Genomic DNA, 55,848 nt, shown 5'->3' with positions numbered 1-55,848 from the left:
CGGTCGGCAACGTCGAGATGGGCCGCATGGATCACTGGGTGCGGTTCTACAACCGGGTCATGGGATTCACGAACATGGCCGAATTCGTCGGCGACGACATCGCCACCGAGTACTCGGCGCTCATGTCGAAGGTCGTGGCGAACGGCAACCACCGGGTGAAGTTCCCACTCAACGAACCGGCGGTGGGAAAGAAGAAGTCGCAAATCGACGAATATCTCGAGTTCTACGGGGAGCCGGGCTGCCAGCACCTGGCCCTCGCGACCGGTGACATCCTCGCCACCGTCGACGCGCTGCGCGCGGAGGGCGTCGAATTCCTGGCCACACCCGATGCCTACTACGAGGATCCGCAACTGCGTGCCCGCATCGGCACGGTGCGGGTGCCGGTGGAGGAACTGCAGAAACGCGGAATCCTCGTCGACCGCGACGAGGACGGGTACCTCCTGCAGGTCTTCACCAAACCGCTCGGTGACCGGCCGACCGTGTTCTTCGAGGTGATCGAACGGCACGGATCACTCGGGTTCGGGGCAGGCAACTTCCGGGCGCTCTTCGAATCCATCGAGCGCGAACAAGCGGCCCGCGGCAATCTGTGAACCTCCGAACGGCACGCGGTGCATCATCGACTGATGGATGACGACGGCATGAGTCTCGTCGAGGGCCCGATCTTCCAGATCTGCTGGGTCGTCGACGACATCGAGTCGGCGGAACGGTACTTCGCGGAGCAGTTGGCCGTCGCGCGCTGGTTGCGGCTCCCGGACGTGCACTTCGGGCCCGACCACTGCACGTACCGTGGGCAGCCCGCCGACTACGTGGTCCACGTGTCGCTCGGGTACACCGGCGGGCAGCAACTCGAGCTGATCGAGCCGGTGTCCGGACGCAACCTCTACACCGAACAGCTGGAGGCCGGCGGTCCCGGCGTCCACCACGTGGCGTGGGTGCCCGAGGACTTCGAGGCCACCCTCGCCGAGGCCGCGCGCCGTGGACTGCCGGTGGTCCAGCGGGGCCGGTCGAGGGCGTCGGGATGGAGTTCGCCTATCTCGAGGGCGGCCCGCTCGGCGGCTACGTGGAGCTGATGAAACTGTCCGAGGAGATGCGCGCGATGTTCGCCTCGCTCGTCCCGGAACGTCGCGAAGCGCCGGAGCGGGCAGAGTGATCCTTGCCACCCACTACACCCTGTCGTTGGCAAATTCGACAGAACTGGGACACTGGAGGCCGTGACTGTTTCCTCCGGTGACCCCGACGTGCACGCTTCCCGCTCCGCCCAGCTCTTCGAGAGGGCTGATCTGGTCATTCCCGGCGGCGTCAACTCTCCGGTGCGGGCCTTCCACTCGGTCGGCGGCACCCCGCGGTTCATCAGGGAAGCGTCCGGCTACACGCTCACCGACGTCGACGGCAACGACTACGTCGACCTCATCTGCTCCTGGGGACCGATGATCCTCGGGCACGCGCACCCCGCCGTCGTCGAGGCCGTGCAGAAGGCCGCCACCACCGGACTCTCGTTCGGTGCGCCCACCGAGGGTGAGATCGAACTGGCCGAGGAGATCGTCCGCCGCGTCGCGCCGGTGGAGAAGGTGCGGCTGGTCAACTCCGGCACCGAGGCCACCATGAGCGCCGTCCGCCTCGCCCGCGGATTCACCGGCCGGACCAAGGTCCTCAAGTTCTCCGGCTGCTACCACGGACACGTCGACGCGCTGCTCGCCGATGCCGGTTCGGGACTCGCCACGTTCGGCCTCCCCACGTCGCCCGGCGTGACCGGCGCGCAGGCTGAGGACACCATCGTCGTGCCCTACAACGATCTCGACGCCGTCGCCCAGGCGTTCGCCGCCAACGACGGCCAGATCGCGTGCGTCATCACCGAGGCCGCCGCGGGCAACATGGGCGCGGTCGCGCCGCAGCCCGGATTCAACGAGGGCCTGCGCACGCTGACCCGCGACAACGGTGCGCTGCTCATCATGGACGAGGTGATGACCGGATTCCGGGTCAGCTCCGCCGGCTGGTACGGACTCGACGGCGTCGCCGGTGACCTCTACACGTTCGGCAAGGTGATGAGCGGCGGTCTGCCCGCCGCGGCGTTCGGTGGCCGCGCCGACGTCATGGCCCACCTCGCCCCCGCCGGACCCGTCTACCAGGCAGGCACCCTGTCCGGGAACCCCGTCGCCGTCGCCGCCGGGCTCGCCAGCCTGCGCGCCGCCGACCAGGGCGTGTACGACGCCCTCGAGCGCAACAGCGCCACCCTCCGGACGCTGCTGTCCGACGCACTGACCGCGGCCGGCGTGCCGCACCGCGTGCAGACCGCGGGCACCATGCTCAGCGTGTTCTTCAGCGAAGACCCGGTGACCAACTACGCCGAGGCCAAGGCTGCGCAGACCTGGCGCTTCCCGGCCTTCTTCCACGGACTGCTCTCGCGCGGGGTGTACCCGCCGCCGAGCGCGTTCGAGGCGTGGTTCGTCTCCGCCGCCATGGACGACACCGCATTCTCGATCATCGCCGACGCCCTGCCGCATGCCGCGAAGGCCGCCGCCGCGGCCGTCCAGCCCTGACGAGTCTTCCCCTCCGGGGGCCGGCGGCCCCGCCGCCGACACCCACCTGACCTCCCGCCCCGACCCGAGGAACTGCAACGTGACCGAAGCCGATCATCTCGACCACACACAGACCCGCACCATCGTGCATGTGCTCCGGCACGGCGAGGTGCACAACCCGAGAGGGATCCTCTACGGCAGGCTCCCCGGGTTCCGGCTGTCGGTGACGGGTGAGGCGCAGGCCCGCGCGGTGGCGTCGGTGCTGGCCAAGCACGACATCACGCACGTGGTGTCGTCGCCGCTGCAGCGGGCACAGGAGACGGCCGCCCCGATCGCCGACGCACACGGCGTCGACATCGCGACCGACGAGAACCTCATCGAGGCCGGCAACGAGTTCGAGGGACTCAAGGTCTCCGTCGGCGACGGCGCGCTGTCCCGTCCCCGGCACTGGTGGAAACTGCGCGACCCGTTCACGCCGTCCTGGGGCGAGCCGTACCTGCAGATCGCGCACCGCATGCTGGCCGCCGTCAACACCGCCCGCGTGTCGGCGGTCGGTCACGAGGCCGTCGTCGTCAGCCACCAACTCCCCGTCTGGACCCTCCGCCGGTTCCTGCAGGGGGAGCGGCTGTGGCACGATCCGCGCCACCGGCAGTGCGGTCTCGCGTCGCTGACGTCGCTCGTCTACGAGGGCGACACCCTCATCGACATCGTGTACTCGGAGCCCGCGGGCGCGTCGGATCCGAGGGTGACCGGGGCATGAATCGGGGGCGCTTCGCCGGGCTTCTCGCGGTGATCTGTACGGCCGCGGTGTCGCTGTCGGCGTGTGCGTCCGGCGACGACGCCGTGGCCCAGGGCGGCACGTTCGACTTCGTGTCGCCGGGCGGTCAGACGGAGATCTTCTACGACCCGCCTGCCGACCGCGGCACCATCGGCACGGTGTCCGGACCCGACCTGATGAACGAGGGCAAGACCACCTCGCTCGACGACTTCGCGGGTCAGGTCGTGGTCCTCAACGTGTGGGGCCAGTGGTGCGGACCGTGCCGCGGTGAGGCGAACGACCTCGAGCAGGTGTACGAGGAGACCAAGGACCAGGGCGTGTCGTTTCTCGGGATCAACGTGCGGGACAACCAGCAGGACAAGGCGCAGGACTTCGTGATCGACAACAAGGTGTCGTATCCGTCGATCTACGACCCCGCCATGCGGACGATGATCGCGCTGGGCCAGAACTACCCCACGAGCGTCATCCCCACCACGATCGTGCTCGACCGGGAACACCGCGTGGCCGCGGTGTTTCTGAAGGAACTGCTCGTCGAGGACCTGAAGCCGGTGGTCGAACGGGTGGCGCAGGAATCGTGAACACCAGCACCGCCCTTCTCGCCGGCGGCGTCGGCGACGCCTTCCAGTCCACCGCGGCAACCGGACCGCTGCTGCTCGCGCTCGGCGCGTGCGTCCTCGCCGGCCTGGTGTCGTTCGCTTCGCCGTGCGTCGTGCCACTCGTCCCCGGCTACCTGTCCTACCTCGCGGGTGTCGTCGGTGCGGACGCCCCGGCCGTCACCGCGGAGGAAGCAGCCACCCGGACGAAGACCGTGTCGGACGGACGGTTGCGGGTCGCGGGCGCCGCGGCCCTGTTCGTCGCCGGTTTCACCGTGGTGTTCGTGCTGGCTACGGCGTCGGTGTTCGGCGCCATCTCGGCCCTCGCGATCAACCGCGACATCCTGATGCGGGTCGGCGGGGTGGTCACCATCGCCATGGGCCTGGTGTTCATCGGTCTGATCCCGGCCCTGCAGCGGGACACCCGGCTCGAGCCGCGGCGCATCTCCAGCCTGGCCGGGGCCCCGCTTCTCGGTGCCGTGTTCGCACTGGGCTGGACCCCGTGCCTCGGCCCGACCCTGGCGGGCGTCATCTCCCTCGCCGCGGGCACCGACGGTGCCACCGCGGCCCGCGGAGTGGCCCTGATCGTCGCGTACTGCCTCGGCCTCGGGTTGCCGTTCGTGATCCTTGCGCTCGGCTCGTCCCGCGCGCTGCGCGGTGTCGGCTGGCTGCGCCGCAACGCGCGCACGATCCAAATTTTCGGCGGAATCATGCTGGTGGCCGTGGGCGTCGCCCTCGTCACCGGCGCGTGGGACCAGTTCGTCGGCTGGGTTCGCGACGCCTTCATCTCGGAAGTGACCTTGCCCATATGAGTGACATCCAGACCCCCGAGGCCCCGGAAGCCGCACCGGTGCCCCGTCAATCGTTGCCGGGCCGCGCGTTCGCGGTGGTCCGCAACACCTGGCGCGGACTCACGTCCATGCGCACGGCGCTGGTGCTGCTGTTCCTGCTTGCCCTCGCCGCGATCCCGGGTGCCCTGCTCCCGCAGCGCAGCCTCAACGCGGGCAAGGTCGACGAGTACATCGCGAACCGCCCCACCCTCGGTCCGTGGATGGACAAGCTCGAACTGTTCGACGTGTTCGGCAGTTTCTGGTTCACCGCGATCTACGTCCTGCTCTTCATCTCCCTCGTCGGCTGCATCCTGCCGCGCTGCGTCGACCACGCCAAGGCGCTGCGCACCCGTCCGGTGCCCGCCCCGCGGAACCTCGCGCGACTTCCGCACCACCACGAGGACCGGGTCGACGAGACGCCGGAGGAAGTCGCCGCGCGCATCCGCACCCACCTGAAGGGGTGGCGGGTCGAGACCCGCGCGGGCGGGGAACGGGCCGCCCACGACGGCGAGATCACCATCTCCGCGGAGAAGGGGTACTTCCGCGAACTCGGCAACCTCGTCTTCCACCTGTCGCTCGTCGCGCTGCTCGTCGCGATCGCCGTCGGCAAGCTGTTCGGCTACGAGGGCAACGTGATCGTCGTCGCCAACAACGGTCCGGGTTTCTGCACCACGTCGCCCGCGGTGTTCGACTCGTTCAAGGCGGGCAACACCCAGGACGGCACTGGCATGACGCCGCTGTGCATCAAGGTCAAGGACTTCGCCGCCGATTACCTCGACAGCGGTCAGGCGGAGATGTTCACGTCCAACATCGCCTACCAGGCCGGCGACGACCTCGAGACGAACACCTGGCGGGACGGGCAGTTGCAGGTCAACCACCCGCTGCGCGTCGAAGGTGACCGCGTCTACCTGCAGGGACACGGGTACGCGCCGACGTTCACCGTCACGTTCCCGAACGGGGAAACCCGCACCGAGACGCTGCAGTGGCGTCCCGACGACGCGACGACGTTCCTGAGCAGCGGCGCGATGCGGTTCGACCCGCCCGGCGGCATGTACCCCGACACCGACGAGCGCCGGAAGAACCAGATCGCAATCGAGGGGCTGTTCGCCCCGACCGCGCTGCTCCACGGCAACCTGCTGGCGTCGAGTTACCCGGCGATGACCGACCCGGCCGTCGCCATCGACATCTACAAGGGCGACACCGGCCTCGACACCGGCAATCCGCAATCACTGTTCTCGCTGAACACGGAACTGATCAACCAGGGCCGCCTCGTGAAGCAGGACCGGGTGAATCTGAAGCCGGGGGAGAGTTCGACCCTGTCCGACGGCACCCAGGTGCGGTTCGACGGCGCCGTGGACTTCGTGAACCTGCAGGTGTCGCACGACCCGGCGCAGCAGTGGGTGCTGGTGTCGGCCCTGACGATGATGGCGGGACTGCTCGTCTCGCTGCTGGTCAAGCGCCGCCGGATCTGGGCCCGCATCTACCCCGCGGACGCCGCCGACCCGGGGCCACGACGTACTGTAGTAGAGCTTGGTGGACTCGCCCGGACCGATCAGGCCGGCTGGGGCGACGAGTTCGGCCGACTCTGCACCCGTCTGCTCACGGACGACACGAAGCCTGACGCGCAGGAGAGCCAACGATGACGACCAACGAGACACTGGCGCAATACAGCGACTGGGCCTTCCGATCAGCCTTCACCGTGCTGGTGCTGGCGCTCGTGCTGCTCATCGTGCAGTACGCGTCCACCCGGGCGCAGGCCGTGCAGGACCGGGAACTCGTGTCGGCCGGATCCGGCGCGCGCCCGTCCGAAGCGCCCGGCGTCCCCGGCCGAGTGGTCGAGCAGCCGAAGAAGCCGCTGTCCGATCGGTTCGGCGGTATGGGCGCCGCCGTGCTCGTCGTCGGCACGGTACTGATCTTCGCGTCGATCGTGCTGCGCGGATTCGCCACCGAGCGGTTCCCGCTCGGCAACATGTACGAGTTCGTCACCATGGCCTGCGCGGCCGCGCTCGTCGTCGGACTCGCGCTGCTGTCGAAGTCGGCGTACCGGTCGATGTGGGTGTTCCTGCTCGTTCCCGTCCTGATCCTGATGTTCCTCGCCGCCACCGTGCTGTACGCGGACGCGGCGCCCGTCGTGCCCGCGCTGCGGTCGTACTGGCTGCCGATCCACGTCACCATCGTGAGCGTCGGTTCCGGTGTGTTCCTCGTGTCGGGCATCTCGAGCCTGCTGTTCCTGCTGCGCATGCGGTACCCGCGCGGCGAGGAGGGAACCGGCGTGTTCGCGCGGATTGCGGAACGGTTGCCCGACGCGCAGACCCTGGACCGCCTGGCGTACAAGACCACCATCATCGGGTTTCCGCTGTTCGGCGCCGGAGTCATTCTCGGCGCCATCTGGGCCGAGGCCGCCTGGGGCCGATTCTGGGGCTGGGACCCCAAGGAGACGATGTCGTTCATCGCCTGGGTGATCTACGCCGCCTACCTCCACGCCCGCGCGACGTCGGGATGGCGAGACACCAAGGCCGCCTGGATCAACGTCGCGGGCTTCGTCGCGATGCTGTTCAACCTGTTCATCATCAACATGGTGGTGTCGGGATTGCACTCGTACGCGGGCCTGAACTGACGGTAGCCACCGACTGATATCCTTCCGCCGCGACGTCTCCGACCGGTGAGAACCGGTGGGGACGATGGAGACTTCACGAGGGGGACGTTCAGCCATGTCCGAAAACAACTCCGGCATGTGGGAGCCGGTACGGCCTGCATCGAATCCGCCCGCGGACGACACCGCATCGACCGTCGCCTGGAACGCCGCGCGGCAGGCCCCGTACGTTCAGCCGCAGGGTCCCAATCCGTTCGCACAACCCGCCGCCCAGGGCACCGCCGCCGCACCCGCGCGGCCGCAGACCCAGGCCCCCGCCGCTCACCAGGCACCGGCCCCGCAGCAGGCCCCCGCCGCGCAGCAGGCTCCGGCACCCCAGCCGGCGGCGTTCACGCCCCCGCAGCAGCCGGTCCGGCAGGTACCCCAGCCCCCCGTCCAGCAGGCACCCCAGCCGGGTGCGTTCGCGCCCCAGCAACCCGCGAATCGTCCGCCCAACACGAACGCCGATCAGCAGTACGCGGTTTCGGCCCGTGACCTGTCGACGTCGCTGCTCCTCAAGCAGGTCAAGCCGGCTCCCACCACGGGGTGGCGCAAGGCGCTGTACCGACTGTCCGGCCGCTACGTCAACGTCGGGAACAGTGCGAAGGAACAGCGCCGGATCGAGCTGACCAAGCAGGTCAACCAGCCGCTGCAGGGGTGCTACAAGATCGCGCTGCTGAGCCTCAAGGGCGGGGTCGGCAAGACCACGACCACCGCGACCCTCGGTTCCACGTTCGCGTCACTGCGCGGCGACCGCGTCATCGCCGTCGACGCCAACCCCGACCGCGGCACGCTGAGTCAGAAGATTCCCCTCGAGACGCCCGCAACGGTGCGGAACCTGCTGCGCGACGAGCAGAGCATCGAAAAGTACAGCGACGTCCGCAGTTACACGTCGCAGAGCAGGCACCGGCTCGAGGTGCTCGCGTCCGACAGCGACCCGGCCGTGTCGGAGGCGTTCAGCGCCGACGACTACGCCCGGACCGTCACGATGCTCGAGAAGTTCTACAGCATCGTCCTCACCGACTGCGGCACCGGACTGATGCATTCCGCGATGCAGACCATCCTCGAAGAGGCCGACGCGCTCGTGGTGGTCAGTTCGGGATCCGTCGACGGCGCCCGAAGCGCCTCCGCCACCCTCGACTGGCTCGACGCCCACGGATACCGCGAACTCGTGGCCCGATCGGTGGCCGTGGTCAATGCAGTGCGCCCGAGGTCGGGCAAGGTGGATCTGCCGAAGGTCGTCGAGCACTTCGAGCAGCGGTGCCGCCTGGTGCGGCTGATTCCGTTCGACCCGCACCTCGAAGAGGGCGCCGAGATCGAACTCGAGCGGCTGCGTCCGAAGACGCGCAACGCACTCCTCGAACTGGCCGCCGCGGTGGCCTCCGACTTCCCGGCGTCGAGTTTCGCGCTACAGGACCGTCGCTGAGGCAGTGACGCCGATGGTGCCGGCTCGACCGGCACCACGGCTCTTGCTCATCCGGCCGGGTCCGCCGGACCGGCGTCGGGTTCGTCGGACTTCTTCCGACGCGTCTCCCGGTCCACCTTCCACAGGAAATCCGGATCGTCGTCCGGTCCCTGCACCCGCGTGCTCAGCACGGGCCGCGTGTTCGGGCCGAACGCCTTCCACATCAGGACCGCCACTGTCACGAGCCCGATGAGTGCCAACAGATAGATCACCGCGCACCTCCTTACACCGCTCGAGGGTAGCCGGTATTCCTCGAGCGTAGCCGCGTCGGCGGCAGAGGGCACCCACCCGATCGCAGAGCGCCCGGGCAGTGCGGTGTTACCAGCCGAACCTCAGGGTCGGCCCGCCTCCAGCGTCAGGGTCGGCCCGCCTCCAGCATCAGGGTCGGCCCGCCTCCGTGGTGAGGGAGCGGAGCAACTGCATGACCTCTGCCTCGCGGAAGCGGCGGTGCCCACCGGGGGTGCGCAGTGATCCGAGTCGGCCCGCGTGCGCCCAACGCGTCACGGTCTTCGGGTCGACATGGAACAGGGCAGCCACCTGGCCCGGGGTCATGAGGGCTTCGTTGGATCCGCTGAATCCGGGTCCGTTGTAGGTGGGTGCGCTCATCGACGATCCTCCACTGCTTTCGACTGATCTGTGCTGAAGCCGGCCGCTGTTGCGACTGATCCCGGCCATCGTGACATCCGGAACCCTGGGTACTCGAACGATCTAATGTTGGTAAAGGGGAGGTAATAGACAAATCGGATAAGTCGGACGTGTGGGGAGCCCCCTCGGTGATGGGTAACCTGGGGGCGTGAGCGAGTCATCCGAGAAGCCAGAAGACCAGGTCGAGCCCGTACATTCGAGCCCGAAAGCGAAGCAGGACGGGCGGGTGACCAAGGGGCAGCTGGCGCGTGACGTCGCGATCTATTCGATCGCCCGGCTGCTGCTGGTCGTTGTCATCGGCGCCATCATTCTCGGGGTGGCCGCACTCGTCGGAGTCGCCGTGCCGCTGCTCGTCGCCGCGATCTTCGCGGTCCTCATCGCGCTCCCGCTGTCGCTGCTGCTGTTCGCGAAACTCCGCAAGCGGGTCAACGAGGGGATCGCCACGTTCGATGCGCAGCGCCGCGCGGACCAGGCCGACCTGCGTGCCCGGCTCCGCGGTGAGGGCACGTCCCGGTGACGGTCGACGACTGCGTCGTCATCGACCGGAGCTTGCCGCGGGACTGGGTCGACAACGCGGTCCGACTCATCGACGCCGACGCACAGCGCAGCGCCGACACGCACCTGCTGCGGTACCCGCTGCCCGTCGACTGGGGTGTGCAGCTCTATCTGAAGGACGAGTCGACCCACATCACGGGCAGCCTCAAGCACCGGCTGGCCCGGTCGCTGTTCCTGTACGCGATCTGCAACGGCTGGATCACCGAGGGAACCACGGTCATCGAGGCGTCGTCGGGATCGACGGCCGTCAGTGAGGCGTACTTCGCGAAGATGCTCGGCCTCGACTTCGTGGCGGTCATGCCGCGCAGCACGAGCGGCGCGAAGATCGCCCTCATCGAGGCGCAGGGCGGTCGCTGCCACTTCATCGACCACCCGCCGGAGATCTACAGCGAGGCCCGGCGACTTGCCGCGGAGACGAACGGTCATTTCATGGACCAGTTCACGCACGCGGAACGGGCCACCGACTGGCGGGGCAACAACAACATTGCCGAGTCGATCTACCAGCAGATGACGCAGGAAGAGCACCCGGTGCCGGAGTGGCTCGTCATGAGCGCCGGGACCGGCGGCACCAGTGCGACGCTGGGCCGGTACATCCGCTACCGCAGGCACGCGACCCGCCTGCTCGTCGTGGATCCCGAGAACTCCGCGTTCTTCGGCGGCTACGAGATCAACTCCTGCGAGTATGCGACGGGAATGCCCTCGCGGATCGAGGGCATCGGCCGGCCCCGGGTGGAGCCGTCCTTCGTCGGGCAGGTCATCGACCGGATGATGCGGGTGCCCGACGCCGCATCCATCGCGACGGCCCGGCACGCCAGTTCGGTGCTGGGTCGCCGGGTCGGTGGGTCGACGGGCACGAACCTGTGGGGTGCGTTCACCGTCGTCGCGGAGATGCTCGCGGCCGGACGGTCCGGCAGCGTCGTCACCGTCCTGTGCGACGGCGGTGAACGGTACGCCGACACCTACTTCGACGACGACTGGGTGGCCGGCGAGGGCATCGACCTCTCGGGCCCGACCGCGGTGCTCGAGCGGTTCGCGTCGACCGGGGAGTGGCTCGGTCAGCCCGGCTGAGGCGCGGGTGCGGCGGTGCGCACCGGTGCGGTCACCGCGCGGGACATCGTGACTCGCGGCCACGCAGCGAGACCGTGCCGGGCCTCGTCGTCGCGGATGCGTGACAGGCCCGGTGTGAGGTCGGTCTCCGGCAGGGGACGGAAACCCAGCCGCTCATAGTAGGGGGCGTTCCACGGGACGTCGACGAATGTGGTGAGGGTGAGGGCGGGCAGTCCGCGGACGGCTGCCCACGACGAGATCTCGTCGAGCAGCCGCGCGCCGAGACCCTGGCGGGCGTGGCTGGGGTGGACCGACACCTGCTCGATGTGTGCGCCGCCGTCGACGACGGCGACGAGTGCGTAGGCGACCGGGGCATCGTCTGCGTCGACCGCGACCCAGATGCATTCCAGCTGGAGGTATTCGGTCAGCTCGTCGAGTGAGAACGGGGGATCGTCGGCGACGGCGTCCATTCCGATGTCACGAAACGGCGCACCCGCCGCGATTTCGATGTCTTGCAGAGCGGGAAGGTCGGTGGAAATGGCCGTGCGGATCACAGGTCTTTTGTACCCGAAATCGTGCTGTTCGCACAGTTTCCCTGCACTTTCCTAAAACCTACTCCTCCGTAGGCTACGGAACCGTAGGTTGGTAGCCTGGCGTTAGGACGACGGAGTGGGGACGCGCATGGACAAGCCCGAGGTGACTCTCGAGAACTACGAAGCGGTGTACGCGTACTACCGCGACCACCGGCAGAATCGGGTGCTCGCCAAGCTGGCGTACGCGTCGCTGTATGCGAAGTACCGGCCGCGGATCGTGTACGCCGACGACGCGAAGGCGCAGCTCGCCGGGCTGGTGAAGTCCGGCAGGGTGCTGATCGTCGCGGCCAACCACGTGACCCACAGTGATCAGTACACGCTGGCGGCGACGGCCTGGAACACGCCGTTGCGCCGCGCGATCGGACGCACCCGGGTGCTCGCGAAAGACGAATTGTTCGTCGACCCCGACCTGCACAAGAAGGTCGACATGATGGGCGGGATCCCGGTGTTCCGCAGCAAGAACTACGGGCTCCGGGCGGTTGCCGACGCGGGCAGGCTCATGATGGACACCTCCGCCGAACGGCTCTGTCGCGGCGACAACCTGGCGATCTTTCCCGAGGGTACGTGCAACGAGGACGACCCGACCCGGCTGCAGCACATCAACAGCGGCATCGGTCACATCGCGAAACGTGCGGCGGATCGCGGAGTCTCGCCCGTGCTGCTGTCCATCGGCATCAGTTACGGGCCGGACGCCCACGGGCCCGACACCGAGAACGTGAAGTCGGCCAGCGTGTTCGTGTCGGAGCCGGTGTTCGACTTGCCGGCGAAACCGATGGACATCGCGCACGTCGTGCAGAAGGACCTGCAGATCGCGGTCGACGGGGCGGTCGCGGCGTACTGACCTCCCACCACGAATCTGTCAAGCAGGGTTGACACCCGGTCGGTGTCAACTTAAATTGACATGCATGACCGAAGCAACCACGCTCGCCGCAGCGGCGGGCAGCCCCGACCCCGCCGAGGGGTTGCGGGCCGTGCGTGCGCTGCGGCGACTCCTCGAACGGCTCGAGGCCATCCAGGTCGCCAACGCCCGCGCCCAGGGCTGGTCCTGGCAGGCGATCGCCGACTCCCTCGAGGTGAGCAGGCAGGCCGTCCACCAGAAACACAACCGGAGAGGGAGGTAACGGCGCATGTTCGAACGATTCTCGATGGACGCCCGGGCCGTGGTGATCGGCGCGCAGCAGGAAGCGCGCGACGTGAAGTCACCGCAGATCGGGCCCGAACACCTCGTACTCGCGCTGCTGTCCGTGAAAACCGAACCCGTCCACGGCATCCTCGCCGACGCCGGCATCGAGGAGGACACGGCGCGATCGACCGTCGTTGCGCACGGCACCGCCCTGAGCGACGCCGACGCGGAAGCACTCGAATCGATCGGAATCGACCTCGACGCCGTGCGGCAGAGTCTCGAGCAGAACTTCGGCAAGGGCGTGCTCGATCCCGAACAGCCCTCGGAGAAGCGCGGTTGGTTCGGCCGGAAGTCGGGGCACATCGGGTTCACCCGCGACGCGAAGAAGGCGATCGAACTGTCGCTGCGGGAGGCGCTGGCGCGCAAGGACGATCACATCGGTGCCGAGCACATCTTCCTCGGCGTGCTGCGTGTCGCCGAAGGCACGACGAAGGAGATCCTCGAGGTCCGGGTCGAGGTCGGCGAACTCCGCCGGCGCGTGCACGCGGCCCTCGACGACCGCGCGGCCTGACCGGTCGCCCGGTTCCCGTTTGTCCGATCGGTGTGCCAGCATGCACGCATGACCTTCTTGGTACGCCTCGTCATCAACGCGTTCGCGATCTGGCTGGCGGCAGCCTGGGTGTCGGGTATCGACATCTCCAGTTCGGGCAACGGAACCGGCTGGGACATCGTGGTGCTGCTCGGCATCGCGCTGGTGTTCACCGTCGTCAACATCTTCGTCAAGCCGCTGGTGAAGTTGCTGTCGCTGCCGCTGCTGATCCTGACGCTCGGCCTGTTCACCCTGGTGATCAACGCCCTGATGCTGTTGCTCACTGCGTGGCTGAGCTCCCAGACCGAGTACGGCCTGACCGTCGACGGCTTCTGGACGGCCGTGTGGGGCGGCCTGATCATCTCGATCGTCAACTTCGTCCTCGGCATCCTGCTGCCGGACGGCGACTGACCCGAAAGACTCAGGCGGCAGACAGGGCCACGGCGGTGGCGGCGCCCCACACCAGCATCGCCAGCCCCGAATCCCGAAGCGCGGGAATCAGTGCGAGACCCAGGCCGCCCGAGCGGACGGGGGCGTTCGCCCGGACCGCGAGGGGCAGCGCGAGCAGTCCGACGAGCGCCCACGGGGTGCGCAGCACCAGGACGAGGGTCACGACGAACGGGACCGTCAGCGTGACCAGGTGCAGGATGCGGGTGCGCGAGTCGCCGAGCCGGACGGCGAGCGTGCGTTTGCCGGACTCGGTGTCGGTGGGAATGTCCCGCAGATTGTTGGCGACGAGAACCGCGCTCGAGAACGACCCGACGGCGACCGCGGACACGATTCCGGCCCAGTCCACCGTCTCCGCCTGCACGTACTGGGTGCCCAGGACGGCGACGAGACCGAAGAACACGAACACGGCGACCTCGCCGAAGCCGCTGTACCCGTACGGCTTCTTGCCGCCCGTGTAGAACCAGGCGCCCACGATGCACAGGGCACCGATCAGCACGAGCCACCACGCGGTGGTGACGGCGAGGACCAGGCCGGCCACCGCGGCGACCGCGAAGCAGGCGATGGCCGCCGCCTTCACCGCCGACGGTTTCACCAGCTTGGACCCGACGAGCCGCAGCGGTCCGACCCGTTCGTCGTCGGTGCCGCGAATCCCGTCCGAGTAGTCGTTGGCGAAATTGACGCCCACGATCAACGCGAGAGAGACCACCAGTGCCAGTACCGCCTTCCACCACACCGCGCCGCCGAGCGATGCCGCGGCGCCGGTGCCCACGAGCACCGGGGCGATCGCGTTCGGGAGGGTGCGCGGACGAGCGCCTTCGATCCATTGAGCAGCCGTTGCCATGCACCGATCTTTGCATCGAGCGAGAAGGCGCCCGCACCCACACCGAACTTCGAGAAGTTCGCGCCCGCCCGGTGCAATACCATCGAACGCGGTGGACCAGCAGATGAGCGTGGACGAGACGGTGGCACCGGCAAGCGCACCGATCCAGGTCGCCTTGTTGGGTGAGGTATCGACGCGGCGATCGGGCGCGCTCGCACCGCTGCCCGGCACCCGCGCGCGCAGCCTGCTCGTTGCCCTCGCCCGCGATCCCGGCCGGAGCCGGTCCGCGCAGGCCCTCATCGACGAGGTGTGGGGCGAGGATCCCCCGCGGTCCCCGATGAACGCGTTGCACACACAGGTCTCCCGGCTGCGGGCGGCATTGCCGGACGGGGCGCTGGAGATCGGTCCGGCCGGATACCGGCTGGCCGTGTCCCGGGACGCCGTCGACCTGACCCGTGCGGAGGACGTGGCACGCCGACTGCAGGTCCGGGGTCACGGTGGCGGCGCCTGGCCGGACGAGATCCGCGGCGCACTCGCGCTGTGGCGGGGCGACCCGGGCGCCGACCTCCCCGAAGGTGCGGCCGCAACGGAACTCGCAGCGGACGCCGCGGCGATCCGGGGCCGGCTCGAGGCCGCGGACCGGGCGGCGCTGGTGGCGGCCGGAGACTGGGCGACCGCTCTGCCGAAGGCGCAGGCCCACGTGGCCGCCGAACCCCTCGACGAGCGGGCGCACGCCGACCTCATGCGCGTGCTCGCCGGGCTCGGTCGCGACAACGAGGCGCTGGACGTGTTCGCGACCTTCCGCAGGCGGCTGGTCGATCGGCTGGGAGCAGACCCGTCGCCCGCCCTCGTCGCCCTGCACACCGAGATCCTGCGCGGCGACGGCGCACCCGAGTCGGACGACCGGCGCCCCGCGGCGCCGGACCGCACGGCCATCGGCCTCCGGGCAGCACCGAACGCCCTGCTGGGGCGCGACACCGACGTGGTGGAGATCGAGGGACTGCTCACGTCCTCGCGTGTCGTCACCATCCTCGGACCCGGCGGTGCGGGCAAGACCCGGCTCGCGCACGAGCTGGGTGCGCGGGCCGCCGCGCGGACGTCCGTGGCCCTGGTGGAACTCGCGGCGCTGCGCAGCAGCGAGGACGTCGTGGCGGCGATCAGCAGCACCCTCGGCCTCAGCGAGATCGACATCGCGCCCGGACGGCTCACCCTCAGCCGTATCCACTCCGCGCGGGAAAAGCTCCGGGAAGCGCTCTCGGCGGGGCCGATGCTCCTCATCCTCGACAACTGCGAGCACGTCGTCGGGGCCTGCTCCGAGGTCGTGGCCGACCTGGTGGCCGCAGGAGATCAGCTGACCGTCCTCGCGACCAGCCGATCACCGCTCATGCTCGCGTCCGAGGCGGTATACCCGCTGCCGCCGCTCGCGATCGACGACGACGACGCGCCCGCCGTGCAACTGTTCACGACCCGGGCCCGCGCCGTACGGCCCACGGCGCGGCTCGACCCGGAGGCCGTGCGCAGAGTCTGCCGCACCCTCGACGGTCTGCCGCTCGCGATCGAACTGGCCGCCGCGCGGGTACGCAGCATGAGCGTCGAGGACATCGGACGCAGGCTCGAGCACCGGTTCGCGCTGCTGCGCTCGCACGACCCGACGTCGCCCGAACGGCACCGGACCCTGCACGCCGTCATCGACTGGAGCTGGCAGCTTCTGGGCGAGCAGCAGCAGATCGCGCTGCGCAGACTGTGCCGGTTCCCGGCAGGGTTCACCCTCGACGCCGCCCGGACGATCGCGGAGTGGGACGGCGTCGACGATGTCGTGGACGCCGTCGAGGGCCTCGTCAACCAATCGCTGCTGTCCGTGTCGGAGACGTCGGACACGCTGCGCTACTACATGCTCGAGACGGTGCGGGAATACGGCGAGGAGCGACTCGCCGAGGCCGCCGAGGAGCCGGAAGTGTTTGCCCGCCAGCGAGTGTGGGTCAACGCGTTCGCGTCGGAGGCGCTGGTGCGGTGCCGTGCCGACCAGGTCGCGCTCGCCGACGACATCGACGCCGACCACGACAACTTCCTCGCCGTGCTCCGGTGGGCGGTGGAGCGCGGAGACGCCGAGACGGTCGCGATCGTGTTCCCGGTGCTGGGTGGGCTGTGGGCCATCCGGGGCGCGCACTCGGAGGTGATGAACTGGACGCCGCGGATCCTCGCGGCAACGGAAGACGCAGATCTGAGCGACGTCGACTCGGAGTTGGTGGCGTACACGTTCCTGCTCGCGGCGATGCATCTGGTGTTCGGCGGTCAGGCCCGCACCCTCGCCCGCACCCGGACGCGATTGCGGCACGTCCTCCACGGACGCGCCGATCTGCCGCCGGTCTCCTCGTTCGCGGTGAAGATCATCCTGTCCCTGGGATCGGGGCGGCGGCATGCCAGGACGGTCGCGGAAGGGGTGCGCTCGCACGATCGGGAAACCCATGCGGCGGCGCTGGCGGCGCGGGCCAGCATGCGGGAGAACCTCGGCGATTTCCGCGGTGCCCTGCGCGACGCGCGGGCCGTCTCCGAACTGTGCGCCTCGATCGGTGACGTGTGGGGCGCGGCGATGGCGGCACAGTTCCTCGGCTCGCTGTACAGCCAGTCCGGCCGGTACCGGGACGCGGTGTCGTTCTATCAGGTCGCGGTCGATGGGCTGCGGAAACTGGGCGCGCAGGAGGAGGCGAATCAGCTGTGGGGTTTCCAGGCCTCCGCGCTGATCGCGGACGGTGACGTGGAAGCGGGCCGCAAGGTGCTGGCCGAGACGCTGCTCGAGCATCGCGGTCCCGGCGCGGGAACCGACGATCAGCAGGACGAGTGGCGGATAGCCGCCATCAGCAGTCTCGCGGAAGCCGATCTGGCGGACGGCGACGTCGAACGGGGGCTCGCCCGGTACCGGGAGGCGCTGGACCTGATGTACCCCCGGATCACGGCCGCGCCCTACGCCGATCCGTACGGACTCGTGCTGGCGGCCTCGGTGGTGTCTGCCCACGTGCTGCACGGCCGGTCCGAGATGGTGGTGGACACCGTTCCGCAGCTCGCGGAGTGGGCGCGGTCCCGGCTGGGTGTCGGCGCATATCCGGATCTGCCGGTCACCGGCGCCGTCGCAGCGGGCATCGGATGTTTCGAGATCGCGCGCGGTAATGCCGACCGCGGTCTCGCGCTGCTGGCACTGTCCGTCCCGGCGCGCGCCCGGCAGGACAGTGTCTCGCTGCAACACCACCGGCAGGTCGCGTTCGCACTCGAGAACGTCGAGGCGGACCGCTGGACGTCGGCGCAGGCGAGGTTCAGCGCGTGGTCACGTCGCGCGGTGCACACCGAGATTGTGGATGTGCTCGCCGCGGTGATTCGCGAGGGTGAGTCAGGCCGGCACCCGTCCGCCGACCCGCGCCGCGCAGGAGCGTAGAAGGTCGGTCAGCTCCGGGTCGTCGACCGCCAGCCGTCCCGTCTTCCCGATCGCCGCGAGGCACCCGGTCACCGCGTTCTGCGCGTCGTGCACCGGCACGGCGACCGCGCTGCGGCCGACGCGCACCTCGTCGACCTCGCGGGCCGAACCGGTGTGCCGGACGGCGTCGAGTTCGGCCCGCAGCGTGCCGAAGTCGGTGATGGTCGACGAGGTCACCCGGCGCAGGCTCGGCGGCACCAGGTCGGGACGGGACGCGAGGAGGACCTTGCCGATGGCGGACGCGTGCAGGTGTGCGGCGATCGTGTTCTCGCCGCTGAGTTCGTGGTCGGGATCGCGGTCGACGAGTCGCACCCGGCCGCCCGCGAACGACGCCAGGTGGATCCCGAAACGCACCTGTTCCCGCAGTTCCTCGAGGACGGCGTGGTGGTCGACCGGGTCCGGTGCGGTGTCCGCCCCAGCCAGCTGCCGGGTCCGGCGGCCCAGCGCGAACCCGGACAGATCCGCGATCCGCACCAGATAGCCGTCGGCGGTCAGGAGATTGAGCAGCCGGTACGCCGTGGCCTGGGGGATCCCCGTGTGCGCGGCGATGTCTCTCGCCGTCGCCCCGGACCCGAGTTGCGCGACCGCCTCGAGCAGGGCGAGCGCCTTCTGCACGGCGCGTGGTTCGTGGCCCGCGATCTCCCCGGCTCGGGCGCCCATCACCGGGACCCGGGAGTGCGTCCAGTTGCCGTCAACGCGAGGTTCCCGGCGGCGTCCGTCGCGAACACCCCGGCCCCCGGCAGCACGTCGTCCGTCTCCGCGGTGTCGAACACACCCGTCGACCGCAGACTCGCCGGGTGCCGCCACTGCAGATACAGCTGCCACGCCGAACCCGACAGCAACAGGGCCAGCACCACGGCGGGGACCATCGTGAAACCGTGGGCCACGTTCACGAACAGCATGTAGGCCAGCACGATTCCGCCTGCGGCGCTGCCCGCGACTCCAGCCGCCAGGACGAGGGGCGTGTGCTCCCCGATCCGGCTGAGGAACCGCACCGACGCCACCGCCACCAGCACGTACGCCGCGACCACCGCCGTCCTGGCGATCAACTGCACATGACCGAACGCGGCCGATTTACCGACGACGCCGAACGTCGCGGCACCCGCGCACACGACGCACACGATGACGGCCAGGGCCGCGTACGGGGTGCGGTAGCCGCGGTGCACCCGGGCGAACAGGCGCGGGACGACGGTTTCGATCCCCATCGAATACAGCAGGCGCGAAGCGGCATTCGACGACGCCATCGCCGACGCCAGCCACGACGCGCCCAACCCGAGGTTCAGGGCGATCACCACGGCCGGGTCGACCCCGGTCGCGGTGCCGTGAAGGTACGCGTTCACCAGGGTGTCGGTGCGACCGGACCAGGCGGCCCACGCCGAGAAGATGAACAGGCCGCCGCAGATCATCGGCGTGAGCATCACGGTGCGGGTGACGGTGGCGAGCGGCCGCTTGGCCTCGGGGCCGAAGAACGTGGCGCTCTCGAACCCGGCGAGCGCGAACACCGCGGCCAGTGTCATGAGCAGCGGCCCGTACGCGGAATCGGACGGCGGCACCGCGGCGTGCTGGCCGCCGGCGCCGGTCACGATCATCAGACCGGCGATGAACAGCAGCGAGCACGATTCGACGGCGAGGATGGCGAGCGCCGCGAACCGCACCCCACGGACCAGGCAGCCGAGGATCACGATCGCGATCCCCGCGTACACGAGGAGGCGTTCGGCGGGCCCGCGCAACTCCACCCCGAAGAAGCCGAGCGTCGCGATCACGGCCTGACCGCCGTGGTACAGCGTCATCACCGCGCTGCCCACGTACTTGGTCAGCATCGCGACGCCCGCCGTCAGCGCGGCCCGGGTACCGAGGCCCTGGAACACGAAACTGTAGAGGCCGCCCGCGGCCGCCATGCGCCGCGTGAACTGCGAGATGCACACCGCGATCAGGGACACCACCACCGTCGCGACGACGATCGTGATCAGACCGCTGAGCAGCATCTGGTGGGTGAACATGGTGACGGGCAGCACGACCATCGACACCGCAGGCGCCGTCGTCGCCACCGACTGGGCGAGAACCTCGACACCCGACAGTTGCCGCCTGCCCAGTGCACGCAACGGCGACAGGGCCGCGCGTGCGGGCTCGCCGGTGGCGAACGAACGCGCGATGGCGTCGGAAAGTGCTGACATGCGCGTGAAACTAGCCGGGTCGTGTTGCGGAAAAGTTTCGGTTTCGGGTCGAATGCCGACCCGGGAGTGAGAACGGACCGCGGCCGTTCCCGCTCGGTGGCCTCAGACTGTTTCGCCGCCGACAACTTCCCGACTCGCGCCCCTCCCAGGATGAATCCGGACAACCTACCCGGGTCGCCGGGCGCAAGAATGGGAGCGCGAATTGGCATTCACACGTAGATCTTTCATGAAGGGCCTCGGGGCCACCGGGGGCGCAGGACTCGCGTACGGCGCGATGTCGACGCTCGGGCTCGCACCGTCGACCGCCGCGCCCGCCCGCGCCTTCCAGCCGCTCGCGGCCGGCGACCTCATCGGCAAGGTGAAGGGCAGCCACTCCGTGGTCGTGCTCGGCGGCGGCCCCGCCGGACTGTGTTCGGCGTTCGAACTGCAGAAGGCCGGGTACACGGTGACGGTCCTCGAGGCCCGCACCCGGCCCGGTGGCCGCGTCTGGACCGCCCGCGGCGGCACCGAGGAGACCGACCTGAACGGCGAGACGCAGAAGTGCACGTTCTCGGACGGCCACTTCTACAACGTCGGCGCCACCCGCATCCCGCAGAGCCACATCACACTCGACTACTGCCGCGAACTCGGCGTCGAGATCCAGGGCTTCGGCAACCAGAACGCCAACACGTTCGTGAACTACGCGAGCGGCACGTCGCTGTCGGGCCAGTCCGTCACCTACCGGGCGGCGAAGGCCGACACGTTCGGCTACATGTCGGAACTGCTGAAGAAGGCCACCGATCAGGGCGCCCTGGACCAGGTGCTGTCCCGGGAGGACAAGGACGCGCTGTCGGAATTCCTCAGCGACTTCGGCGACCTGTCCGACGACGGCCGCTACCTCGGATCCTCCCGCCGCGGTTACGATTCGGAACCCGGAGCCGGACTGAACTTCGGCACCGAGAAGAAGCCGTTCGCGATGCAGGAAGTGATCCGCAGCGGCATCGGCCGCAACTTCAGCTTCGACTTCGGCTACGACCAGGCGATGATGATGTTCACCCCGGTCGGCGGCATGGACCGGATCTACTACGCGTTCCAGGACCGGATCGGCACCGACAACATCGTATTCGGCGCCGAAGTGACGTCGATGAAGAACGTGTCCGGCGGTGTCACCGTCGACTACACCGCAGGCGGCGCGCGGAAGTCGATCACCGCCGATTACGCGATCTGCACGATCCCGCCGCATCTCGTCGGCCGACTGCAGAACAATCTGCCCGCCGACGTGCTCACCGCGCTGAAGGCGGCGAAACCGTCGTCGTCCGGAAAGCTCGGTATCGAGTACTCGCGCCGGTGGTGGGAGACGGAGGACCGCATCTACGGCGGCGCGTCCAACACCGACAAGGACATCTCGCAGATCATGTTCCCGTACGACCACTACAACTCCGACCGGGGCGTGGTCGTCGCCTACTACAGCAGCGGCAAGCGGCAGGAGGCGTTCGAGTCGCTCACCCACCGCCAGCGGCTCGCCAAGGCGATCGCGGAGGGCTCGGAGATCCACGGCGAGAAGTACACCCGCGACATCTCCTCGTCGTTCTCGGGTAGCTGGCGGCGCACCAAGTACTCCGAGAGCGCGTGGGCGAACTGGGCGGGCAGCGGCGGCTCGCACGGCGGGGCGGCCACCCCCGAGTACGAGAAGCTGCTCGAACCCGTCGACAAGATCTACTTCGCCGGCGACCACCTGTCCAACGCCATCGCCTGGCAGCACGGCGCGCTGACGTCCGCCCGCGACGTCGTCACCCACATCCACGAGCGCGTCGCCCAGGAAGCCTGACCCATTCCCCCGAACCAGGAGTTGTGCACTGTGAAGTCTTTTCGTACCAAGGCCGTGACCGCTGCGCTCGCCGCTTCCGCTCTGATCGCCGGGGTGACGTCGTGCTCCTCCGACGAGGCGGCCGCGGAGGCGCCCGGCAGCACCTTCGTCTCCAAGTCCGTTCTCGAAGCAGGGGAGGCGAATCCGATGATCGCGCAGGGGGTCGCGATCGGTGGCGGCACCGCCGTCTACAAGTCGAGTGGGATCGGCCCGGGCGCATCCAACAAGACCGCACCCGAGGGCACCCCGGAGTCGCACATCGACACCGACGTGTTCGCCGGAGGCACGCTCCCGGCCGGAGTCACGATCACCGAGGCGCAGGGCATCAACGCGCTGAAGCGGATTCGCGACAACCTGGAGGCGCGGGGGCTGACACTCGAGGACGTCGTGACCATGCGGGTGTTCCTCGACAACGCCCCCGGCACCGACCGCGCCGACTACGCCGGCTGGAACCGTGCCTACCGGCAGTTCTTCGCGAACACCAACCTCGACACCGGCGACACCGAACTGGTCCCGCTCGGCACGGCGGAACCGGCCGCCCCGATGGAGCGGAACTCCGCGCGGCCCAGCCGGTTCGCGCTCGAGGTCGCGAGCCTGCCCGCCGCGGGATGGCTCGTCGAGGTCGAGGTGGACGCCGTGTACCCCGACGGTGAGGAGCCGCAGTAGTGGGGGCGCTGAGCCCGAGTCACTGGGCGATCATCGCGGTGGTACTCGTGGTGTTGTTCGGGTCGAAGAAGCTCCCGGACGCCGCCCGCGGCCTGGGACGGTCGATGCGGATCCTCAAGACCGAGGTGGGGGAGTTGCAGGCGGACGCCCCCGAACTGGAGAAATAGGCGAAGCGAGTCGGTGGACCCCGCGTCCACCGGCTCGCTCGTTCCTGTGGTGTCAGGCCTTACGCATGTAGGTCCGGACCGTCAGCGGTGCCATGATCGCGACGATCACGGCGGCGCCGAGCAGCGACCACACGACGTGGACACCGAAGTGGCCGTCGTTGACGAGTTCACGCACCGCGGTCACGACGTGCGACACGGGGTTGACGTTCACGAACGCCTGCATCCAGCCCGGCATCGTGTCGGCAGGCACGAACGCGTTGGACATGAACGTCAACGGGAACAGGATGAGCATCGAGATGCCCTGCACCGAAGACGCTTTGCTCATCAGGACGCCCATCAGCGCGAAGATCCAGCTGATCGAGAAGGCGCAGACGACGACGAGCAGACCGGCCGACACCACCCCGACGACGCCGCCGCCCGGCCGGTACCCCATCGCGATACCGACGGTGAACGTGATGGTCGTCGCGATGCCGTACCGCACGACGTCGGCGAGGAGAGCGCCGGACAGCGGCGCGATGCGGGCGATCGGCAACGACTTGAAGCGGTCGAAGACGCCCTTGTCCATGTCTTCCCGCAACTGGGTGCCCGTCACGATCGACGTGGTGATCACCGTCTGGACCAGGATGCCCGGGATGATGATCGGCAGGTACGACGCGACGTCGCCGGAGATGGCGCCACCGAAGATGTACGTGAACATCAACGTGAAGATGATCGGCTGGACGACGACGTCGAACAGTTGCTCCGGGTTGTGCTTGATCTTGAGCAGTCCCCGGTACGCCATCGTGAGCGTGTTGGCGACGGACTGCTCGAGGCTGATCCGGTTCCGGGCCTCCGGAATCGGTTGCGGGCCCGCATGAGTGCGGGATCCGAGGGTGGTGGTCATGCGACGCTCCGTTCGGTATCGGCGTCGGCGGCAGTGTCTTCTGCGCCGTGGCCGGTGATGGTGAGGAAGACCTCGTCGAGACTGGGCTTCTGGACGGTGATCTCGTCGACGGCGATCCCGTGGTCGCGCAGCCGGATCAGGAGTTCCACGGTGAGCGACGGGTCGGTCATCGGTGCGGTGAGGCGGCCGATCTCCGGCGTGATCGCCACGTCCACGCCGAGGGTGTGTGCGATCACCGAACGCGCGTCGTCGATCTGGCCGCGATCGGCCAGGGTCAGCTGCAGCGACGAGACGCCGACGGACGCCTTCAACTCGTCGGCCGTGCCGTCCGCGATCACCTTCCCGCGGTCGATGACGGCGATCCGATCCGCCAGCTGGTCCGCCTCGTCGAGGTACTGCGTGGTCAGCAGCACCGTCGACCCGTCCGCGACCAGCCGGCGGATGGTGTCCCACATCTGGGCACGCGTCCGCGGGTCCAGGCCCGTCGTCGGCTCGTCGAGGAACAACAGCGGCGGATGGGCGATCAGGCTGGCCGCGAGGTCGAGGCGCCGGCGCATGCCGCCGGAGAAATTCTTCAGCGGCTTCGTCGCCGCCTCGGTGAGGTCGAACTCCTCGAGCAGTTCCGTGCACTTGCGGCGGGCGTCACCCCGGCTGAGCCCGAGCAACCGGGCGAAGATCACCAGATTCTCGACCGCCGACAGGTCCTCGTCCACGGACGCGTACTGGCCCGTGACACCGACCAGTGAGCGCACCGCATTCGGTTCGCGCACCACGTCGTGGCCGAAGATCCGGGCCTCGCCGCCGTCCGGGCGCAGCAGCGTCGCAAGCATCCGCACCGTCGTGGTCTTGCCGGCGCCGTTCGGGCCGAGCACTCCGTACACCGACCCGGTCGGCACGGACAGGCTCACGCCGTCCACGGCGCGCTGACGGCCGAAGAGCTTCACGAGCCCGTCGGCCTCGATGGCAGGGGGAGTTGCAGTGAGGTTCATGCCGTAGACGATGCAGCCCCCCACTTGCAGCGGGCTTGCACGCCTCTTGCACGGGCTCACGAACGCCCTCACCCTGCGGATTCACACGCATTCGCCGGAATCAGCGGCAATTGCGGGGGCATCTGACGAATCGGTGTGCGGATGTGGATTTCCACAGCCTCTCGGTTATCCACAGGTCTGCTGTTTTGCCTGGTCGGCGGCGGCGGCCGCCGTTGAGCGAGGGGCACGATGCTCGATATGAGAGCACAGGACCTGATCTTTCGCCGTCATGCACTGGCCGACGGAATGACCGACCCGGAACTGCGCCGCGCACGGGCGACGGGACAACTGGTTGCCGTGGCTGCGGGCGCCTATCTCGACGGCGAGCACTCGGTAGCACTGGACGCGGTCGGGATGCACCGCGCACGGGTCGCGGCTGCCGTGGTGGCGCACGGTGGTGGGATCGTGGTCAGCCATGCGTCCGCCGCCGTCCTCCACGGACTCGACGTCGGCGCGGTGAATCTCGACCGGGTGCATCTGAGCAGGGAGCGTCGATCGGGCGGGCGACGGACCGCGACGCTGCACATGCACATCGCTCCGCTCGGTCCTGACGACGTCACCGAGATCGACGGCGTGGCGGTGACGTCCCTCGCCCGTACGGTGGCGGACGTCGCGCGGTCGGAATCGCTGGACGAGGCCGTCGTGATCGGCGACTCCGCCCTGCATCGCGGCGTCGTGTCGATCGGCGACGTCCGGGCGGTGCTGGACCGGCACGGCCGGCGGAAAGGCATCGGAGCGGCCCGGCGCGCGGTGGCCCTGTTCGACGGCCGCAGCGAGAGTCCCGGCGAGTCGCTCAGCCGAATCAGGATGCGCGAATACGGAATGCCGGCGCCCGACCTGCAGCACGAAGTGCGCACGGACGGCGGTGCGTTCGTCGGCCGCGTCGACTTCTTCTGGGAGCGCTGGGGAGTTGTCGGCGAGTTCGACGGCATGGGCAAGTACCGATTCGGCTCCGGGCAGGCGGGCGACATCGTGGCGAGGGAGAAGTTGAGGGAGGACGCGATACGGGACACGGGCTTCGAGGTGATCAGGTGGGTGTGGGCGGACCTCGGGCGGTTCGACGCCGTGAAGGTGCGATTCGAGCGCGCGTGTGCCCGGTCCCGGCGTCGGTGAGTCATCGTTTCCCACCGAATTGCCGGAAGCACACGCAATTGCGCCGGAATCTGACGAATCGGTGTGCAACTTCGCGCGAACGGGCGCGACCGCCTAGCCGAACCGAGCTTCCAGCGCGCGCCGGTCGACCTTGCCGGGACCGCGGAGGGGGAGGGCGCCGACGAGGTGGAGTTCGCGGGGTGCGGCGGTGGTGTCGAGGGTGCGTTCGACGAACGTTCGGAGTTCGGCGAGTGTCGGTGCGGTGCCGGGTTCGGCGACGACGACGGCGGCGACGCGGCGGCCCAGCCGCTCGTCGGGGAGGCCGATGACCGCGCATTCCCGGACCGCGGGGTGGGCGATAAGGGCCGCCTCGACCACTTGCGGGACGACGGTGAGTCCGCCGGTGGAGATGGCTTCGTCGAGTCGGCCGGAGATGGCGAGGACGCCGTCGGTGACGGTGCCGGCGTCGTCGGTGCGGAACCAGCCGGGTTCGGCGAAGGCCGGATGGTCGGGGAGGCCGCGGTATCCGGACGCCAGCATGGGGCCGCCGAGGAGGACGCGGCCGTCACCGTCGATTCTCAGTCGGGCGCCGTCGAGGGGCACCCCGTCGTACACGCAACCACCGCACGTCTCGCTCATGCCATACGTACGGACGACGGTGATCCCGGCGTCGACGGCGCGACGCAGAACCGGGGCGGGGGTGGCGGCGCCACCGAGGAGGACGGCGTCGAGCGCGGCCAGCGACGCCACGGCTTCGGGGTGGTCGAGCGCCTTGACCAGCTGAGTCGGGACGAGGGAGGTGTAGCGCCGGGGGCCGGACATCGACTCGACCGCGGCGGGCAGCGCGCCGGGGTCGAAGCCGTCGGACACGTCGATCACCACCGGGTCGGTGCCCGCGAGGACGCTGCGCAGCAACACCTGCATGCCCGCGATGTGGTGGGCGGGAAGGGTCAGCAGCCAGGCGCCCGGGCCGCCGAGCCGCGCGTGCGTCGCCTCACCGCTGGCGCGAAGGGCCGCCGCGGAGAGCATCGCCCCCTTCGGCACGCCCGTCGTCCCGGACGTCGCGACCACGAGTGCGACACCGTCGTCGATCGGGTCCCCGGGCCGCAGGGCGTCCGTCAACCGCCGGGTCTCCCGCTCGTCCGCGGCGGGCACGGGAAGCGCGGCGGGCGCGGTCCCGTCGAGGACCGTTGACAGCTGCGGCAGGATCCCGAGAACCCCGGCGCCGGGGGGGACTGGCAGGACCCGCAGTTCGCTCACTGTGCAGGCCCGGCAAGCGGCCAGCCGCCTGCGGTGAGGTTGCTGCGCACCCGGTCGACGTCCGATTCCAGTGGCAACTCGTCGGTGACCTTCGTGATGAGCACCTGGATGTCGGTCTTCTCGATGGGCAGGTCGCCCTCCTCGACGAGGGCGTCGGCGACGGCGTCCACCTCGTCTTCCGACAGGCGGCGGGTGAGCAGCGCGAACAACGGAATGTAGTCCTGCTCGGGCACGCCGTTCGGGTAGCCGGCGCGCAGCCAGCCGATGATGGAGGAGAGGAACGGTGGAAGGCTCATGGCTAGCCTGCGTCGCGGGTTTCTTCCGCGTCGTCGGAACCTTCGCCGTTCTCGGCGTCGGTACCGACCGGCCAGCCCCCGGCCTCGAGGTTCTCCGTCACCCGCGCGACGTCCTCCTCGGACGGTTCCTCGTGGGTGATCTCGCTGATGAGGCGGCGGATGTTGTCGTAGTCGACGTGGCGTTGCGGCGTCTCGTGAGCGGTTTCGATCGACAGCGCGACGACCTGTTCGATCTCCTCGTCGGTGAGACGGCGACGCAGCACGGCCAGCAACGCGAAATGGTCCTTCGCCGGGACTCCCTCGGGGTACCCGGCGCGGAGCCAGTCGAGCACGGAGCTAAGTGAGTTCTTTGGCACGCGTTCGGCCTCTTTCGTCGATGGAACGGGGACTCGTGGTCGCCGCTCAGAAGATGTGGATACCGAAGCTGGTGGCCAGGAAGTCCTTCATCAACAGAAGTATCCCAGTGATGATCGCGATCAGCACCACGGCGAAGCAGGCATAGGCGCCGATCCGGGCTGCGACGGTCGGCTGCGAGGTTCCCTCGGCGGTGTCGGCGCCGCCGAGTGACCGCAGTCCGAGCGCGAAGATCGCGGGCAGGCCGGCGCCGAACAGCAGACCGACGAGGACGACCTGCCAGAGCGACTGAATGGTGGTGGTCAGCAGTGTCATGGCAGACCCCTCAGCGGTTGGTGGCGGGACCGGCGGAGTCCGCGGTCTCGGCCACGCCCGGTTCGGGACGGTCGGTGGGTTCGGTGGCGGCACCGGGGGCGTCGCCGGACTCCCATTCGGCGTTCACGTTGCCGGACGTCACCGGTTGCAGGCGGGAGCGCAGGTACATGAATCCGGCGAGCAGGATCAGCGCGGCGAACACAACGAGAACGCCTGGCAGACCGCCGATCAGGTGGGCGATGACCCAGCACACCGCGCCGACGATCGCCGCCGACGGCAGCGTGACCAGCCACGCCACGGCCATGCGTCCCGCGATGCCCCAGCGGACCTCGGCGCCCTTGCGTCCGAGTCCGGTGCCGAGGATGGATCCGGTCGCGACGTGGGTGGTGGACAGCGGCAGTCCGAGGTGGCTGGACGTGAGGATGATGGCGGCGGACGAGGACTCCGCGGCCATGCCCTGGGGAGCGGCGATCTCCACGAGTCCCTTGCCGAGGGTGCGGATGATGCGCCAGCCGCCGAGGTACGTGCCGAGGGCGATGGCGATCGCGCAACTGAGCTTCACCCAGAACGGCATCTCGTCGTCGGCGGACAGGCTTCCGTGCGCGACCAGTGCGAGGAAGATCACGCCCATCGTCTTCTGGGCGTCGTTGGTTCCATGGGCCAGCGACACCAGGGAGGCGGATCCGATCTGGCCGATCCGGAACCCGTGCTCTTTGGTGCCCTCCGGCACGCCTGAGGTGATCCGGTAGATCAGCTTGGTGCCCGCGGTGGCGACCAGCGCCGCGACCACGGGGGCGAGGACGGCGGGAACGACGACCTTGCTGAGCACCCCGCCCCACTCGACACCGCTCATGCCGATGGACGCGATGGCCGCACCGATCAGACCGCCGAACAGTGCGTGCGAAGAGCTGGACGGCAGGCCGAGCAGCCACGTCGCCAGATTCCAGATGATGCCGCCGACCAGGCCCGCGAACACGATGAGCAGCAGATCCTCGCCGCCCACTTCTCCCAGGTTCACCACGCCTTTGGCGACTGTCGCCGCAACCTCCACGGACAGGAACGCGCCGACGAGATTCAACGATGCGGAGAGCGCGACAGCGACCTTGGGTCGCAGAGCTCCCGTCGCGATCGAGGTGGCCATTGCATTGCCGGTGTCGTGAAAGCCGTTCGTGAAATCGAAAGCGAGGGCGGTGACGACTACCACCAGGAGAACTACGAGCTCTGCGGTCACACCCAGATTGTGCGGATTTCAACCGAAAAAGTACAGCTGACGTCTGGTGTACCGGATCACTCCTGCGTATGGCCTTCCGTCAGTTCTCATCCTTCGGACGGGAGTCGCGGCGGATGGGGTGATCCTCCGGGATCTGCACCAGCACGATCGGGATGCCGTCGGGGTCCGCAATCCACAATTCGAACAGCCCCCACGGTTCCTGCCGGGCCTCGCGGTCGATCTTCACCCCGGCGAGGACCAGCTCGGTCTGGACCGCGGTGAGGTCGCGAACCTGCAGCCACAGGGCGCCGTCGAAGGACGTCGACTCGCCCGTTCCGCCGTGCGCGGCAACCTCGATCAGGCCCTGACCGGCGAAGAATACGGTGCCCCCGGGGTATTCGCGGGCGATGGCCAGCCCGAGGATGTCGCGGTAGAAGCTCAGCGTCGTCGCGTAGTCGCGCGGCCGCAGAATCGTCCTGCTGCTGAGGATTTCCACCCGTCACCCTCCTTCGCCGGGCCGGGCTTCGTGTCCCGTCCGGCCGTGTGTGCGTCGATCTTCCTTCATTTCGGCCTCGAACAGGTGCCGCCGTCCGTCCGCGAGTTCGTGACGTGCGCCACGTTCGTGCTCGCGCAGTGGCGACCAGTACTGGTCGTCGAACTCCTCGACGATCTGGAACGTCCACCGGCCCTCGACGACGTTGCGACCGACGAGCTCGGACTGCACCCGGTCCGCGACGTCGGGGTGACCCGCGTCCCGCAGTGCGTCGACGGCCTCACCGAGCTGGAGGTCGGCGTGGCCGATCAGCTGATGGAACGAGTAGAGGTGGCCCCGGGCGCGTTCGACTGTTTCGAGGGCCTCGGACAGCTTCCCGAGCGCGGCGACGGTGTCGTCGCTCACTCCGGGCGGACGGCGGTGTTCCGGCGCGGGGAGCTCGCGGTCGATGCTCATGTGGGTCAGTGTGCCCGAATCGAGGACGCCGCGCGCCCTCTCCTGCCGACGCGGCGAATCCGGGCGCGTAATTCACCCTCCATGGGTCTACTCCCGCGTGTTCTCCCGGTGCTGCACTGGATTGACAGTTGTGGACGACGAGGGGATTGGGCCATGAGTTCGAGCGTGACAGGGAAGCCGATACCGGGTGGTGAGTCGTTGCCGTTTCCGCCGACGCCGTCGGGAAGCATCGCGGGCAGGACCATGCAGGAGTCGGTCTACAGCCCGAGTCCGAAGGAGCGGCGGCTCCCCGACGACGCCCCGAACATTCTGATCGTCCTCATCGACGACGCCGGGCCGGGTCTGCCGAGCGGACTCGGAGGTGAGGTGAACACCCCGACGCTCGACGCGATGCTGCAGGACGGCGTCGGCTACAACCGATTCCATACGACCGCAATGTGTTCGCCGACCCGCGCGTCGCTGCTGACCGGGTGCAACCATCACCGCGTCGGGAACGGGCAGATCGCGGAGCTGGCCAACGACTGGGACGGTTACTCCGGCCACATCCCGCGGTCGAGCGCGACGGGGGCCGAGGTGCTGCGCCAGTACGGGTACAGCACCGCCGCATTCGGGAAATGGCACAACACTCCCGCCGAGGAGACCACCGCCGCCGGTCCGTTCGACAACTGGCCGACCGGTCTCGGGTTCGAGTACTTCTACGGCTTCCTCGCCGGCGAGGCGTCGCAGTACGAGCCGAACCTGGTGCGGAACACGACGGTGGTGCTGCCCCCGAAGACCCCGGAGGAGGGCTACCACCTCAGCGAGGATCTCGCGGACGACGCGATCGGCTGGTTGCGCAGGCACAAGGCGTTCGAGGCGGACAAGCCGTTCTTCATGTACTGGGCCAGCGGCTGCCTGCACGGACCGCACCACATCATGAAACCGTGGGCCGACAAATACGCCGGGAAATTCGACGACGGCTGGGACGCCTACCGGGAGCGGGTCTTCGCGAGGGCGAAGGAGAAGGGCTGGATTCCCCCGGAGGCGGAGCTGACCGACCGCGACCCCACCATGGCGGCGTGGGACGACATTCCGGAGGACGAGAAACCGTTCCAGCGCAGACTGATGGAGGTGGCCGCCGGGTACGCCGAGCACTGTGACGTCCAGGTGGGCAGGCTGTTCGACGAATTGGACCGGCTGGGGTACCGGGACGACACCCTGGTCCTGTACATCTGGGGCGACAACGGCTCCTCCGGTGAGGGCCAGAACGGCACGATCAGCGAACTGTTGGCGCAGAACGGCATTCCGACCACGCCGGCGCAGCACATCGCGGCGCTCGAGGAACTCGGTGGGCTCGACGTCCTGGGGTCGCCGAAGACCGACAACATGTATCACGCCGGCTGGGCGTGGGCGGGCAGCGCACCGTACAAGGGGATGAAGCTGCTGGCCTCCCATCTCGGTGGCACCCGCAACCCGATGGTCGTCCGGTGGCCTGCGAAGGTGACACCGGACCCGGTGCCCCGCACGCATTTCCTGCACTGCAACGACGTGATGCCGACGCTGTTCGACATCGTCGGGATCACTCCGCCGCGGACGGTGAACGGTGTTCCGCAGGACCCGATCGACGGCGCGGGTTTCGCGCAGACCCTGGTCGACCGCGATGCCACGGGTGGGAAGCTCACCCAGTACTTCGAGATCATGGGCAGCCGGGCGATCTACCACGACGGCTGGATGGCGTCCGCGTTCGGGCCGCGCGCACCGTGGGCGGTGGGTATGCCGGGCGGCATCCGCGACTGGAGCCCGGACGACGACGTGTGGGAGCTCTACAACCTCGACGAGGACTGGACGCAGAACCGGGATCTCGCCGGGCAGCACCCGGAGAAGCTGGCGCAACTGCGGGAACTGTTCGTGATCGAGGCGGCCAAGAACAACGTGCTCCCCATCGGTGGTGCGCTGTGGGCGGTGGCGCTGCATCCCGAGCAGCGGATCTCGACGCCGTACACGAGCTGGGAGTTCTCCGGCGACACGGTCCGCATGCCCGAGTTCTGCGCGCCCGCGCTGGGCAACAGGAACAACCGGGTCACCCTCGACCTCTCCGCGCCGGAGAATCCGAGCGGAGTGCTGTACGCACTGGGGAGCAACGCGGGCGGGCTCACGTGCTTCGTCGACGAGGGCCATCTCTGTTACGAGTACAACCTGTTCATCCTGATGCGCACGAAGATTCGGTCGACCGTTCCGCTTCCGCCGGGCACCCGGAAGGTGGAGGTGGTCACGGAGTTCGTGGAGGCGCGGCCCGGTGGCCCGCTGAACGTGAAGCTCTTCGTCGACGGCAGTGTCGTCGGGGAGGGGCAGGTGCCGGTGAGCGCGCCGTTGCTGTTCACAGCCAACGACTGCCTCGACGTCGGCACCTGCCTCGGTTCCCCGGTGTCGCTGGACTACTACGACAGGAAACCGTTCCCGTTCAACGGCACGATCGACCGCATGTCGGTCGAGTACACGTATAGAGATGGGCTCTCAGAAGTACCAGGGGTAGGGCTTCCAGTCGGGTTCGCGCTTTTCGAGGAAGGAGTCGCGGCCCTCGACCGCCTCGTCGGTCATGTACGCCATGCGGGTTGCCTCGCCGGCGAACAGTTGCTGCCCGACGAGGCCGTCGTCCTGCAGGTTGAACGCGTATTTGAGCATGCGCTGGGCCTGCGGGGACTTGCCGTTGATCTTGGTGGCCCAGTCGATCGCGACGTCTTCGAGTTCGGCGTGGTCGACGACCTTGTTGACCGCGCCCATCTGGTGCATTTCCTCGGCGGTGTACGTCTCGCCGAGGAAGAAGATCTCGCGGGCGAACTTCTGGCCGACCATCTTGGCGAGGTACGCGCTGCCGTATCCGCCGTCGAAGCTGCCGACGTCGGCGTCGGTCTGCTTGAACCGGGCGTGTTCGCGGCTGGCGAGCGTCAGGTCGCACACGACGTGCAGGCTGTGACCGCCGCCCGCGGCCCAGCCGTTGACGAGGCAGATGACGACCTTCGGCATGAAGCGGATCAGCCGCTGGACCTCGAGGATGTGGAGTCGTCCGGCGCGGGCCTTGTCGACGGTGTCCGCGGTTTCACCGGCGCGGCCGGTCGTCGCGTCCTGCTCGGTGTACTGGTATCCGCTGCGTCCGCGGATGCGCTGGTCGCCGCCGGAGCAGAACGCCCAGCCTTCGTCCTTGGGGCTGGGACCGTTGCCGGTGAGCAGTACGGCGCCCACGTCGGACGTCATCCGGGCGTGGTCGAGGGCCTGGTACAGCTCGTCGACGGTGTGCGGGCGGAAGGCGTTGCGCACTTCGGGCCGGTCGAACGCCACCCGGACGATTCCCTGGGTGACATGCCGGTGATAGGTGATGTCGGTCAGGTTCTCGAAACCGGGAACCGGGCGCCAGTGCTGCGGGTTGAAAGTCACGGCTCCGAGGTTATCGGGTGCCGCTGGCGGGTGTCCGCGCGCGCAGGAGTTTGCCCGGGTTTACCGTGCAGGTATGAGCGAACAGGCTGCGGATGTCACCCGTCTCGACCACCAGGGCGACGACGAGTACGAGCACCACGGCGGGTTCCCCAAGTACGAGCCGGTGACGCCCGGCCCGGATTGGGCCCGGTTCGTCGACGGAATGCGCACGTTGCAGGACCTCGCGGTGTCCGTGGACGCCCCGGACGACGTGCTCGCCTCGGCCGCGGACCAGGTGGAGAAGCTGGCCGAACTGCTCGGGCCGCACGTCGCACCCGAGGGGCGGTCGCCGGCGGGCCGCACGATCGAACTGCCCGGCAGGGGGAGTCTCCTCCTGCCGCCGTGGAACATCGAGAAGTTCGGGCCGGACGGGGTGCGGAGCACCGGCATGTTCCGCCGCTACCACCTCGGTGGGAACGGCGCCGCGCACGGCGGCACGCTGCCGCTGCTGTTCGACGACCTGATGGGCATGATCGTCCATGCGTACGGCCGACCCATCAGCCGCACCGCGTACCTGCACGTCGACTACCGCGCGATCACACCGCTGAACACCACACTTGCCATCGAAGGCAAGGTGGACCGCGTCGAGGGGCGCAAGACGTACATCACCGCCCGGCTGACGCACGGTGAGACACTCCTCGCGGAATGCGAGGCGCTCATGCTGGTGCTCCTGCCCGGGCAGCCCTGACCCGTGACCTCCCTGCCCTCCCTCTCGGAGGTCCTGGCCGACGCGGTCGTGGTGAGTCTGCCCATGCGCGTGCGGTTCCGCGGCATCACGACGCGAGAGGCGTTGCTGCTGCGCGGTCCCGCGGGATGGGGCGAATTCGCACCGTTTCCCGAGTACGCGGACGACGAGGCGGCGCACTGGTTGCAGTCGGCGATCGAGGACGCCTGGCTCGGGCCGCCGCCCGCGGTGCGAACGCGGGTGCCGATCAACGCGACGGTCCCCGCCGTCGACGCCGACCGGGTGCCCGAGGTGCTCGCGCGGTACCCCGGTGCGCGGACCGCGAAAGTGAAAGTGGCCGAAGGTGGTCAGACCCTCGACGACGACGTCGCCCGGGTGCGGGCCGTCCGCGAGCACGTCCCGAACGTGCGCATCGACGCCAATGGTGGCTGGTCGGTCGACGAGGCCGAGGCCGCGCTGCGGGCGCTGACCGCCGACGGTCCGCTCGAATACGCTGAGCAGCCGTGCGCGAGTGTGCCCGAGCTGGTGGAGGTCCGCAGGCGGATGCCCGACGTGCGGGTGGCCGCCGACGAGAGCATCCGGCGGGCCGAGGATCCGCTGAAGGTCGTGCGGGCAGGCGGCGCGGACGTGGCCGTCGTGAAGGTCGCCCCCCTCGGTGGGATGCGGCGACTGCTGTCGCTGGCCGAGGAGTTGTCTTCGCACGGTGTGCCGGTGGTCGTGTCGAGTGCCCTGGACACCGCCGTCGGCATCGCGGCCGGCGTCGCCGCCGCCGCGGCTCTCCCCGAATTGGAGTTCGCGTGTGGTCTGGGTACAGGGGGGCTGTTCGAGGCGGACGTGGCCCGCTCCCGCGAACCGGTCGACGGCGAACTCGCCGTGGAGGCGGTGGCGCCCGACGCCGACCGTGTCACGGCTCTCGCCGCGTCGGAGGAGCGTTCACGCTGGTGGATCGAGCGGGCACGCCGGTGCCATGGCCTGCTCGAACAACGCGGCGGTCGGTTTTTCGTATAGTGTCTGGCCGGACCTGATCGCTCAGTCAATACGGAGGCATTGAAAGTGGTTGCAGCTCTGAACGAAACCCTGCTCGACGAGTCGCGCGTTCCTGCGGTCGTCGCAGACGTCCAGGCTCTCATCGACGCGGAGGTTTCGGACAAGTCGGGGGCCTCGGGACTGGCACTCAAGGGTGGATACGGCGCCGTCAAGAAGGTGGGACCGTCGATCGTGCCGGATGCCATCGAGGGTTTGCTGCCGGCATTCGTCACCAAGCTCGAGCCGTACTGGCAGGCGTTCACCGCCAGCGGTGAAGCCGGATTCTCCGAGTACCTGGTCGCGCGCAGCGACGAGGTCGCGGACTCGCTGCTCGGTGTGACCGACGAGCGCATCGAGGGCAGCGACCGCGGCGCTGTCAAGAAGGTGTACTCGACGCTGCGCCCGTCGGCGAAGAAGAATGTGATCGAGGCACTTCCGCGTCTGGGCGCTCTCGTCCAGAAGCACGCCAACTGAGAACCCAGGTGAGTGGGAAAGAGTGCCCCGGCACACTTTGCCACTCACCTGTGGTCAGTTGGCCGCGTGACCGAAGCGCCAGTACCCGGTGAACGAGATGTTCGACTTCGGGATGTGGCGCTCGTTCACGAGGTGGCGCCGCAGCGCCGTCGTCAGCTCGCTCTCGCCGGCGACGAACGTGTAGGAGGGGCCGGTGGGCAATTCCGCCTGCTTCACCGTGTTCAGTGCGAGCACCCCCGGACGGGCGCCGGCGTCCTCGCGGACCAGCCAGTGCACGTTCACGCCGTCACCCACCGAAACGTCCTGAGCGTCTTCGGCATCGGGAATCTCGACGAACACCTGGGCCCGCAGGTCCTGCGGCGCCGACCGCAGGATCCCGACGATCGCGGGAAGCGCGCTCTCGTCGCCGACGAGCAGTTGCCACTCGGCGTCCGGGGCCGGGTTGTAGATCAGGCCCTCGTCGAGGATCGCCACCTCGTCACCGGCCGCAGCAGCGTTCGCCCACGCCGACGCGGGACCGAGGTCGCCGTGCGAGGCGAAGTCGATGTCGATCTCGGTGGTGTCGCCGAACGTTCCCGACCCTGCGACGCGGAGTTCGCGGACCGTGTAGTTGCGCACCACCGGCCGGGTGTCCTTGGACATCAGCTTGTACTGGGCGTACCAGAGGTTGCTCGCACTGGTCGGAAGCCGCAGCGTGCTCTGTCCCTGCTGGGGGATGAACATCCGGAACCACTGGTCGAAGCCCATGGGGCTGACGGAGTCGAGTTCCTCACCCGCGATGGTGACGCGGACGAAGTTCGGGCTGATCTGCTTGCCTGCGACCACTCGTGCGGACGCGATCCGGCGGCTCTGAGGTTTGACGAACTTGCTGCGCTGGGCCATGTCGGTGGTAGCTCCCCCGGTTGCGGTGCGGTTATCAGGTAAGCCTAACCAATCGATGTGTTATTCGGGGCGGTGCGGGCGGTCCAGCATCACGACCTTCGGCGGCAGACCCCACTCGTTTCGGCCGAGGCGGCTGAGCGGAGCGAGTTCGGCGAAGTCGGGAAGCCCGTCGTCGGCGAGCGCCTCGGGACGCACCGCGATCGTGACGACGTCGCCCATCACCACGAACGAGTCACCGACCGGGGTCACCCCGTGCAGGGTGCATTCGATGGCGACCGGGGAACCCGCGACGCGGACCGGCCGGACCCGCTCGCTGGGCTCGGTCTCGATGCCGAGCGCGGCGAACTCGTCGACGTCGCTGTCGTAGGTGGCGGAACTGGCGTTGACGGCCGCCACCAGGGGTTCCGTCGCCAGGTTGATCACGAACTCACCCGTCGCCTCGATGTTCCGGAGGCTGTCCTTGCGGGTGACGGACGTGAACTGCACCACCGGCGGCTGCGTGCTGGACACCGAGAAGAAGCTGTACGGGGCCAGGTTGGCCACCCCGTCCGCCGAGACCGTGGACACCCACGCGATCGGTCGCGGCACCACCGAGGCGGTCAGCACCTGGTACATGCGGCGTGGAGGAAGCTCGGCGGGATCGAAGACAGTGCGCATGCCCACATGGTGTCAGCGCCCGGGATGTGGCCGTGAACTCACCCGGCCAGGTCGCCGGACGGGCGTGCCGGAGGATCTGACACTCTTGATGGCGTGAACCCGTCCACTGCTCAAGCCACCGCGGTCGTCGACGAACTGGTCCGCGGGGGAGTACGCGAGGTCGTGCTCTGCCCGGGTTCGCGGAATGCGCCGCTGGCGTTCGCCCTGCAGGCCGCCGACCTCGAGGGCCGACTGCGTCTGCACATGCGGATCGACGAGCGCACCGCGGGATTCCTCGCACTCGGCCTGGCCGTGGCAGGCAAGCGTCCCGTCCCGATCGTCATGACGTCCGGTACCGCGGTCGCCAATCTCGGTCCCGCTGTCCTCGAGGCGAACTATGCCCGGGTGCCGCTGGTGGTGCTCAGCGCCAACCGCCCGTACGAGATGCTCGGCACCGGCGCCAACCAGACCATCGAGCAACTCGGTCTGTTCGGCAGCCAGGTGCGCGCGACCATCAGCCTCGGCCTGGCCGAGGACGACGCAGCGCAGAACAGCCAGTGGCGTTCGGCGGTCTGCCGGGTCCTCGCCGCCGCACGTGGCACGAGGTCGGGCAACGCCGGACCAGTGCACTTCGACATCCCGCTCCGGGAACCGCTCGTCCCCGACGTCCACGCGCAGGGCCCGGTCCCGCAGGGACGTCCGGGTGGGGCGGCGTGGACCACCACCCAGCACGCGACGCTCGACGTGGCGATGGACCTCGACATCACCGCCGACACCATCGTGATATCCGGGCACGGGTCGGCGCTGCGGCCGGAACTCGCCGGACTTCCGACGGTCGCCGAGCCGACCGCCCCCCTGCACGGCATCCCGGTGCATCCGATGGCGCTGCCGCAACTCAAGCCGCGGCAGGCCGTCATCACCGGACGCCCCACCCTCCACCGGTCCGTGTCGAAGGTCCTCGCCGATCCGGCGGTGGCCGTCTACGCGCTCACCACCGGCCCCCGCTGGCCCGACGTGTCCGGGAACGTGCTGGCCACCGGAACCCGCGCCGTGGTGACCGGTGAACCCGACCGGGCCTGGATCAACCGGTGCCGCACACTGTCCGAACACACCGACAAGGCGGTGCGCGCGCAACTCGCCGCCCACCCGAAGGCGACGGGCCTCCACGTGGCGGCCGCCGTCATGGACGCCCTGACCGACGGCGACCAGTTGCTCCTCGGCGCGTCCAACCCCGTCCGGGACGCCGCGCTGGTCAGCTATCCGGCGCCGAAGGTCCGGGTGCTGTCCAACCGGGGCGTCGCCGGCATCGACGGCACCGTGTCCGCCGCCGTCGGGGCGGCCCTCGCCTACGAGGATGGGCGCACGGTGGCCCTGCTCGGCGACCTCACGTTCCTGCACGACGCGTCCGGGCTGCTCATCGGCTCGGGCGAACCGCGGCCCCGGGACCTGACGATCGTCGTCGCCAACGACGACGGCGGCGGCATCTTCGAATTGCTCGAACAGGGCGATCCCCAGTACGCCGGGGTGTTCGAGCGGGTCTTCGGCACTCCGCACGGGATGGATCTCGCCGCGCTCTGCGCCGCCTACCGGGTGGAGCACCACCTGGTGGGTCTGGGTGAGCTGTCGACGCGGCTGAGCACACCCGAGGCGCCCGGCGACCGCGGAATCCGGGTGCTCGAGGTGACCACCGAACGCTCCGGGCTGCGCGAGTTGCATGCCGCGGTGCGGGCACAACTGTGAATGCGCGGGTGACGGGGCGGGTCCGGCGCGGGGTGCTGGTGGCGGCGATCGGTATCTCCGTCCTGGCGGTCCTCCTCGTTCTCGCTGCCTGGCGCAACGACCACACGATCCAATCCGACCGCGGCGTGGCCACGGCGGAGGTGCTGTCGGCGGGGTCGTTGCGGTCGGCCATCAGCTTCGTCACCCCGGACGGCGTGACGCACAACCCCGAACTCGGTGTGCTGTATCCGACCAACCTCACGGTGGGTCAGCGGATCGACGTCGAGTACGCGCGCAGCGACCCCGATCTGGTGCGGGTGTCCGGGCGTGACGCCAGCGTGGCCGTGATCCCCGCCGGTTCGCTGATCGTGGTGACGTGGCTGATCGCGGGACCGGTGCTCTGGTATCTCCGGCGCCGGGAGATCTCGGCGGAATCCGCGCCGGCCGCGTCATCCTGAATTTCCCGGAACTTCGCGCGACAGTCACGTCGATCTCGCTGCTGTGACCACGAGCACTGCCACGCTGAGTGCGTGAGAGTAGCCATCGTCGCGGAATCGTTTCTTCCCAACATGAACGGTGTGACCAACTCGGTGCTGCGGGTTCTCGACCATCTGCAGCGCACCGGACACCAGGCGATGGTCGTCGCCCCGGACACGGTCGGATCGCAGGCGCCTGCGCCGGCCGAACACGACGGTGTGCCCGTCCACCGGGTGCCCGCGGTGATGGTTCCGAAGGTCAGTTCGCTCCCGGTGGGTCTGCCGCAGCCCGGACTCACTGCCGCCCTGCGCGCGTTCGACCCCGACGTCGTGCATCTGGCGTCACCGTTCCTCCTCGGGGCGGGCGGGCTCGGTGCCGCGCACCGGCTCGACGTCCCCACGGTCGCGGTGTACCAGACGGACGTGGCGGGGTTCGCCGAAAGCTACGGCCTCGGCATCACGAGCCGGGCGGCGTGGGCCTGGACGCGGCGCATCCACCGGGGCTGCACGCGCACCCTCGCCCCGTCCACGTCGGCGGTCGAGGCCCTCGCCGAGCAGCGGATTCCGAGGGTCCACCGCTGGGCGCGCGGGGTGGAGACCACTCGATTCGCACCGTCCCGCCGCAGCACCGGCCTGCGCGACTCCTGGCTGGCCGGCTCCGACCGGCTGGTCGTCGGTTTCGTGGGCAGGCTCGCGCCCGAGAAACACGTCGAGCGGCTCGCCGCGCTGGCGGGCGATCAGCGGGTGCGGCTGGTGATCGTCGGCGACGGACCCGAGCGGAGCCGCCTGCAGCGGTTGATGCCCGACGCCGTCTTCACCGGCCAACTCGGTGGTGCGGAACTCGCCGAGGCGTACGCGAGCCTGGACGTCTTCGTCCATCCCGGCGAGCACGAGACGTTCTGCCAGGCGGTGCAGGAGGCCCTGTCCAGCGGGGTGCCGGTCATCGGACCGGACGCCGGCGGACCCCGCGATCTGGTCGCGCACTGCCGCAACGGCTACCTGCTTCCGGTCGACCGGTTCGGCGAACTGCTGCCGAGCGCCGTCGACGCGCTGCGGGACCGGCGCATGCGGGCCCGCTTCGGGGAGGCAGCCCGACAGTCGGTGCTGCACCGCACATGGCCCGCGATCTGCGACGAGCTGCTGGGCCACTACGCGGCGGTCGCAGGCGGTCAGGGCTTTCGCGAAACCCGAGCCGCCTGACCGGCGGCTCGGCGTCGGCGGGGAATTCGAGCGGCCGGCTCGTCGTTGCCCGGGGTATGGCGAAGTACAAGACTGTCAATCCCGCGACCGGTGAAACCGTCCGGGAATTCGAGACCTTGGACGATGCAGGAGTGGAGTCCGCGCTCGCACGCGCCCACAGCGGATATCTGAGCTGGCGGACGACCCCCGCCGAGGAACGAGCACGAATTCTGGGCCGCACCGCGGACCTCTACGCCGAGCGCGAGGACGAACTGGCGCGGATGATCGCCCTCGAGATGGGCAAGCCCGTCCGGGAGGCCAAAGGAGAGGTCAAGCTGTCCTCGGCGATCTACCGCTACTACGCCGACAACGGTCCCGCATTGCTGGAGGCGGAACGGCTCGACGTGCCCGGCGCCGACGAATCCGTCGTCTACCGCAGGCCGATCGGTGCGCTCGTCGGCGTGATGCCGTGGAACTACCCGTACTACCAGGTCGCCCGCTTCGCGGCACCGAACCTCGTGCTCGGCAACACCGTGCTGCTCAAGCACGCCCCGAACTGTCCGCAGTCGGCGCTGCTCATGGAGGAGATCCTCCGGCAGGCCGGCCTCCCGGAGGACGCGTACGTCAACGTGTTCGCCACCAACGAGCAGATCGCCGACATGATCGCGGATCCGCGCGTCCAGGGCGTCTCACTCACCGGCAGTGAACGGGCCGGGATCAGCGTCGCCGAGACTGCCGGCCGCAACCTCAAGAAGGTCGTCCTCGAACTCGGCGGGTCCGACGTGTTCGTCGTCCTCGACACCGACGACATGGACGCCACCGTCAAGACGGCGACCCGGGCCCGCCTGTCCAACGCCGGCCAGGCCTGCAACTCGCCGAAACGGTTCATCGTGACGGAACCGAACTACGACGAGTTCGTCGCGAAACTCGCCGAGTCGTTCAAGGCCACACCGACGGGCGATCCGCTCGACGCCAAGACCGTCCTCGGGCCGCTGTCCTCGCAGACCGCCGCGGATTCCCTGATCGAGCAGATCGAGGACGCTGTCGCCAAGGGCGCGACGCTCCTCGCGGGCGGCAAGAAGATCGACGGCCCCGGCTCGTACGTCGAACCGACGCTGCTCGTCGACGTGACTCCCGAGATGCGCGCGTACAGCGAGGAACTGTTCGGGCCGGTCGGCGTCGTCTACAAGGTCGCGACCGCCGACGAGGCCGTCGAACTCGCCAACTCCTCCGCGTACGGTCTCAGCGGGTCGGTGTGGAGCACCGACCTCGACGGGGCCCGCGACGTGGCCGACCGTCTCGACGTAGGCATGGCGTACGTCAACGAGCACGGGACGACGCTCCCCGGGTTGCCGTTCGGCGGAGTCAAACGCTCCGGCGTCGGCCGCGAACTCGGTCCGTGGGGGATGGACGAGTTCGTCAACAAGAAGCTGGTCCGCGTCTCGAAGAAGTGACCGCCTCGCCACCGTGCCCGGCGCCGACGCCGGCGCCGGGCACGGTTGGTAGCGTTTCGGGCGTGGCAACTACACACGGTTCGCGGGCGTCGCTCGAAAAGGATCCGCACGAGGTCGCGTCGATGTTCGACGGCGTCGCGAAGCGCTACGACCTCACCAACACGATCCTGTCGTTCGGTCAGGATCGCAGTTGGCGCAAGGCGACGCGGTCGGCTCTCGCCCTGAAGCCGGGGGAGCGGGTCCTCGACCTCGCCGCCGGGACCGGGGTGTCGACCGTCGAACTCGGACGGTCGGGCGCCTGGTGTGTGGCCACCGACTTCTCCAAGGGGATGCTGCAGGCAGGCAGTGGCCGCCGGGTGCCGATGGTCGCCGGCGACGCGATGCACCTGCCCTACGCCGACGCCGTGTTCGACGCCGCCACCATCTCCTTCGGGCTGCGCAACGTCTCCGACTTCGACGCCGGTCTCCGCGAGATCGCCCGGGTCACCAAGCCCGGCGGGCGCCTCGTCGTGAGCGAGTTCTCGACCCCGGTGTTCGGGCCGTTCCGCACGGTCTACATGGAGTACCTGATGAAGGCGCTGCCGCGGGTCGCGCGCGCCGTCAGCAGCAACCCCGACGCCTACGTGTACCTCGCCGAATCCATCCGTGCCTGGCCCACCCAGCAGGAACTCGCTCAGCGCATCGAGGCGGCCGGGTGGCGGAACGTGCAGTGGCGCAACCTCACCGGCGGTGTGGTCGCCCTGCACCGCGCCACCCGCTGACCGTCAGCCGAACAGCGGTCGCGAGTCGACCTTCTGCGACACCCGACCGGACGCCCGCCACGCGCGGGCGGTGAGGTCGCTGTCCTCCTCGGTGACGAGGTTGCCCATGACACGCACCGCAACGGTCATCAGCGCGCGCGACCGCATCGCCACCGGGCCGGACGCGGGCAGGACCCGGGGCACGGTCAGCAGTCCGGCGAGCCGGCGCGCCACGGAGAACGCCCGGCCGTACCGCTCCCGCAGAATCGACGGCCACAGCAGCGTCAGGTCGTCGGCGTCGAGGACCTCCGCGACCAGGCGCCCGCCTTCGAGCCCGTAGTCGATGCCCTCGCCGTTCAGCGGATTCACGCACGCCGCCGCGTCGCCGATGATCGCCCAGTTCCGGCCCGCGATGTGCGACACCGCACCGCCCATCGGCAGCAACGCCGACGCGACGGCCCTCAGTTCTCCGTCCCAGTTCCACTCGTCGCGGCGCTGCGCGGTGTACAGGTCCAGGAGGGGACGCAGCGCGCCGGGAGCCGGACGTTTGGCGGTGGCCAGGGTGCCGACGCCGATGTTCACCTCACCGGTGCCCAGGGGGAACACCCAGCCGTAGCCCGATTGCAGCGTCCCGGCGGCGTCCCGCAGTTCGAGGTGGGAGGTGATCCACGGGTCGGCGCTGCGGTCGGTGGCGATGTAGGCGCGGGCGGCCACACCGTATGCCGTGTCCCGGTGCCATTCGCGCCCCAGTTGCTTGCCGAGAGTCGAGCGGACGCCGTCGGCGACGATCAATGTCCGGCAGCCGACGGTGTGGGTCCCGTCGGACGTCTTCAGGGTCACCGACGTCACCCGGTCACCGCTCCGTTCGACGCCGATCGCCTTGGCGCCCTGCACCATGACGGCTCCGGCGTCGACGGCAGTCGCGCGGATCCGGTCGTCCAGCTCAGTGCGGGCCACGGCGCTGCCGACGGCCGGGAACGACCTGCCGGGCCACTCGAGTTCGAGCTCCTGCCCGAACCCGCTGAGTCTCAGCCCGCGATTGGTGCCCTTCGACCGCACCCAGTCGCCGAGGCCGAGATGATCGAGTTCGGCGACGGCGCGGGGGGTGAGTCCGTCGCCACACGTCTTGTCGCGTGGAAACACCGCCGCGTCGGCGAGGACCACGTCACGTCCCGCGCGCGCCGCCCAAGCGGCAGCCGAGGACCCGGCCGGACCAGCACCGATGACGAGGACGTCGGTGGCGGTGGGAAGCGGGGATCCCGCGGGCGACTGTTCTGCTGCGACCACGCCTACATCCTGTCAGGCTTCGCTACACGACCGCGGCGAGGCCGACGGGCAGCGGAACCGCTAGGTTCACTACCGTGGTAGCCGAGCCGCCACCGACGGCGCGGAGCCGCGCCGTCACTGACGACAGGAATGGGTACTGAGAACGTGAGCACCGAGGGCGCAGCACACACCGCTGCCGACGCTGTAGTGGGCACTACGGTCGCCGGGATCGATCTCGGCGACCCGCAGCTCGCCGCCACGGTCCGTGAAGGACTGAAGCAAGTCGAGGAACTGCTGGTCAGTGAGCTCTCCGACGGGGAGGATTTCCTGACGGAGGCGGCGTTGCATCTCGCGAAAGCGGGAGGCAAGCGTTTCCGCCCCCTCTTCACGGTGCTCACCGCCCAGCTCGGACCCCAGGCCTCCGACCCGTCGGTGGTCACCGCGGCCACCGTCGTCGAACTGGTCCACCTCGCCACGCTGTACCACGACGACGTGATGGACGAGGCGTCGATGCGCCGCGGCGCGCCCAGCGCGAACTCGCGGTGGGGCAACAGCGTCGCCATCCTCGCCGGCGACTACCTGTTTGCCCACGCGTCGCGTCTCGTGTCGACCCTCGGACCCGAGGCGGTGCGCATCATCGCCGAGACGTTCGCCGAACTCGTGACCGGCCAGATGCGCGAGACGATCGGGCTCCGCGGCGAGCAGGACCCCATCGAGCACTACCTCAAGGTGGTCTGGGAGAAGACCGGATCGCTGATCGCGGCGTGCGGGCGCTTCGGCGGCACGTTCTCCGGTGCGGACGCCGATCACGTGAAGCGGCTCGAACGGCTCGGTGACGCCGTGGGCACCGCCTTCCAGATCTCCGACGACATCATCGACATCTCTTCGGTCTCCGCGCAGTCCGGCAAGACCCCCGGCACCGACCTGCGCGAGGGCGTGCACACGCTGCCCGTCCTGTACGCGCTGCGCGACGAGGGTCCCGAGGCGGACCGCCTGCGTGTGCTCCTCGACGGTCCCGTCACCGACGACGACGACGTCGCCGAGGCGCTCGCGCTCCTCGAACGCTCACCCGGCATGGCCGCCGCCAAGGCGAAGCTCGAGGAGTTCGCCGTGCAGGCCCGCGCGCAGCTCGCCGAACTGCCGCATGGCCCGGCCAACGACGCCCTCGTGAAGCTCGTCGATTACACGATCGAGCGCGTCGGCTGAGCCGTATCGTCAGTACCCGGACTCGTCTTCACCCGATCTCGTTCGCCGAACGGGAACCGTCCCGCCACCGTGTTTCGTTGAATGATCAAGATCGCGAAACTCGGACGACCGTGATCGGGTGACAACGACAAGGAAGGCGTGACGTGCGCTACGCAAACGGGGCGAAGACTCTGGTTCTGTTGGTCGGCATGTCGGCGCTGATCGTGTTCATCGGTGCCCTGTTCCGCAACCCGACCATCCTGCTGCTGGCCATCGTGTTCGCGGTCGGCATGAACGCGTACGTGTTCTTCAACAGCGACAAGATGGCGCTCAAGGCCATGCACGCCCAGCCGATCACCGAGGTGCAGGCGCCGGTCATCTACCGCATCGTCCGAGAACTGGCGACCACCGCGCACCAGCCGATGCCGCGGCTCTACATCAGCCCCACCAGCGCGCCCAACGCGTTCGCCACCGGGCGCAGTCCCCGCCACGCGGCGGTCTGCTGCACCAGTGGCATCCTGCAGATCCTCGACGAGCGGGAACTCCGGGCCGTGCTCGGGCACGAGCTGTCGCACGTCTACAACCGCGACATCCTCATCTCGTCGGTCGCGGGCGCGATGGCCGCCGTCGTGTCGGGACTCGCGAACTTCGCCATGTTCGCCAACATGTTCGGCGGCCGCGGCGGGGGACAGGGCGCGAACCCGATCGCACTGCTCCTGGTGTCGCTGCTCGGGCCCATCGCCGCCACCGTCGTCAAGCTCGCGGTGTCGCGGTCCCGGGAGTTCCAGGCCGACCAATCGGGCGCCGAACTCACCGGCGACCCCCTGGCGCTCGCGTCGGCGCTACGAAAGCTGGAACGTGGCACCCAAGCCGCGCCGCTGCCGCCGGAGCCTCAGCTCGCCGCACAGTCGCACCTGATGATCGCCAACCCGTTCCGCACCGGCGAGAAGATGAGCCGGATGTTCTCCACCCACCCGCCGATGGCCGAGCGGATCGAGCGCCTCGAGCGCATGGCAGGCAGATAGGCGGCTTCGCCGCCCGTGCGCCTTTTCGGTCGTTCCAGCAACCAGAAAGGCGCACGAGCGCGGAGCGCCTACCGGTAGTTCACGAACTGCAGCGCGATCCCGAAGTCCTCACCCTTGAGCAGGGAGATGACGGCCTGCAGGTCGTCGCGCTTCTTGCTGCTCACGCGCAGCTCGTCACCCTGGATCTGCGCCTTGACGCCCTTGGGGCCCTCGTCGCGGATCTTCTTGGTGATCTTCTTGGCGTTCTCCGTGGTGATGCCCTGGACGAGGCTGCCGGACAGCTTGTAGATCTTTCCGGACTGCGCCGGCTCGCCCGCGTCGAACGCCTTCAGGGAGATGTCACGACGGATCAGCTTCTCCTTGAAGACGTCCAGGGCGGCGAGAAGTCGCTCCTCCGTGTCGGCCGTCAGGGTGATGGTTTCCTCGCCGGACCATTCGATCGATGCTCCCGTGTTCCGGAAGTCGAACCGGGTCGACAGTTCCTTGCCGGCCTGATGCAGGGCGTTGTCCACCTCTTGACGCTCGACCTTGCTCACCACATCGAAGGACGAATCAGCCACTTCACACTCCCGGTTTCGTCTGGTTCTCCCCGCCGCGACCCGGCCGGGGGCCCGCCGAATACCGGCGAGCAGATTCGACGCTATCGGTTCGCAACCGCCCGTATCCACCCGGTTTGCAAAACGGGGGGCCGTTCGTTGTATTCTTCTTCCCGCAGCGGAGAGCGATTTCCCACAGATTTCGCGCTCCTCGTGCAACCCCGGCAGATTGCCCGAGCGGCCAATGGGAGCGGACTGTAAATCCGTCGGCTTATGCCTACGTAGGTTCGAATCCTACATCTGCCACACACAGAACCCCGGTGAGCGACAGCTCACCGGGGTTCTGTCGTTCGTGGGGGAGGCCGGCGCCGGCCTGCCGACCCGGCCCGGAGCGGGTCGGAGACGCGTAGTGTCGGGTGCAGCGGAGTACGAAAGCCGCTGACCAGCCAATTTGTTTCTGGTCGGAACTTCTGTGTAATCTCGTCAAGGCTTCAGCGCGCAGCGATGTGCGAGCGAAGCACGCCCCCTTAGCTCAGTCGGCAGAGCGTTTCCATGGTAAGGAAAAGGTCAACGGTTCGATTCCGTTAGGGGGCTCGCTGGATTGAAGTGGAGCGCCTGGTGCGCGACACTCGACACCGAGGCGGTGTAGCTCAGTTGGTAGAGCAAACGACTCATAATCGTTGCGTCGCCGGTTCAAGTCCGGTCACCGCTACACAATATGCATGATCCACCCTGATTGTTCGTAATCAGATTCACCCGAAAGAAGGCATCCCGTGGCCTCCTCGACTGACGTTCGGCCCAAGATCACTTTGGCCTGCGAGGTATGCAAGCACCGCAACTACATCACCAAGAAGAATCGGCGTAACGACCCCGATCGCCTGGAGATCAAGAAGTTCTGCCCGAACTGCGGAACTCACCAGTCGCATCGCGAGTCCAAGTAACACGGTCCGGACAAGGACTGCGTTCGCGAAGGGAGTCCTCTAGGCTGCCCTCACGCGCTGACGTCAAGGGTAGAAGAGGTTCTTTCGCGTGACTGACACTGTGACAGAGACAGAGGCATACGTGCCCGCGGCTGTTCCTGCTGATCCTGCCGCGCACGCACTGGCGATGGTCGGGCACCACTACCGCGTCGACGATTTCTACGAGGTCGGACGCGAGAAGGTGCGCGAGTACGCGCGTGCCGTGCAGGACTGGCACCCCGCTCACCACGACGAGGAAGCCGCCAAGGGCCTCGGCTACGACGGTCTCCTCGCTCCTCTGACGTTCATCTCGCTCGTCGGCATCATCGCCCAGGGACGCCTCTTCAAGGAGATCGTCACCGGCTACGACCCGAGTCAGATCCTCCAGACCGACCAGCGGCTCGAGTTCCACAAGCCGATCAAGGTCGGCGACCGGCTGGTCTGCGACGTCTACCTGGAGTCGTTCCGGCAGATGGGTGGCAGCGACATCATCGTCACCAAGAACATCGTCACCGATCAGTACGACGAACTCGTCCAGACCACGTGGACGACGCTCGTCGCGCGCACCGGTGGCGAGGTCGACGAGAACATCGCTCACGCAGTCAAGGACGTGATCATGCATGGCGCTTCGTAAGTTCGAGGACGTCTCGGTGGGTGAGGAACTCCCCGAGCGCATCGTGAAGCTCACGCGTGGCGACCTGGTCAACTACGCGGGCGTGTCCGGCGATCCGAACCCGATCCACTGGAGCGACGAGGTCGTCAAGCTCGCCGGTCTCGACAATGTGATCGCGCACGGAATGCTCACCATGGGTCTCGGCGGCGGTTTCGTCACGTCGTGGCTCGGCGATCCGGGTGCGGTCAAGGAGTACAACGTTCGTTTCACGAGCTCGGTCTACGTCCGTGAGGACGAGGCCGCGCAGGTCGAGTACACCGGTAAGGTGAAGTCGCTCGACGAGGAAAGCAAGACAGCAGTAGTCGCGATCGTGGCGCGCTCCGAGGGAAAGAAGATCTTCGGTCGCGCCACCGCAACGGTCCGTCTGGCCTGACAGCCGGGTGGATTGGGTTTGTTCCGGGGCTTTGAAGTACACTGAGATTTCTGGGATTACTCAGCGCTGCGCGCTGCCCTACGGTGCTGTACGGCCGGCAAGGGTGGCGCGCGTGTCATGTAATCACAGAGAGGTCGGTCAAGAATTGGTCCGAGGCTAGATTCGGACCAGGTCTCCCGACCAAAGGGGCGTAGCTCAACTGGCAGAGCAGCGGTCTCCAAAACCGCAGGTTGCAGGTTCAAGTCCTGTCGCCCCTGCCCCCGGATGCCAGCGACTGAGAGGAACGACGTGAGCGAGGAGCGCGCCAAGCGCGACGGCGACACTTCAGGGTCTACGCGCCCGGACGGTGCCGACGACACCGCGGCCGACGCCACCACCACCACGCGTTCCGCCACTCCCTCGGGAAAGCCCAGCGGTAAGCGCCAGGGCCGTCGCTCTCCGGCAGGCACCGAGGTCGCCGCGAGTTCCGTGAAGGCACCGGAACAGTCGAAGTCGGACACGACCACCAAGGTCAAGCCGGCGAAAAAGGATCGCGCCGACAAGCCGCGCAAGGAAAACATCTTCAAGCGCCTGCGCCGGTTCTTCCGCGAGGTCATCGCCGAGCTGCGCAAGGTCATCTGGCCCAATCGCAAGCAGATGATCACCTACACCAGCGTCGTCCTGGCATTCGTGGTGTTCATGGTGACGTTCATCGGCGTGTTGGATCTGGCGGTCATCAAAGGCGTCACCTGGTTGTTCGGTTGACGGAATCCGCCCCGGTGGATCCGAAGTATGTGAGTGACGAGAGGAAGCGAGTGCCCCAGTGAGCACCCCCGAGAACGACACGAATGAGGCCTTGGCCGAAGAGCGTGTTTCTGCCGAGGCGGCAGCCGAAGTGGATGTCGAGGCTGCCGACGAGGGCACCGAAGCCGCGGAAATCTTCGGTGACGACGTCGCCGACGAAGCCCCGGCCGACGAGATCATCGAGGACGAGGCGCCTGCCGAAGAGGCTGTCGACGCCGATGAGGCTGTCGACGCCGATGAGGCCGTTGACGGCGAAGAGGCTGTTGACGGCGAAGAGGCTGCTGCCGCTGAAGAGCCCGAGGATCCCGTTGCGGAACTGAAGGCCGCTCTGCGTCGCGCACCCGGTGACTGGTACGTCATTCACTCCTACGCGGGCTACGAGAACAAGGTCAAGGCCAACCTCGAGACCCGTGTCCAGAACCTCGATGTCGGCGACTACATCTTCCAGGTGGAAGTTCCCACCGAAGAGGTCACCGAGATCAAGAACGGACAGCGCAAGCAGGTCAACCGCAAGGTTCTGCCCGGCTACATCCTGGTCCGCATGGAACTCAACGACGAGTCCTGGGGAGCCGTGCGCAATACGCCCGGTGTCACCGGATTCGTCGGTGCGACGTCGCGTCCGTCCCCGCTGACCCTCAACGAGGTGATCAAGTTCCTGCTCCCGCAGCAGGAGCAGAAGAAGCAGGCTGCCGCGGCAACCGTTGCGGCCGGCGAGACCGGCGGAGAAAGCTTCGCGAAGCCGCTCATCGAGGTCGACTTCGAGGTCGGCGAGTCGGTCACCGTCATGGACGGCCCGTTCGCCACGCTGCCCGCCAGCATCAGCGAGGTCAACGCCGAACAGCAGAAGCTCAAGGTCCTGGTCTCGATCTTCGGTCGCGAGACCCCGGTCGAGTTGTCCTTCACGCAGGTCGCGAAGATCTAGCGCCACATACTTGCACTGCAGTAGCAAGAAACACACCCAGCAAGAATTAGGAAATCGAGATGCCCCCCAAGAAGAAGAAGCTCGCAGGGCTCATCAAGCTTCAGATCCAGGCCGGTCAGGCTAACCCTGCACCGCCCGTGGGTCCCGCGCTTGGTCAGCACGGCGTGAACATCATGGAGTTCTGCAAGGCCTACAACGCGGCGACTGAGTCCCAGCGCGGCAACGTGGTGCCGGTCGAGATCTCGGTCTACGAAGACCGGACCTTCGATTTCAAGCTGAAGACCCCTCCGGCTGCCAAGCTGCTGCTCAAGGCTGCAGGCGTGCAGAAGGGCTCCGGCGAGCCGCACAAGACCAAGGTCGCTTCCGTGACCATGGATCAGGTGCGCGAAATCGCGAAGACCAAGCAGGAAGACCTCAACGCGAACGACATCGAGCAGGCCGCGAAGATCATCGCTGGCACCGCACGCTCGATGGGTATCACGGTCGACGGCTGAGTCAGCCAGATCGACTGACGGCACCGCCGTCGAAGAAAGCGTGGGAGGGCCGGCCAGGCCCAGACCACTACTGAACCATTCACCACCGTAGACGAGACACACACTGCGGTGAGAAGTTAGGACAGAAGAAATGGCAAAGCGCAGCAAGGCGTATCTCGCCGCCGCTGAGAAGATCGACTTCGACAAGCTGTACAGCCCGCTGCAGGCTGCGAAGCTGGCGAAGGAGACGTCGTCGAGCAAGATGGACGCGACCGTCGAGGTTGCAGTTCGTCTGGGCGTCGACCCCCGCAAGGCGGACCAGATGGTCCGCGGCACGGTCAACCTGCCGCACGGCACCGGTAAGACCGCCCGCGTCATCGTGTTCGCAGTCGGCGAAAAGGCCGCCGAGGCCGAGGCCGCTGGAGCCGACGCCGTCGGTGCCGAGGACCTCATCGAGCGGATCCAGGGCGGATGGCTCGATTTCGACGCCGCCATCGCGACTCCCGATCAGATGGCCAAGGTCGGCCGCATCGCCCGCGTCCTCGGACCGCGTGGCCTGATGCCGAACCCGAAGACCGGCACCGTGACGGCTGATGTCACGAAGGCCGTCGCGGACATCAAGGGCGGAAAGATCAACTTCCGCGTCGACAAGCAGGCCAACCTGCACTTCGTGATCGGCAAGGCATCGTTCGACGACGCCAAGCTGGTGGAGAACTACGGCGCCGCGCTGGACGAGATCCTGCGTGCGAAGCCGTCCTCCGCGAAGGGCCGCTACGTCAAGAAGGTCACCGTTTCGACCACCACCGGCCCGGGCATCCCGGTGGACCCGAACCGCACCCGCAACCTTCTCGAGGAAGCCGACGCGTAAGTCTGCTACACACAGTTCGGCCGGTACGGAAATCTTCCGTACCGGCCGAACTGCTTTCTCCGGGGTTCAGTCCTCGTCGACGGTGCCCGGTTCGGTCTTCTTCCGCCACGCCAGCATCACGGAATCCGTTTGGGCCGGCGCCCAGGGCATGAAGATCGCGACGACGACCGCGCAAACCACCACGGCGCCTGCCGCGACGAGCGACGCGGTGTGCGAACCCTGCAGGACCGTCGTCTTCATGGTGAGAATGAGATTCTCACGCTGCTGCTCGAGGAACGGCGGGATCTCGCGCTTGCGGATCTCGAGCACACTCAGGACCGTGGCGCGGGCGAAGCCCTTCTCGTCGTCGTTCATCAATGTGGCCGGAATGCGGTCGAGCAGCGGACTCATCGTCGTCGCGTAGTACGACGCGACGATCGATCCGAGCACGGCGACCCCGAGCGTTCCTCCGATTTCCCTGGTCGTGTCGTTCACGGCCGACCCCGCTCCGGCCTCGTCGAGGGGGAGCGACGCCATGATCGACTCGGTTGCCGGCCCCTGCACGATGGCCAGGCCCAGTGCCATCGACACCATCGACGGGAGCACGTCCGTCAGGTAACTGCTGTCGACGGCAACCTGACCCCCGAGGTATAGGCCGACCCCGGTCAGGAGAAGACCGAACACGATCACCGGGGTCGTCCCGATCCGCTGCGCCAGCAGTGTGGCGACCGGGGCGCCGACCGCCACCGACACCGCGAACGGCAGCGACGCGACACCGAACTCGAACGGCGTGTACTCGCGGACACCCTGGAAGTACTGCGTAATGAGGAACAGGAAGCCGAACATCGAGAAGTACCCGATGGCGATGGCCAGGGCGGGCAGGGAGAAGCGCCGGTTGCGGAACAGCCGTAGGTCGAGGATGGGGTGTTCGGTACGCAACTCCCAGAGGACGAATCCGGTCAGCACCGCGATCGACACGGCGACGGCGCCGACCGTGACAGTCGACGTCCACCCGTTGTGTGGGCTTCGATGATCGCCCACACGAGGACGGTGATGCCGGTGATCGAGGCGGCGATGCCGAGTAGATCCATGCGCCCGATGACGGAGGCACGGGATTCCGGCACCAGTATGAGCGTTGCAATCGCCGCCACTACGGCGATCGGCACATTGATCCAGAAGACGGAGTGCCAGCTGAAGTGCTCGAGCAGCCACCCACCGGCCATCGGGCCGATGGCGATCGCGAAGCCGGCCATCGCGGTCCAGGCGGCGATGGCCAGCGCTCGTTCCCGCACGTCGGTGAAGATGTTGATGACGAGGGCGAGGGTCGCGGGGAAGACCGCGGCGGCGAAGACACCCATCGCGGCGCGGGCCGCGATGACCTGACCCAGACTCTCGGCGTTGGCGCCGGCGATCGACATGATGGCGACGCCGATCAGGCCGATGACCATGACGCGGCGCCGCCCGTAGCGGTCGCCGAGGTTGCCGCACGCCAGGAGCAGGCCGGCGAACGTCAATGTGTAGGCGTCGACGACCCATTGCAGGCCGCTGACGCTGGTGCGGAGTTCGACGCCGATCGAGGGGAGGGCGACGTTGACGATGGTGTTGTCGAGCACCACCAGCAGTTCGGCCAGGCAGATCACGGCGAGCGCGAGGAAGCGGCGCGTCCGGGACCCTGCCACGACGGCTCGGGCTTCGAGGATTGTCATGAGAAAAAGCTAACTCATACCTGTTACGTGACGTAACAGATAATTGTCCACAGCCTCGGTCTGATGGGTCACAGCTCCGCACCGGAAGTGATGCCGGTCACGGTCCGACGCTTGGGTTCGGCCGCGATTTGGCGGTTGAGCAGGACATGCCGTAATCTGTCGTGCGGAGTTCGATGCACTATTCGAGCTTCACCCCAAATCATGTTCTACCCAAGACCGTTGGTGATCGCTCCCGCAAGGGTGTGATTGAAAGTCCGGGAATGTCCGGCGGCCCACGCAGGAGGACGAGGTAGGGGGATGCGTATCGGTCGTGGGCTCGCGCCCTCGCCGAATGGCTTCCTTTCACGCCCCGTGTGCCCTGCACCGGGGCGTTTTGCATGTCGTGGATTGTGTGCTCCGGGATACCCGGCGGTGCGCAGCGGTTCCGAAGTGGGATAACGACTGTCATGAGAGGAGGCGAAGTATGGCAAAGCCTGAGAAGGTTTCCGCAGTTGCGGAGATCACCGAGCAGTTCAAGGGTTCGACCGCTGCTGTGATCACGGAATACCGTGGTCTGACGGTGGGCAACATCACGACACTGCGACGCGCTCTCGGAGAAGGTGCCACCTACTCCGTCGCCAAGAACACCCTGGTCAAGCGTGCCGCTGCTGAGGCGGGCGTCGAGGGCCTTGATGACCTTTTCGTCGGTCCGACCGCCATTGCATTCATCAAGGGCGAGCCCGTCGATGCTGCGAAGGCTCTGAAGAACTTCGCTAAGGACAACAAGGCGCTCGTCATCAAGGGCGGCTACATGGACGGCGCTGCGCTGTCCGTGGACGAGGTCAACAAGATCGCGGACCTCGAGTCCCGCGAGATCCTGTTGGCCAAGCTTGCCGGCGCGATGAAGGGCAACTTGGCAAAGGCCGCAGGCCTGTTCAACGCTCCTGCTTCGCAGGTGGCCCGTCTGGCCGCTGCTCTGCAGGAAAAGAAGGCCGCAGAAGGCGGAGCTGCCGAAGCTCCCGCCGAGGCTGCAGCCGAAAGCTGATCCGCACCCGCGCATCACTGCTATAACCCCGCCCGGTCGCGGATCAGCGACATGGGACTTACAGGAAGGACCGCCACAATGGCGAAGCTCAGCACCGAAGAGTTGTTGGACCAGTTCAAGGAGCTCACCCTCCTCGAGCTCTCGGAGTTCGTGAAGGCATTCGAGGAGACCTTCGAGGTCACCGCCGCTGCCCCGGTCGCCGTTGCCGCTGCAGGCGGAGCACCGGCTGCCGCCGAGGCTGCTGAAGAGCAGGACGAGTTCGACGTCGTCCTCGAGTCGGCCGGCGACAAGAAGATCCAGGTCATCAAGGTCGTCCGTGAGGTCGTTTCCGGCCTCGGCCTGAAGGAAGCCAAGGACCTCGTCGAGGGTGCTCCGAAGGCCATCCTGGAGAAGGTTGCCAAGGACGCGGCCGACGCCGCCAAGGAGAAGCTCGAGGCTGCCGGCGCGAAGATCACCGTCAAGTAAGACGGTCTCACCCGCGCTGCTCACCGAGCAGACGAAGAGGGCCACTCCCCATCCGTGGGGAGTGGCCCTCTTTTTGCGTCCTCGGGGGGCTTCGGAGTGTCGAGATTCCTGGCCGAAAGCTGGACGCGCGATCAAAAATTTCGCTACCGTTATCCCAGTTCAGACGCGTTGTTTTGCATAGTGGGACCCGCAGTTGGCATGCTTCCTTACTCATGAGTAGCATCCCTTGTCACAGGTAACACGTCGATGCGATAGAGTGACCCAACCCACACGGGGTGAGTGCATCGAACGGTCGCGGAGGTAATGGTGGGAGTCGAGGTATCCGTCGAGGGACTGACCAAGTCCTTCGGCTCGCAGAGGATCTGGCAGGACGTCACGCTGACCCTTCCGGCCGGTGAGGTCAGTGCGTTGCTCGGGCCGTCGGGCACGGGTAAGTCGGTGTTCCTGAAGTCGCTGATCGGTCTACTCCGCCCGGAGAAGGCATCGATCGTGATCGACCGCACCAACATTCTCGAGTGCTCCTCGCAGGAGCTGTACGAGATCCGGAA

Annotated in this window: 60 protein-coding genes, 4 tRNA genes and 2 pseudogenes (1 of these 66 only partly in view); 45 read left to right on the top strand and 21 right to left on the bottom strand. The window is 68.1% G+C overall.

The annotated features are described in order from the left end of the window. The 9 genes from hppD to CA951_RS37260 all read left to right on the top strand — a co-directional run. Positions 1-590 carry the end of a 4-hydroxyphenylpyruvate dioxygenase gene (gene hppD, locus CA951_RS37300; protein WP_087561646.1) on the top strand. Its footprint begins 619 nt before the window's first position, so only the last 590 of its 1,209 coding nucleotides appear in the window; its start codon lies off the left edge, out of view; its stop codon occupies positions 588-590. Positions 591-623: 33 nt separating this feature from the next. After that, positions 624-1,070 carry a VOC family protein gene (locus CA951_RS37295; RefSeq protein WP_256974237.1) on the top strand — a complete coding sequence of 149 codons (447 nt, stop codon included), beginning with the start codon at positions 624-626 and terminating at the stop codon, positions 1,068-1,070. Between the two features lie 141 nt (positions 1,071-1,211). Beyond that, the gene (gene hemL / locus CA951_RS37290) at positions 1,212-2,537 is read left to right on the top strand and encodes a glutamate-1-semialdehyde 2,1-aminomutase (RefSeq protein ID WP_087561645.1); all 1,326 of its coding nucleotides are present in this window, start codon (positions 1,212-1,214) and stop codon (positions 2,535-2,537) included. A 79-nt stretch (positions 2,538-2,616) separates the two neighbouring features. After that, positions 2,617-3,276 carry a histidine phosphatase family protein gene (locus CA951_RS37285; RefSeq protein WP_087561644.1) on the top strand — a complete coding sequence of 220 codons (660 nt, stop codon included), beginning with the start codon at positions 2,617-2,619 and terminating at the stop codon, positions 3,274-3,276. Beyond that, complete coding sequence (locus CA951_RS37280) at positions 3,273-3,872, top strand: TlpA disulfide reductase family protein (protein WP_087561643.1); 600 nt, start codon at positions 3,273-3,275, stop codon at positions 3,870-3,872. Before CA951_RS37285 ends, CA951_RS37280 begins: the two co-directional genes overlap by 4 nt. Next, complete coding sequence (locus CA951_RS37275) at positions 3,869-4,699, top strand: cytochrome c biogenesis CcdA family protein (protein WP_087561642.1); 831 nt, start codon at positions 3,869-3,871, stop codon at positions 4,697-4,699. Before CA951_RS37280 ends, CA951_RS37275 begins: the two co-directional genes overlap by 4 nt. Next, positions 4,696-6,360, top strand: coding sequence for a cytochrome c biogenesis protein ResB (locus tag CA951_RS37270; protein WP_087561641.1), 1,665 nt, complete (start codon positions 4,696-4,698; stop codon positions 6,358-6,360). The genes CA951_RS37275 and CA951_RS37270 overlap by 4 nt, the downstream gene beginning before the upstream one ends. Continuing rightward, positions 6,357-7,334 carry a c-type cytochrome biogenesis protein CcsB gene (gene ccsB, locus CA951_RS37265; protein ID WP_087561640.1) on the top strand — a complete coding sequence of 326 codons (978 nt, stop codon included), beginning with the start codon at positions 6,357-6,359 and terminating at the stop codon, positions 7,332-7,334. The genes CA951_RS37270 and ccsB overlap by 4 nt, the downstream gene beginning before the upstream one ends. A gap of 94 nt (positions 7,335-7,428) precedes the next feature. Further along, positions 7,429-8,775, top strand: a complete 1,347-nt coding sequence (locus tag CA951_RS37260) for a MinD/ParA family protein (protein WP_087561639.1) — start codon at positions 7,429-7,431, stop codon at positions 8,773-8,775. Positions 8,776-8,822: 47 nt separating this feature from the next. Here the strand turns inward: CA951_RS37260 and CA951_RS37255 are convergent, their stop codons facing one another. Continuing rightward, positions 8,823-9,026, bottom strand: coding sequence for a hypothetical protein (locus tag CA951_RS37255; protein ID WP_072939927.1), 204 nt, complete (start codon positions 9,024-9,026; stop codon positions 8,823-8,825). Between the two features lie 166 nt (positions 9,027-9,192). Then, positions 9,193-9,420: a BldC family transcriptional regulator gene (locus CA951_RS37250; protein ID WP_005252019.1), complete on the bottom strand. Its 228-nt coding sequence runs from the start codon at positions 9,418-9,420 to the stop codon at positions 9,193-9,195. A 187-nt stretch (positions 9,421-9,607) separates the two neighbouring features. Here CA951_RS37250 and CA951_RS37245 point away from each other — a divergent pair, with 187 nt between their 5' ends. Further along, positions 9,608-9,976 carry a DUF4229 domain-containing protein gene (locus tag CA951_RS37245; RefSeq protein WP_087561638.1) on the top strand — a complete coding sequence of 123 codons (369 nt, stop codon included), beginning with the start codon at positions 9,608-9,610 and terminating at the stop codon, positions 9,974-9,976. Beyond that, positions 9,973-11,082: a PLP-dependent cysteine synthase family protein gene (locus CA951_RS37240; protein WP_087561637.1), complete on the top strand. Its 1,110-nt coding sequence runs from the start codon at positions 9,973-9,975 to the stop codon at positions 11,080-11,082. The genes CA951_RS37245 and CA951_RS37240 overlap by 4 nt, the downstream gene beginning before the upstream one ends. On the opposite strand, the gene CA951_RS37235 is transcribed toward CA951_RS37240, so the two are convergent. Continuing rightward, on the bottom strand, positions 11,070-11,615 hold the full coding sequence (locus CA951_RS37235; RefSeq protein ID WP_087561636.1) for a GNAT family N-acetyltransferase: 546 nt from the start codon (positions 11,613-11,615) through the stop codon (positions 11,070-11,072). The genes CA951_RS37240 and CA951_RS37235 overlap by 13 nt on opposite strands. Positions 11,616-11,742: 127 nt before the next feature. On the opposite strand from CA951_RS37235, the gene CA951_RS37230 reads away from it, so the two are divergent. The 4 genes from CA951_RS37230 to CA951_RS37215 all read left to right on the top strand — a co-directional run bounded on the left by CA951_RS37230 (position 11,743) and on the right by CA951_RS37215 (position 13,777). After that, positions 11,743-12,495, top strand: a complete 753-nt coding sequence (locus CA951_RS37230) for a 1-acyl-sn-glycerol-3-phosphate acyltransferase (RefSeq protein WP_087561635.1) — start codon at positions 11,743-11,745, stop codon at positions 12,493-12,495. A 64-nt stretch (positions 12,496-12,559) separates the two neighbouring features. Next, positions 12,560-12,775, top strand: coding sequence for a hypothetical protein (locus tag CA951_RS37225; protein WP_005258323.1), 216 nt, complete (start codon positions 12,560-12,562; stop codon positions 12,773-12,775). A gap of 6 nt (positions 12,776-12,781) precedes the next feature. Beyond that, positions 12,782-13,348, top strand: a complete 567-nt coding sequence (locus tag CA951_RS37220; RefSeq protein ID WP_087561634.1) for a Clp protease N-terminal domain-containing protein — start codon at positions 12,782-12,784, stop codon at positions 13,346-13,348. Between the two features lie 48 nt (positions 13,349-13,396). Continuing rightward, positions 13,397-13,777, top strand: coding sequence for a phage holin family protein (locus tag CA951_RS37215; RefSeq protein ID WP_072939943.1), 381 nt, complete (start codon positions 13,397-13,399; stop codon positions 13,775-13,777). Positions 13,778-13,787: 10 nt separating this feature from the next. On the opposite strand, the gene CA951_RS37210 is transcribed toward CA951_RS37215, so the two are convergent. Beyond that, on the bottom strand, positions 13,788-14,657 hold the full coding sequence (locus CA951_RS37210) for a 1,4-dihydroxy-2-naphthoate polyprenyltransferase (protein ID WP_087561633.1): 870 nt from the start codon (positions 14,655-14,657) through the stop codon (positions 13,788-13,790). 103 nt (positions 14,658-14,760) lie between these two features. On the opposite strand from CA951_RS37210, the gene CA951_RS37205 reads away from it, so the two are divergent. Further along, complete coding sequence (locus tag CA951_RS37205) at positions 14,761-18,063, top strand: BTAD domain-containing putative transcriptional regulator (RefSeq protein ID WP_087561673.1); 3,303 nt, start codon at positions 14,761-14,763, stop codon at positions 18,061-18,063. Here the strand turns inward: CA951_RS37205 and CA951_RS37200 are convergent. Together CA951_RS37200 and CA951_RS37195 are read right to left on the bottom strand one after the other, a co-directional pair. Further along, positions 18,019-18,762, bottom strand: a complete 744-nt coding sequence (locus tag CA951_RS37200) for an IclR family transcriptional regulator (RefSeq protein WP_087561632.1) — start codon at positions 18,760-18,762, stop codon at positions 18,019-18,021. The genes CA951_RS37205 and CA951_RS37200 overlap by 45 nt on opposite strands. Beyond that, the gene (locus CA951_RS37195; RefSeq protein WP_087561631.1) at positions 18,762-20,276 is read right to left on the bottom strand and encodes an APC family permease; all 1,515 of its coding nucleotides are present in this window, start codon (positions 20,274-20,276) and stop codon (positions 18,762-18,764) included. Before CA951_RS37195 ends, CA951_RS37200 begins: the two co-directional genes overlap by 1 nt. 226 nt (positions 20,277-20,502) lie before the next feature. Between CA951_RS37195 and CA951_RS37190 the strand changes: the two genes are divergently transcribed. From CA951_RS37190 to tatA, 3 genes are read left to right on the top strand one after another with little or no spacing between them, the layout of a single operon-like run. After that, the gene (locus tag CA951_RS37190) at positions 20,503-22,083 is read left to right on the top strand and encodes an FAD-dependent oxidoreductase (protein WP_087561630.1); all 1,581 of its coding nucleotides are present in this window, start codon (positions 20,503-20,505) and stop codon (positions 22,081-22,083) included. 30 nt (positions 22,084-22,113) lie between these two features. Further along, positions 22,114-22,788 carry a Rid family hydrolase gene (locus CA951_RS37185; protein ID WP_087561629.1) on the top strand — a complete coding sequence of 225 codons (675 nt, stop codon included), beginning with the start codon at positions 22,114-22,116 and terminating at the stop codon, positions 22,786-22,788. Next, positions 22,788-22,955 carry a Sec-independent protein translocase subunit TatA gene (gene tatA, locus CA951_RS37180; RefSeq protein WP_005252050.1) on the top strand — a complete coding sequence of 56 codons (168 nt, stop codon included), beginning with the start codon at positions 22,788-22,790 and terminating at the stop codon, positions 22,953-22,955. The genes CA951_RS37185 and tatA overlap by 1 nt, the downstream gene beginning before the upstream one ends. A 52-nt stretch (positions 22,956-23,007) precedes the next feature. Here tatA and CA951_RS37175 read toward each other — a convergent pair whose 3' ends face one another. Both CA951_RS37175 and CA951_RS37170 read right to left on the bottom strand, forming a co-directional pair. Continuing rightward, on the bottom strand, positions 23,008-23,838 hold the full coding sequence (locus CA951_RS37175) for an ABC transporter permease (RefSeq protein WP_087561628.1): 831 nt from the start codon (positions 23,836-23,838) through the stop codon (positions 23,008-23,010). Next, positions 23,835-24,827: an ATP-binding cassette domain-containing protein gene (locus tag CA951_RS37170; RefSeq protein WP_072940429.1), complete on the bottom strand. Its 993-nt coding sequence runs from the start codon at positions 24,825-24,827 to the stop codon at positions 23,835-23,837. Before CA951_RS37170 ends, CA951_RS37175 begins: the two co-directional genes overlap by 4 nt. Positions 24,828-25,064: 237 nt before the next feature. Here CA951_RS37170 and CA951_RS37165 point away from each other — a divergent pair, with 237 nt between their 5' ends. Continuing rightward, positions 25,065-25,979, top strand: a complete 915-nt coding sequence (locus CA951_RS37165; RefSeq protein ID WP_087561627.1) for a hypothetical protein — start codon at positions 25,065-25,067, stop codon at positions 25,977-25,979. A 93-nt stretch (positions 25,980-26,072) separates the two neighbouring features. Here CA951_RS37165 and menE read toward each other — a convergent pair whose 3' ends face one another. The 7 genes from menE to CA951_RS37130 form a co-directional block, all read right to left on the bottom strand. After that, the gene (gene menE, locus CA951_RS37160; protein ID WP_087561626.1) at positions 26,073-27,218 is read right to left on the bottom strand and encodes an o-succinylbenzoate--CoA ligase; all 1,146 of its coding nucleotides are present in this window, start codon (positions 27,216-27,218) and stop codon (positions 26,073-26,075) included. Continuing rightward, positions 27,215-27,514 carry a DUF3349 domain-containing protein gene (locus CA951_RS37155; protein WP_087561625.1) on the bottom strand — a complete coding sequence of 100 codons (300 nt, stop codon included), beginning with the start codon at positions 27,512-27,514 and terminating at the stop codon, positions 27,215-27,217. Before CA951_RS37155 ends, menE begins: the two co-directional genes overlap by 4 nt. 2 nt (positions 27,515-27,516) lie before the next feature. Continuing rightward, positions 27,517-27,870 (bottom strand): DUF3349 domain-containing protein, encoded by a 354-nt coding sequence (locus tag CA951_RS37150; protein ID WP_087561624.1) that lies wholly within the window; start codon positions 27,868-27,870, stop codon positions 27,517-27,519. Positions 27,871-27,916: 46 nt separating this feature from the next. Further along, a complete protein-coding gene (locus tag CA951_RS37145; protein WP_087561623.1) occupies positions 27,917-28,183 on the bottom strand; it encodes a hypothetical protein in 267 nt (88 codons plus the stop codon). 10 nt (positions 28,184-28,193) lie between these two features. Beyond that, entirely contained in the window at positions 28,194-29,414 is a 1,221-nt protein-coding gene (locus CA951_RS37140; RefSeq protein ID WP_087561622.1) for an inorganic phosphate transporter, read from the bottom strand. 79 nt (positions 29,415-29,493) lie between these two features. Further along, positions 29,494-29,889: a VOC family protein gene (locus CA951_RS37135; protein ID WP_087561621.1), complete on the bottom strand. Its 396-nt coding sequence runs from the start codon at positions 29,887-29,889 to the stop codon at positions 29,494-29,496. A gap of 3 nt (positions 29,890-29,892) precedes the next feature. Further along, positions 29,893-30,342: a hypothetical protein gene (locus CA951_RS37130; protein WP_087561620.1), complete on the bottom strand. Its 450-nt coding sequence runs from the start codon at positions 30,340-30,342 to the stop codon at positions 29,893-29,895. A 153-nt stretch (positions 30,343-30,495) separates the two neighbouring features. Between CA951_RS37130 and CA951_RS37125 the strand changes: the two are divergent. Next, positions 30,496-32,820: pseudogene (locus CA951_RS37125) on the top strand (arylsulfatase); the annotation flags it as partial. Between the two features lie 15 nt (positions 32,821-32,835). Here CA951_RS37125 and CA951_RS37120 read toward each other — a convergent pair. Next, a complete protein-coding gene (locus tag CA951_RS37120) occupies positions 32,836-33,753 on the bottom strand; it encodes a 1,4-dihydroxy-2-naphthoyl-CoA synthase (protein WP_087561619.1) in 918 nt (305 codons plus the stop codon). 73 nt (positions 33,754-33,826) lie between these two features. Between CA951_RS37120 and CA951_RS37115 the strand changes: the two genes are divergently transcribed. From CA951_RS37115 to CA951_RS37105, 3 genes are read left to right on the top strand one after another with little or no spacing between them, the layout of a single operon-like run. Continuing rightward, positions 33,827-34,480 (top strand): PaaI family thioesterase, encoded by a 654-nt coding sequence (locus tag CA951_RS37115; RefSeq protein ID WP_087561618.1) that lies wholly within the window; start codon positions 33,827-33,829, stop codon positions 34,478-34,480. Between the two features lie 3 nt (positions 34,481-34,483). Next, positions 34,484-35,485 carry an o-succinylbenzoate synthase gene (locus tag CA951_RS37110; RefSeq protein WP_087561617.1) on the top strand — a complete coding sequence of 334 codons (1,002 nt, stop codon included), beginning with the start codon at positions 34,484-34,486 and terminating at the stop codon, positions 35,483-35,485. Between the two features lie 45 nt (positions 35,486-35,530). After that, positions 35,531-35,977, top strand: a complete 447-nt coding sequence (locus tag CA951_RS37105; RefSeq protein WP_087561616.1) for a hypothetical protein — start codon at positions 35,531-35,533, stop codon at positions 35,975-35,977. A gap of 54 nt (positions 35,978-36,031) precedes the next feature. On the opposite strand, the gene CA951_RS37100 is transcribed toward CA951_RS37105, so the two are convergent. Beyond that, on the bottom strand, positions 36,032-36,859 hold the full coding sequence (locus CA951_RS37100) for a siderophore-interacting protein (protein WP_087561615.1): 828 nt from the start codon (positions 36,857-36,859) through the stop codon (positions 36,032-36,034). Between the two features lie 60 nt (positions 36,860-36,919). Beyond that, positions 36,920-37,516: a flavin reductase family protein gene (locus CA951_RS37095; protein WP_087561614.1), complete on the bottom strand. Its 597-nt coding sequence runs from the start codon at positions 37,514-37,516 to the stop codon at positions 36,920-36,922. Positions 37,517-37,609: 93 nt separating this feature from the next. Here CA951_RS37095 and menD point away from each other — a divergent pair, with 93 nt between their 5' ends. From menD to CA951_RS37070, 5 genes are all read left to right on the top strand, one after another. Continuing rightward, on the top strand, positions 37,610-39,235 hold the full coding sequence (gene menD, locus CA951_RS37090) for a 2-succinyl-5-enolpyruvyl-6-hydroxy-3-cyclohexene-1-carboxylic-acid synthase (RefSeq protein WP_087561613.1): 1,626 nt from the start codon (positions 37,610-37,612) through the stop codon (positions 39,233-39,235). After that, positions 39,232-39,672, top strand: a complete 441-nt coding sequence (locus CA951_RS37085) for a DUF3592 domain-containing protein (protein WP_087561612.1) — start codon at positions 39,232-39,234, stop codon at positions 39,670-39,672. Before menD ends, CA951_RS37085 begins: the two co-directional genes overlap by 4 nt. Before the next feature lie 72 nt (positions 39,673-39,744). Further along, the gene (locus CA951_RS37080; protein ID WP_201452912.1) at positions 39,745-40,890 is read left to right on the top strand and encodes a glycosyltransferase family 1 protein; all 1,146 of its coding nucleotides are present in this window, start codon (positions 39,745-39,747) and stop codon (positions 40,888-40,890) included. A gap of 56 nt (positions 40,891-40,946) precedes the next feature. Continuing rightward, positions 40,947-42,323 (top strand): NAD-dependent succinate-semialdehyde dehydrogenase, encoded by a 1,377-nt coding sequence (locus tag CA951_RS37075; protein WP_087561610.1) that lies wholly within the window; start codon positions 40,947-40,949, stop codon positions 42,321-42,323. Positions 42,324-42,385: 62 nt separating this feature from the next. Further along, positions 42,386-43,084 (top strand): demethylmenaquinone methyltransferase, encoded by a 699-nt coding sequence (locus tag CA951_RS37070; protein WP_087561609.1) that lies wholly within the window; start codon positions 42,386-42,388, stop codon positions 43,082-43,084. Between the two features lie 3 nt (positions 43,085-43,087). Here the strand turns inward: CA951_RS37070 and CA951_RS37065 are convergent, their stop codons facing one another. After that, positions 43,088-44,350 (bottom strand): geranylgeranyl reductase family protein, encoded by a 1,263-nt coding sequence (locus CA951_RS37065; RefSeq protein WP_087561608.1) that lies wholly within the window; start codon positions 44,348-44,350, stop codon positions 43,088-43,090. Between the two features lie 129 nt (positions 44,351-44,479). Between CA951_RS37065 and CA951_RS37060 the strand changes: the two genes are divergently transcribed. Next, complete coding sequence (locus tag CA951_RS37060) at positions 44,480-45,535, top strand: polyprenyl synthetase family protein (protein WP_087561607.1); 1,056 nt, start codon at positions 44,480-44,482, stop codon at positions 45,533-45,535. Between the two features lie 143 nt (positions 45,536-45,678). Next, entirely contained in the window at positions 45,679-46,539 is an 861-nt protein-coding gene (htpX, locus tag CA951_RS37055) for a zinc metalloprotease HtpX (RefSeq protein WP_072940014.1), read from the top strand. Between the two features lie 68 nt (positions 46,540-46,607). Here htpX and CA951_RS37050 read toward each other — a convergent pair whose 3' ends face one another. Continuing rightward, positions 46,608-47,099, bottom strand: a complete 492-nt coding sequence (locus tag CA951_RS37050; protein WP_007298080.1) for a YajQ family cyclic di-GMP-binding protein — start codon at positions 47,097-47,099, stop codon at positions 46,608-46,610. 199 nt (positions 47,100-47,298) lie between these two features. Here CA951_RS37050 and CA951_RS37045 point away from each other — a divergent pair. The 11 genes from CA951_RS37045 (at position 47,299) to rplA (ending at position 52,126) form a co-directional block, all read left to right on the top strand. Next, positions 47,299-47,381 (top strand) — tRNA-Tyr (locus tag CA951_RS37045). A 215-nt stretch (positions 47,382-47,596) separates the two neighbouring features. Continuing rightward, positions 47,597-47,669, top strand: a tRNA-Thr gene (locus CA951_RS37040). A gap of 45 nt (positions 47,670-47,714) precedes the next feature. After that, a tRNA-Met gene (locus CA951_RS37035) sits at positions 47,715-47,787 on the top strand. 61 nt (positions 47,788-47,848) lie between these two features. Continuing rightward, positions 47,849-48,016, top strand: a complete 168-nt coding sequence (rpmG, locus tag CA951_RS37030; protein WP_005252089.1) for a 50S ribosomal protein L33 — start codon at positions 47,849-47,851, stop codon at positions 48,014-48,016. Positions 48,017-48,104: 88 nt separating this feature from the next. Next, entirely contained in the window at positions 48,105-48,668 is a 564-nt protein-coding gene (gene hadA, locus CA951_RS37025; RefSeq protein WP_043824409.1) for a (3R)-hydroxyacyl-ACP dehydratase subunit HadA, read from the top strand. Then, entirely contained in the window at positions 48,655-49,080 is a 426-nt protein-coding gene (gene hadB / locus CA951_RS37020; RefSeq protein ID WP_005252091.1) for a (3R)-hydroxyacyl-ACP dehydratase subunit HadB, read from the top strand. Before hadA ends, hadB begins: the two co-directional genes overlap by 14 nt. Before the next feature lie 184 nt (positions 49,081-49,264). Continuing rightward, positions 49,265-49,337: transfer RNA gene (locus tag CA951_RS37015), tRNA-Trp, on the top strand. A 31-nt stretch (positions 49,338-49,368) separates the two neighbouring features. After that, positions 49,369-49,824 (top strand): preprotein translocase subunit SecE, encoded by a 456-nt coding sequence (gene secE, locus CA951_RS37010; RefSeq protein ID WP_179220446.1) that lies wholly within the window; start codon positions 49,369-49,371, stop codon positions 49,822-49,824. A gap of 58 nt (positions 49,825-49,882) precedes the next feature. After that, positions 49,883-50,785 (top strand): transcription termination/antitermination protein NusG, encoded by a 903-nt coding sequence (nusG, locus tag CA951_RS37005; protein ID WP_087561604.1) that lies wholly within the window; start codon positions 49,883-49,885, stop codon positions 50,783-50,785. Between the two features lie 59 nt (positions 50,786-50,844). Then, positions 50,845-51,279, top strand: a complete 435-nt coding sequence (gene rplK, locus CA951_RS37000; RefSeq protein ID WP_005252095.1) for a 50S ribosomal protein L11 — start codon at positions 50,845-50,847, stop codon at positions 51,277-51,279. A gap of 130 nt (positions 51,280-51,409) precedes the next feature. Continuing rightward, complete coding sequence (gene rplA, locus CA951_RS36995; protein ID WP_087561603.1) at positions 51,410-52,126, top strand: 50S ribosomal protein L1; 717 nt, start codon at positions 51,410-51,412, stop codon at positions 52,124-52,126. A gap of 66 nt (positions 52,127-52,192) precedes the next feature. Here the strand turns inward: rplA and CA951_RS36990 are convergent. Beyond that, positions 52,193-53,811, bottom strand: a pseudogene (locus CA951_RS36990) (MFS transporter). A 463-nt stretch (positions 53,812-54,274) separates the two neighbouring features. Here CA951_RS36990 and rplJ point away from each other — a divergent pair. From rplJ to CA951_RS36975, 3 genes are all read left to right on the top strand, one after another. Beyond that, entirely contained in the window at positions 54,275-54,835 is a 561-nt protein-coding gene (gene rplJ / locus CA951_RS36985) for a 50S ribosomal protein L10 (protein ID WP_087561602.1), read from the top strand. A gap of 78 nt (positions 54,836-54,913) precedes the next feature. After that, positions 54,914-55,300, top strand: coding sequence for a 50S ribosomal protein L7/L12 (rplL, locus tag CA951_RS36980; protein WP_005252104.1), 387 nt, complete (start codon positions 54,914-54,916; stop codon positions 55,298-55,300). Positions 55,301-55,603: 303 nt separating this feature from the next. Further along, positions 55,604-55,848 (top strand): ATP-binding cassette domain-containing protein (locus tag CA951_RS36975; protein WP_143543157.1); only part of this gene is annotated, 245 nt, incomplete at its 3' end.

Source organism: Rhodococcus sp. NCIMB 12038 (genome assembly GCF_002165735.1).
Classification (GTDB): Bacteria; Actinomycetota; Actinomycetes; order Mycobacteriales; family Mycobacteriaceae; genus Rhodococcus_F.
The sequence above is the reverse complement of the archived record's forward strand: the minus strand, read 5'-3'. Positions and strand labels throughout refer to the sequence as shown.

Coding starts and splice junctions, on each gene's coding strand:
- CA951_RS37295 (WP_256974237.1), top strand. CDS start 624: ATGGATGACGACGGCATGAGTCTCGTCGAGGGCCCGATCTTCCAGATC.
- CA951_RS37280 (WP_087561643.1), top strand. CDS start 3,273: ATGAATCGGGGGCGCTTCGCCGGGCTTCTCGCGGTGATCTGTACGGCC.
- CA951_RS37270 (WP_087561641.1), top strand. CDS start 4,696: ATGAGTGACATCCAGACCCCCGAGGCCCCGGAAGCCGCACCGGTGCCC.
- ccsB (WP_087561640.1), top strand. CDS start 6,357: ATGACGACCAACGAGACACTGGCGCAATACAGCGACTGGGCCTTCCGA.
- CA951_RS37260 (WP_087561639.1), top strand. CDS start 7,429: ATGTCCGAAAACAACTCCGGCATGTGGGAGCCGGTACGGCCTGCATCG.
- CA951_RS37250 (WP_005252019.1), bottom strand. CDS start 9,420: ATGAGCGCACCCACCTACAACGGACCCGGATTCAGCGGATCCAACGAA.
- CA951_RS37230 (WP_087561635.1), top strand. CDS start 11,743: ATGGACAAGCCCGAGGTGACTCTCGAGAACTACGAAGCGGTGTACGCG.
- CA951_RS37225 (WP_005258323.1), top strand. CDS start 12,560: ATGACCGAAGCAACCACGCTCGCCGCAGCGGCGGGCAGCCCCGACCCC.
- CA951_RS37220 (WP_087561634.1), top strand. CDS start 12,782: ATGTTCGAACGATTCTCGATGGACGCCCGGGCCGTGGTGATCGGCGCG.
- CA951_RS37215 (WP_072939943.1), top strand. CDS start 13,397: ATGACCTTCTTGGTACGCCTCGTCATCAACGCGTTCGCGATCTGGCTG.
- CA951_RS37210 (WP_087561633.1), bottom strand. CDS start 14,657: ATGGCAACGGCTGCTCAATGGATCGAAGGCGCTCGTCCGCGCACCCTC.
- CA951_RS37205 (WP_087561673.1), top strand. CDS start 14,761: ATGAGCGTGGACGAGACGGTGGCACCGGCAAGCGCACCGATCCAGGTC.
- CA951_RS37200 (WP_087561632.1), bottom strand. CDS start 18,762: ATGGGCGCCCGAGCCGGGGAGATCGCGGGCCACGAACCACGCGCCGTG.
- CA951_RS37195 (WP_087561631.1), bottom strand. CDS start 20,276: ATGTCAGCACTTTCCGACGCCATCGCGCGTTCGTTCGCCACCGGCGAG.
- CA951_RS37190 (WP_087561630.1), top strand. CDS start 20,503: ATGAAGGGCCTCGGGGCCACCGGGGGCGCAGGACTCGCGTACGGCGCG.
- CA951_RS37175 (WP_087561628.1), bottom strand. CDS start 23,838: ATGACCACCACCCTCGGATCCCGCACTCATGCGGGCCCGCAACCGATT.
- CA951_RS37170 (WP_072940429.1), bottom strand. CDS start 24,827: ATGAACCTCACTGCAACTCCCCCTGCCATCGAGGCCGACGGGCTCGTG.
- CA951_RS37165 (WP_087561627.1), top strand. CDS start 25,065: ATGAGAGCACAGGACCTGATCTTTCGCCGTCATGCACTGGCCGACGGA.
- CA951_RS37155 (WP_087561625.1), bottom strand. CDS start 27,514: ATGAGCCTTCCACCGTTCCTCTCCTCCATCATCGGCTGGCTGCGCGCC.
- CA951_RS37145 (WP_087561623.1), bottom strand. CDS start 28,183: ATGACACTGCTGACCACCACCATTCAGTCGCTCTGGCAGGTCGTCCTC.
- CA951_RS37130 (WP_087561620.1), bottom strand. CDS start 30,342: ATGAGCATCGACCGCGAGCTCCCCGCGCCGGAACACCGCCGTCCGCCC.
- CA951_RS37115 (WP_087561618.1), top strand. CDS start 33,827: ATGAGCGAACAGGCTGCGGATGTCACCCGTCTCGACCACCAGGGCGAC.
- CA951_RS37100 (WP_087561615.1), bottom strand. CDS start 36,859: ATGGCCCAGCGCAGCAAGTTCGTCAAACCTCAGAGCCGCCGGATCGCG.
- CA951_RS37095 (WP_087561614.1), bottom strand. CDS start 37,516: ATGCGCACTGTCTTCGATCCCGCCGAGCTTCCTCCACGCCGCATGTAC.
- CA951_RS37075 (WP_087561610.1), top strand. CDS start 40,947: ATGGCGAAGTACAAGACTGTCAATCCCGCGACCGGTGAAACCGTCCGG.
- CA951_RS37060 (WP_087561607.1), top strand. CDS start 44,480: ATGGGTACTGAGAACGTGAGCACCGAGGGCGCAGCACACACCGCTGCC.
- hadB (WP_005252091.1), top strand. CDS start 48,655: ATGGCGCTTCGTAAGTTCGAGGACGTCTCGGTGGGTGAGGAACTCCCC.
- rplK (WP_005252095.1), top strand. CDS start 50,845: ATGCCCCCCAAGAAGAAGAAGCTCGCAGGGCTCATCAAGCTTCAGATC.
- rplA (WP_087561603.1), top strand. CDS start 51,410: ATGGCAAAGCGCAGCAAGGCGTATCTCGCCGCCGCTGAGAAGATCGAC.
- rplJ (WP_087561602.1), top strand. CDS start 54,275: ATGGCAAAGCCTGAGAAGGTTTCCGCAGTTGCGGAGATCACCGAGCAG.
- rplL (WP_005252104.1), top strand. CDS start 54,914: ATGGCGAAGCTCAGCACCGAAGAGTTGTTGGACCAGTTCAAGGAGCTC.